The sequence below is a fragment of the Roseateles sp. So40a genome, assembly GCF_048081605.1.
Lineage (GTDB): Bacteria > Pseudomonadota > Gammaproteobacteria > Burkholderiales > Burkholderiaceae_C > Roseateles.
In genome coordinates, this window is record NZ_CP182288.1 from 2,424,476 (window position 1) to 2,482,146 (window position 57,671).

The following is a 57,671-nucleotide window of genomic DNA, read 5'->3' on the forward strand; positions in this document are numbered from 1 at the left end:
GACGCGGGGATGTTGTTCAGCAAGGATCCGACACCGATCAGCGTGACCACGAACGCCGCCATCGACACCGACGCGCCCAGCTCGCGCGCCATCAGCGGCACGATCGGCAGGATCGCCCCCTCCCCCAGCCCGAACAGCAGCGAGGGCCCGAAGGCCGGCAGCGCGATGCGCCGGAAGGAGAAGGTCGTGGCTGAGGACGGCGTCGACATGGGCTCGACGATAAGCCCGCTTCGCGGCCCCTCGCGCCGCTGCTCGCCCGGTCGATCCGCTTTCAAGCTGTTGCAACCCCAATGCCCCTTTCGCGTGAAAGCGCTTTCATAAACGTCGGTTTTTCACTAGCATCGGCGCCGCCGGAGAGAAGTCACGGGTCCGAGGCGAGCGCCAAAGAGCGCTTCCCGTCCCGTGTCGATCGGTGCCTCCTGCTCACGGTCGACAACACGATTCGGAGACGACATGACACGCCTTCTCTCCTGGCTGGGCCATTGCCTGGCCGGCTTGGCCCTGGCCTGCGTGGCCGCGGGGTCCAGCGCCCCCGCCCTCGCCCAGTCCAACGCGAGCTTCAGCCACGGTGTGGCCTTCAACGGCAGCCAGGCCACGCTGTGGTTCAAGTCCAATGTCGCGACGACCTGGGTCGACGCGCATTACCAGCTCAACGGCGGCGCGCAGCAGAACCTGCGCATGCCCTACAACAGCGCCACCGCGCGCTACGAGCAGCCGCTCGCCGGCGCGGTCAACGGCACGCGCGTGGACTACTGGTTCACCTACAACAACGGCAACCCTGCCTACGACAGCGCCCGTTTCAGCGCGACGGTCAGCACCGGCGGCGGCACCGATCCGGGCACGCCGCAGAACCCCGGCACGCCGGGCAATGGCGCGGACTGGAACGCACGCACCACCTTCAAGGTAGAGAACGCGACCAACGGCCGCTGGAGCGACGCCCAGGTCTACTGGGCCGTCATCGGCAAGAGCTGGCAGACCGGTGAGTTCGTGCATGTCGACGCCGCCGGCAACGTCGTGCCGATGCGCCTGTCCGACAACACCGTGCCCAAGAACGGCCGCCTGTACGCCAACTACTTCTTCCCGCTCTCGCAGACGCGCCAGATCACGATCCCGCCGATCAACTCGGCGCGCGTGCTGATGTCCGTGGGCAGCCCGATGTACATCGAGGTCAACACCGACGGCGCGGGCCGCGTCGCCTACGCCGGTGCCAACATCGAGAACGCCACCGATCCCAACCTCGACGTCGTCTTCGACTTCGGCGAATTCGCGCTCATCCCCAAGGGTCAGCCGGACCAGGGCATCTTCATCAACACCACGCGCGTGGACCACTTCGGGTTCCCGCTCAAGCTGCGCCTGCAAGGCCTGGGCGGCTACGACAAGACCGTCGGCGAGCCGCTGACCGAATCGCGCGACACGCTGTTCACCCGATTCCAGCAGGAGGTGCCGGTCGAGTTCCGCAGCCTGGCCGAGCCCAACTTCCCCGCCGTGCCGCCGCGCACGCGCATCCTGGCGCCGGCGCATTTCACCTTCCGCCCGGGCGACGTCAACGGCGCCTACCTGGACGGCTACATCGGCGAGATGTGGAACCGCTTCAAGTCGCAGGACCTCGTCTTCACGCTCGAGAACCTCGGCACCTTCCGCGGCCGCGTGGATGCCAGCACCAACCGCTTCGTCTTCACCGGCGGGCGCTTCAACGGCACGTACTACATCAACGGCCAGCCCAACACGGCCGAGGTGTTCCTCGGCGCGGGCAAGCTCGACGATCCGCGCAAGCCCGACGGCAGCTTCCAGGTCGATGTGCCCAACGGCGATCCGGCCAAGTCCATCCAGCTGCAGATCCAGGCGCAGGTGTGCGCGGCGCTCAACCGCCACGTGCTGGCCAATCCGGCCGACTGGTACCGCCCGGCGGCCTTCTACCCCGCAGGCACGCGCGCCAACTGGTTCGCCAAGTTCTGGCACGACCACGCCATCAAGGGCACCGAGGGCAACGCCAATGGCGTGGGCCTGGCCTACGGCTTCGCGTACGACGACGTCGGCGGCTTCAGCCCCTCGCTGCACACCAACGCGCCGACCACGGTCACCTACACGATCGGCTGGTAAGCCGCGTCGCCACCGCGCTCTCGCTTCCCATCTTTCACGCCCCCTCCCCATCAACTCGCTTCACTGCGAAGAAGGACAGACATGCGTTCTCTGAAAACCGCGACGCTGGGACTGCTGGTCCTGGGCGCCGCGCAAGCCCACGCCAGCGTCACCAACCCGACCATCGGCCGCTTGCTGTGGTCCGAGGAATTCAACGCCGCCGCGCTCAACACCTCGATCTGGACGACCTACAACGGCAACGGCTGCCAGATCAACCTCTGCGGCTACGGCAATGCGGAGCTCGAGTCCTACAGCCCCAACAACCTGTCCATCGCCGACGTGCCCTTCGAGCCCGGCACGCGGGCGCTCGCGATCCGCGCGCTGCGTCAGACCGTGGGCAGCAACGAGTTCACCTCCGGGAAGATCGACTCCTTCGGCAAGGTGCAGGTCAAGTACGGAATGATCGAGATCCGCATGGCCACGCCGCCGCTGGCCACGGGCCTGTGGCCCGCCGCATGGCTGCTGGGCACCAGCCCGCAGGCGTGGCCGCGCAAGGGCGAGATCGACATCGCCGAGCTCGGCCACAAGGCCTCCGCCTGGTCTGCCGCGGGTGCGCCCTCGCCCGACTACTTCGTCGGCGCCAACGTGATCACGTGGTCACAGGCCGCCTGCGTGCCGGGCAACGAATCGTGCGCGGCGTCCACGGCCTGGCAGACGAAGAACTGGTACCGCCCGCAGGCGTCCTTCGCCAACCGCTTCGTGAAGTACCGCTTCTACTGGACCGAGAGCCAGATGCGCTTCACCGTCGTGGACAACGACGGCGAGCACGACATGTACGACGCCCCGCTGCCCGTGAGCTCCACGGCGCTGCAGGCGCCCTTCTACTTCCTGCTGAACCTGGCCGTCGGCGGCAACTTCACCGATGCGGCCACGCCGGCGCAAGTGACCGCGCCGCTGCCCGGCACGATGTACGTGGACTACGTGCGCGTGTATGAGCTCGACGGCAAGGGCGAGGTCAAGCTGGGCAACCAGACCGTGCCCGAGGCGTCCGGCAAGTTCGGCGTGTTCACCGACAACGCCGCGGTGAGCAACAAGCTCGATGCGGGCAGCACGTCCGACATCTTCCTGTGGAACGGCGCGTCGACCGGCGCGGGCAACATCCAGCCCTATGAGGGCACCAACGTGATCGCGTGGAGCTACAACACGCCGGGCCAGTGGTTCGGCGGCGGCATCCAGGCGCGCCAGACCCGCGACCTGACCAACTACCGCAACGGCAACCTGAAGTTCCGGATCAAGATCCCGGCCAACGTGTCCTTCAACATCGGCATCGGCGACACGTACACCAACCAGAACTGGGTGAACTTCCCGGCCAACACGACGGCCTTCGGCCTGGTGCGCAACGGGGAGTGGGCGACGGCGACGGTGCCGGTGTCGACGCTGATCGGCCCGAAGGTGGCGCTGCAGTCGATCGCCGACATCTTCATGCTGTCGAGCGACGCCAACCGGCTGCCGGCGCAGGCCTTCCAGTTCGCGATCGATGACGTGGTGTGGGAATCGGGCACGACGACGCCGACGGATCCGCCGCCGGCCACGCCCGACGGCATCAGCCAGCCGACCGCGAGCACGGTGAAGTTCACGCAGGCCACGGGCACCTGGGCCGATGTGCATTACACGGTCAACGGCGGCGGCCAGATGAATGTGCGCATGCTCAAGGAAGGCAGCGGCAATGCCTACACCGTGCCCGGCCTGAAGGCCGGCGACGTGGTGCGCTACAGCTTCACCTACTGGGACCCGGCGCGCAACGGCGCGTATGACACGGCCTGGCTGAGCTACACGCTGAAGTAAGCGACGGAAGCGCCGCCGGGTTCATTGCCCGGCGGCCGGCGCGCCCTCGCCCAGATGGCGCGCCAGGAAGCGCTCCATGCGGCCGTAGAAGTCGAGCTCGGTGGAGAGCTTGCGCCAGCCGTGGCCTTCATCCTGGTAGGTCACATACTCGACCTGCCGATGCCCGGCCTTGTCCAGCGCCCGACGGAAATCGGTCGCGTGGTCGATGGGCACGCGCTGGTCCTCCATGCCGTGGCCGATCAGCACCGGCACCTTCACGTCGGCGGCGCGGCGCAGCGGCGAGGTCCGCCGCAGCTGCTCCGCATCCTTCTCGCGGTCGCCGATCATCGCGGTCATGCCGTAGCGCTTCCACACGTCGCTCATGTCGCTCCAGTCGAGGCTGAAGAGATAGTCGATGTCGGTCACGCCGGCCCAGCTCACGCCGCAGCGGTATTGCGCCGGATCCTTGATGACGCCCATCATCGCGGCGTAGCCGCCGTAGCTCGCGCCGGCGATGCACACGCGCTTCGGATCGACCCAACCCTGCTTCACGCCCCAGGCGAGCGCGTCGCTGACGTCGTCCTGCATCGCCAGGCCCCACTGGTGCCAGCCCGCCTTGAAGAGCCGATCGCCATAACCGGTACTGCCGCGGAATTCCGGCTCGAGGACCACGTACCCGCGCGAGGCCAGGAACTGCGCCAGTGGTTCCCAGGTCCAGCGCGTGCCGCGCACGTACGGACCGCCATGCACCAGCATCACCGCCGCGCGCGGACCGGCCGGGCGGCCGCGCGGCATCGTCACCATCACGGGGAACTCCAGGCCGTCGCGGGCGCGGATGCGGACCAGTTCCCGCTGCGCCATCTCCTCCGCGCGGATCCACGGCCGCGTCCCACCCAGCGCGCGCAGGCGCCTCTCGGCGACCTCGTACAGGAAGAACTCCGCGGGCTGCGTGTCCGACATCGACGTGACCAGCACACGCCCCGTCTTCAGGCAGCGGCGGCACTCCAGCTCGTTCACGCGACCGGGCAGTGCGCGGTCGATGTCAGCCTGCACGGCCTTGAGCGTCGCGTCGAACCAGTGCGTCGCCGGCGCGTCGCCCTGGAAGTGCAGGCCCAGCAACCGGCGGCTGTCGGCGTCGAAGACCGCGTTGCCGTCGAAGTCGAAGCCCGCGATCGACACGAGCGGCTCGCGCTCGGGCTGCAGCGTCGCCGGATCCACGCGGTAAAGCGCCTGCGTGCCCGCGCCGGATTTCGCCACGACCAGCCGCAATCCGCGGCCGTCCGAGGCCAGCGGCGACGGCGGCGGCGCCTTCACGTAGGTCCCCTCCTGCGCCAGCACCCAAGCGCCGGTGGCGTTCTTGTAATGGAGCGCGAGCCGGTTGCCGTCCAGCGTCCCCAGCGCCCAGGGCTCGCCCACCGGATCGAGGGCCCAGCCGATCACGTTCTGCGGCGACTTCGCCTCGAGGATGCGGCGCTGCTGGGTCTCGATGTTCAGCCGCGCGAGCTGCACCGACTGGAGCTGCCAGTTCGCGTCATAACGGCCATAACCGACGACGACCTCGCCGGTTTCGTCGTCCGGCACGTCTTGCAGGAACCATTGAAAGGGCAGCGCGCGCGTGGCGATGCGCGAATCGACGCGGCTGTCCTGGCCGTAACGCGTGAGGATAAGTTGGCGGCGCTCGCTGCCGTCGCGCTTGACGGCCCACAGGCCCGCGAAGTTCTCGCGCCGCCAGTTGCCGGACTGATCCGGACCGGCGGTGTAGACCAGCCGCTCGCTGCCGACCCAGTCGAACTGCGCGATGTCGGCATCGGTGAAGCTCGCCACCACCTGGATCTTGTTGCCCTGCTCCAGCTCCATCACGGCCAGCGCGCTGCGCTCGTTCTGCGGGCTGGTGACGACCAGCGCGATCGCGCGGCCATCGGGCGAGATCCTGGGCCGGCGCAGCTGCGGGTCGCGGAAGAAATCGGCGATCGGCGGCGGGGTACCGGCGGGCCTCGCCGTCGCAGCTGACGGCCCGGTGCCCGCAGCCTGCGCGCGCACCGCGGTCACGGTGATCAGCAGACAGACCGCGGCCAGCGCGACGAGCGCGAGGCGCACGCCCAGACGAAACAAGGCGGCCCGCTGGCCGCCTGCAGATCGATGCATGAAGTCGCTCCCTGTGTCCACGAGGTCCTCGAATGAGGCCCGTGTGTCGGGGGCGATTCTTCGTCGGTTCGAGGCCGCGGCGCATAGGGACGATCCAGGAGGACTTGTCGAAAGCTTCACCTGGGCATTTCTCGTCATCGACATTCATCGCTGGCCACGCGTGCACGTTTCGCGGACAACGCGGATACTGCGCCGCGATCCGCCTCGACATCCATTTCCAACATCGGCGGGTCCAGGGAGTTCCTCGATGCAAGTTCAAGCTTCCCGCGTGGCGCTGGCCGCGCTGCTGGCCGTCTGCGCGCTCGCCACCGGCTGCGCGACCCACAACAACGAGCGGGCCGACAACGATCAGCGCGCGTCCGTCGACCTGCAACGCGCCGGCGCCCGCGAGGCCAGCAGCGCCGCGCAGGACCGCGCCGACTCGCGCCGCGCGAGCTCGCGCTGCGGCGGTTTCCTCGAATGCGTGATCACCGGCCTGCTGACCGGTGAGGTCTCGCCGTCCAAGCGCTGATCCCGTTGAACGCCTGGATCAGGCGCCGCGTCGGCGGCGGACTGGTGGTGTTCGCCATGAGCGCCATGGTTGCGCTCCAGGCCCACGCCGCCGAGCCCGACGCCAGCCTCGTGACCCCACCCGCGCTGCGCGAGCCGCGCGTGGCGGAGGACGCGAAGCCCGTGGCCATGCGCGCGCTGGCCGAGCAGTTGCTGGGCTCCTGGCGCGACGACGATCCGCAGCGCGATCTCGACACGCGATTCCGGCTGCAGCTCGTGGCCGGCCAACCGGCCGCGGCGCTCGATAGCCTGCTGGCCTTGCGACGTCTGCGCAGCCCGGGCGACATCGACCCCGCCGCGCCGCCGCTCTTCCTCCAATACGAGATCCACGCCCGCGCGCTGCTGAAGGCGCAAGCGACTGGCCGCCCTTATGCGGACGCGTGGCGCGAGGTCTTCGCCGAGCGTTTCGGCGCGCTGGATCCGCGCGCCGCGTGGCGCAGCGAGCCCACGTTCAGCGGCCAGTTGCCGCGCATGGAGGGGGCGGTCGACGAGGCGCTCGCGCCCGCCGTGGGCCAGCCGCGCCTGGCGCCGCCGCAAGCCGTGCGGCTGGTGCGCGCGTGGCAGGTGGTCTCGGCCTATCGCGCGTTCCAGGCGCTGGCCGCGCCAGCCATCCAGGCCGACGACGCGCGGCGCTATGTCATCGAGCGCCCCCTGTCACGCGGCACGCCGGTGCGTGCGAGCGACGGCACCGCGCTCGACACGCTGATCGTCCGGCCGATCGACGGGCCACCGCGGCCCGCGCTCATGACCTTCACCATTTACGCCAACGACGACTGGGCCTGGACCGACGCCAAACGCGTCGCCGCTCACGGGTATGCGGGCGTGGTGGCCTACACGCGCGGCAAGGGCCTGGGCACCGGCCCCATCGTTCCGTTCCAGCACGACGGTGAGGACGCCGCGGCAGTCATCGACTGGATCGCGCGCCAGCCCTGGAGCGACGGCCGCGTGGGCCTGTACGGCGGCAGCTACAGCGGATTCACGCAGTGGGCCGCGCTCAAGCACCGCCCGGCGGCGCTGATGGCGATCGCGACCTCCGCGACCACGGCTCCGGGCATCGACGTGCCGATGGAGGGCGGCGTCTTCCTGAACTTCATGTTGCCGTGGCCGCTCTACGTCACCGGCAAGCGCGCGCTGGACGACGCGACCTATGGCGATCAGGCGCGCTGGGCGCGGCTCGATCAGCGCTGGTACGCGAGCGGCCGCGCCTACCGCGAGCTCCCCGCGATCGACGGCACCGCCAACCCGTTGTTCTCCGAATGGCTGCGCCATCCCACCTACGACGACTACTGGCAGCGGCTGATCCCGCAGGGCCGTGACTTCGCAGACGTGGACTTGCCGGTGCTGGCGACGACCGGCTACTTCGACGGCGCGCAGATCGGTGCCCTGCACTACTGGCGCGCCCATGTGCGCCAGCGGCCGAATGCCGATCACACGCTGCTCATCGGGCCCTTCGAGCATTTCTCGATGCAGACCGGCGTGCCGCCCCTCGTGCAGGGCTACACGACCGATCCGTCCGCGCGCATCGACCTGCAGGGCCTGCGCCTGGCGTGGTTCGACCACGTGCTCAAGGGCGCGCCCAAGCCGGCGCTGCTCGCGGACCGCGTCAACTGGCAGGTGATGGGCGCGGACACCTGGCGCCATGCGCCGACGCTCGACGCGATGGCGACGCGCACGCAGCGCCTGTGCCTCACGCCGGCCGCGTCGCGCGCGCCCGATGCCGGTGGCGTGCCGGGTGACCCGTCGCTGGCCAACGTGCTGTCCCCGACGCCGCGACCGCGGGCCGAGACCCGTCAGCGCGTGGACTTCCGCGACCGCACCGACGCGGCCCGGCCGTCGCCCAGCGACGCGGTCCACACGCGACTGGACCCGCGCGCCGGGCTCGTCTTCGTGACGGACGCGCTCTCGCAGCCGATGGAGCTGGCCGGCGGCTTCGATGGCTTGCTGGACTTCGTCGTGAACAAGCGCGACGTGGATGTCGTGCTGGGCGTGTACGCGCTGGGTCCTCGCGGCGGTTATCTCGATCTCGCCTGGTGGCTGCAGCGCGCCAGCCTCAACGCCGATCCGCGTCAGCGCCGCCTGCTGCGCCCCGGCGTTCCGCAACGCCTGGTCGTGAAAGACACGCGCGTCATCGGCCACCGGCTGGAGGTTGGCAGCCGGCTCGTGGTCACGCTGGGCGTGGTCAAGCAGCCCGACCGGCAGCTCAACCTGGGCAGCGGCAAGGATCCGTCCACCGAGACCCTCGCCGACGCCGGCGCGCCGCTGGAGATCCGCTGGCGCGGCAGCAGCTGCCTGAACTTCGGCATCAGAGACTGAACGTCCTCACTGCGTCCAGCGCCCGCCCAGCGCGCGCAGCAGCGCCACGCGATTGACCTGCTCGGTCTGTCGCAGCGTGACCAGCACGCGCTTGGCCGTCGTCAGCTGTCGCTGCGCGTCGAGCAGCTCCAGCTGGCTGCTGCCGCCCAGCCGGTAGCTGCGCTCGGCCAGGCGCAGCGACTGCTCGGCCGCCTCGACCTGCGCCTGCTGCGCGTCCAGCCGCTCCGCCAGTTGATCGCGCACCGCCAGCGCGTCGGCCACCTCGCGGAAGGCCGATTGCAGCGAGGACTCGTAGTTCGCGAGCGCCTCGCGCCGGCTCGCCTCGCTGACCTCGACCTGCGCGCGCCGCGCGCCGCCGTCAAAGATCGGCAGGTCGATCTGGGGCATCACGCTGAACACGCCCGACCCGCTCTTGAACAGGCCGTCGAGTTCCGCGCTGCGCGTGCCGGCGCTCGCCGTCAGCGTCAGCCGGGGGAATCGCGCCGCACGCGCCGCGCCCACATCGAACGCCGCCGCGCGCAAGCGTTGCTCGGCGGCGCGCAGGTCCGGGCGCTGCAGCAACACCTCGGCGGGCAGACCGCCGGGCAAGGCCGGCAAGGCCATCGCCCCGCTAGTGTCCTGCACCGCGGGCAACAGCCGATCCGGCAGCGGCTGGCCGGCGAGCAACTCCAGCTGCAGCCGCGCCTGCGTGACCGCGCCGACGCTCTCGGCCGCGTCGCCGCGCGCGGACTCGAAGGCCGTGCGCGCCCGCGCACGATCTAGCCCCGACGCCGCGCCCAGCGCGTACTGGCGTTCGGCCAGATCCAGCGAACGCTGCTGGCTGTCGCGCAGCTCCTGGTTGAGCGCGAGGCGCTGCTGCGCCGCGGCCAGCGCGAGCCAGGCCGTGGTGACCTCCGCCGCCAGGCTCAGCCGCGCGCTGCGCTGCGTTTCCTGCTCGGCGAGGAATCGCGACAGCGCCGCCCCTTCCAGGCTGCCCAACCGGTTGAACAGATCGATCTCGTAGCTCGCCAGACCGAGGTTGACGCTGTAGCTCGTCGTCGGATCCGCGCCGCCGCTCGTGCGCTGACGCGTCGCGGACGCCCCCGCGCTGATCTCGGGCCAGCGGTCCGCCGCGGTCACGCGGTATTGCGCCCGCACCCGTTCCACCGCGGCCGCGCTCGCGCGCAGGCTGCGGTTCTGGTCCAGTGCGATGGCGACGACCTCGTCCAACCGCGCATCGGCGAAGAAACCGCGCCATTCGTGCGAGGCAGCGGTCGGCGCTGACGAGGCGCTCGCGGAGGCCGCCGACGCGGCGGCTGCGATCGCACCAGGACGGAAGTCCTCGCGCAGTGGCGGCGTCGGCGCGTCGGTCGACGGCACCAGGCTGCCGCAGGCTCCCAGGCCCAGCAGCAGCGGCATCAGCAGGATCGCCTTCATGCCTGCACCTCCGGCTTGTGGGCGGCGTCGGCATCGGGGCCGCCATGGCCGCCATGACCGTCCTGGCCCTGCGCCTTCTCCTTGCCCACGGGGCTGAAGCGCTGCTTCACCCAGAGATAGAACAGCGGCACGAAGAAGATGCCCAGCAGCGTCGCGCTGCCCATGCCGCCGAGCACGCCCACGCCGATCGCGCGCTGCGAGCCCGAGCCCGCGCCGCTCGCGAAGGCCAGCGGCAGCACGCCCATCATGAATGCCAGCGAGGTCATCAGGATGGGCCGCAGCCGTTGGCGGCAGGCCTTGAGCGTGGCATCGACGAGGCTCATGCCCTGCCCTCGCAAGGTCTCGGCGAACTCCACGATCAGGATCGCGTTCTTCGCTGACAAGCCCACCGTGGTCAGCAGGCCGACCTGGAAGAACACGTCGTTCATCTGTCCGCCCAGATGGCTGGCGATCAGCGCGCCGATGATGCCCAGCGGCACCACCAGCATCACGCTGAAAGGCACGGACCAGCTCTCGTACAGCGCCGCCAGGCACAGGAAGATGAACAGCACCGAGACCGCGTACAGCATCGGTGCCTGCGAGCCCGACAGGCGCTCCTGGTAGCTGCGGCCCGACCATTCGAAACCGACGCCGGGCGGCATCTCGCGCAGGATCTCCTCCATCGCGCGCATCGCCGCGCCCGAGCTCACACCGGGCGCCACGTCGGCCTGCACCTCGTAGGCGGCGCTGCCGTTGTAGCGCACCAGCTGACGCGGGCCGTTCTGCCAGGTGGCGGTCGCGAAGGCCTTGAACGACACCATCTGTCCCGCCGTGTTGCGCACGTACCAGTAGCGCAGCGCCTCGGGGTCGGCGCGGTAGGCGCCGTCGCCCTGCACCAGCACCCGCTTGACGCGGCCGCGGTCGATGAAGTCGTTGACGTAGGCGCTGCCCAGCGCGATGGACAGCGTGTCGTTGATCGTCGACGTGGCCACGCCCAGCGCGCCGGCCTTGTGGTCATCGATGTTGATCTGCAGCTGCGGCGTGTCGGCCAGGCTGTTGATGCGCGCGCGGCTCAGCTCGGGATGGCGGTTGGCCTCGTCGATGAGCTTGTCGCGCGCGGCCTGCAGCGTGTCGCTGCCCACGCCGCCCAGGTCCTGCAGGAAGAGCTGGATGCCCGAGCTGCCGCCCAGGCCGCGCACCGTGGGCGGCTGCACGATGAAGACGTTGGCGTCGCGCACCCGCTTGCCCAGCTCGCGGCTGAAGCGCTCGGCGAGCGCGCCCGCGCCCTGGCCCTTGTCCGTGCGCTCGCTCCAGTCCGTCAAGCGGATGAAGCCCTGGCCCGAGCCCTGGTCGCCGTTGGCGCCGCGCACCAGGTTGTAGAACTGCACTTCCTTCTGGTCGGCGAGGTAGGCCTCGATGCTTTGCGCCACCGCCTCCATGCGCTCGGCGGTCGCGCCCGGCGCCATGCGGACCTGGATCTGCAGGCTGCCCTGGTCCTCGTCGGGCAGGAAGGACGTGGGCAGCGTGCGGTACAGCGCCGCCAGCCCCGCGATCAGCAGCAGGTAGACGATGAAGCTGCGCACGCCGCGCGCCGTCAGCCAGCGCACGCGGCCGACGTAGCGCTCGGTGAACTTGTCGAACTGGCGGTTGAAGCCGCCGAAGAACCAGTCCAGCTGCTTGCCGAAGGGGCCGCCGTGCGCCGCGTGCTCACCCTTGTGCACGGGCTTGAGCAGCGTCGCGCAGAGCGCGGGGGACAGGCTCATCGCCACCAGCACCGACAGGATCATCGCGCTGACCACGGTGATCGAGAACTGGCGATAGATGATGCCGGTCGAGCCGCCGAAGAAGGCCATCGGGATGAAGACCGCCGACAGCACGACCGCGATGCCCACGAGTGCGCCACTGATCTCCTTCATGCTCTCGCGCGTGGCGTCGCGCGGGCTCATGCCCTCCTCGCGCATCAGGCGCTCGACGTTCTCGACCACGACGATCGCGTCGTCCACCAGCAGGCCGATGGCCAGCACGAGACCGAACATCGTCAGCGAGTTGATCGAGTAGCCCGCCACCGCCAGCACGCCGAAGGTGCCCAGCAGCACGACCGGCACGGCGATCGCCGGCACCAGCGTCGCGCGCAGGTTCTGCATGAACAGGTACATGATCGCCACGACCAGCACCATCGCCTCGATCAGCGTGTGCACCACGCCCTCGATGGACACGCTGATGAACGGCGTCGTGTCATAGGTGATCGTGCTCTTCATGCCCAGCGGGAAGAAAGGTTCGAGCTCGGCGAGCTTGGCCTTGACCGCCTCGGCGGTCTTGAGCGCGTTGGCGCCGCTGGCCGGCAGGATGGCCATGCCCGCGGCGGTCTGGCCGGTGCTGCGCACGTTGGTCGTGTAGCTGTCGCGGCCGAGCTCGACCTTGGCCACGTCGCCCAGCTTGAGCGCCGAGCCGTCAGGCTGCACGCGCAGCACGATGTTGCGGAACTGCTCCGCGGTCTGCAGCTTGGCGCGCGCGGTGATGATGGCCGTCAGGCGCTGGCCCTCGGGCGCGGGCTGCGCGCCGAGCTGGCCCGCCGAGACCTCGGTGTTCTGCGCCTGCAGCGCGCTGCGGATGTCCCCGGGCACCAACGCGTAGCGCTGCAGCTGCGACGGATCCAGCCAGATGCGCATCGCGTAGCCGGAGCCGAAGACGTTGACGTCGCCCACGCCCTCGATGCGGCTGATGATGTCCACCAGCGTGCTCGACAGGTAGTCGCCCAGGTCGGCCGACGTCACCGTCGGGTTGTCGCTGGTCAGCATGATGACCATCAGGTTCTCGGTGCCTGCCTTGGTCACGCGCACGCCCTGCGACTGGACCGCCTGCGGCAGCCGCGAGAGCGACTGCGAGACCTTGTTCTGCACCTGCATCTGCGCCAGGTCGGGATCGGTGCCCGCGACGAAGCTCAGCACCGTGCTGGCGCTGCCCGAGGCATTGCTGCTCGATTCGATCGAGAACAGGCCGTCGATGCCCTTGAGGTTCTGCTCGATGATCTGCGTCACCGAGTCCTCGATGGCCTTGGCCGAGGCGCCCGGATACGAAGTGTTGATCGAGATGCGCGTCGGGGCGATGTCGGGATAACGCTCCAGCGGCAGCGTGAACACCGCGGCCCCGCCGGCCAGCATGATCACGATGGCGATGACCCACGCGAAGATGGGCCGGTCGATGAAGAACGACGCCATGGTGTCAGCGTCCCTGCGCCGAGGACGCGCCGGAGGCCGCGGAGGCCGAAGTGGAGGCCGCGGAAGAAGCCGCGGAAGCAGCGCCGCCCGTGCCCTTGCGGCTGCCCGCCGCGACCGGCGTGACGGTCTGGCCGGCGCGCACGCGCTGCAGGCCCTCGACGGCGAGTTTCTCGCCGACCTTCAGCCCGCTGGTGACGAGCCACTGGTTGCCCACGGCGCGCTTGAGCACCAGCACGCGGTTCTGCAGCTTGTTGTCGGGGCCGACGACCAGCGCCGTGGCCTCGCCGGTGGGCGAGCGCGACACGCCCTGCTGCGGCACGAGGATCGCGTCGCGATCGATGCCGGCCAGCAGCTTGGCGCGCACCACCATGCCGGGCATGAGCATGTTGTCGGGATTGGGCACGACGGCGCGGATCGTCACCGCGCCGGTGCCGCGATCCACGGTCACGCCGCTGAACTGCAGGGTGGCGGGCCGGGCGTAGGCGCTGCCGTCCTCCAGCACGAGCTTGACCTGGCGGCTGCCGGTGCCGCCGTCCAGCGAGCGGCGCAGCTGCAGGATCTCGGCGCTGCTCTGCACGATGTCCACGTGCATCGGGTCGAGCTGCTGCACCGTGGTCAGCGCCGTGGTCTGCGCGGCGGTGACCAGCGCGCCGGCGGTCACCGTGGAGACCTCGATGCGGCCGGTGATCGGCGCGGTGATGCGGGTGCGCTCCAGCTGCACGCGGGCGGCGTCCAGCGCGGCGCGGGCCACGGCGACATCGGCCTGCGCCTGGCGCAGCGCGCTGGCGCTGTCGTCGGCGCTCTGGCGGCTCAGCGCGTCGGCCTTGAGCAGCTCGGCGTCGCGCTCGGCGCGCGTGCGGGCGACGGCCACTTGCGCCTCGGCCTTCTGCAGCGCGGCGGCGGTGCGGGCGCGTTCGGCCTCATAGGTCGCGGGATCGAGCTGATACAGCGGCTGACCGGCGCGCACCACGGTGCCTTCCTCGAAGAGCCGCTTCTGCACGATCCCACCCACCTGCGGGCGGATCTCGGCGATCTGGCTGGCCACCAGGCGCCCGGGCAGCTCTAGCGCCATCGGCGCGTCCTGCGTGGACACGATCACGACGCCGACCTCGGGCGGCGCGCCCTTGCCGGCGTCCTTCTTCTTCTCGCCGCAGCCGGTGAGCACCAGCACGGCGACGGCGGCCAGCGCGGCGGCGATCGTCGAGGGGCTCATCGCGCTCAAGGGGCGGAATGCGGCGCGGCGGTCGGGTCCGGACCAGGGGGGCGTCATCTTCTTCGGCATGGCGGCAGATGCTGACGCGCGAATGTGGAGAGACCTTGAAGATCGCGTGCGCCGCGCGGGATCCGCCCAGTCGACTTGCTCCTCGCGCGCCGGCTTTGGGATGATGCGCCCCGTGACGCTGCCCTTCAACCTCACCGCCCGGCTGTTCTTCGCCGTCTTCAGCACCGCCATGGCCGTGGCGCTGGCGATGGGCGTGTTCTCGCACATCAACCTGAACCGCGACTTCATCGGGTATCTGAACGAGCAGGCGGTCAACCGGCTGGAACTGGCGCGCACCAGCGTCACCGCCGGCTACCGGGAGAACGGCCGCAGCTGGGACTTCCTGCGCCAGAAGCCCGAGCTCTGGGGCCGGCTGCTGCGCCCGCTGGTGCCCGAGGCCGACATGCCCGCGGTCAAGCACGGGCCGGCCGACCTGACCGGCGCGACGCGCCGCTTCACGCTGTTCGACGAGAACCGCGAGCGCGTGGCCGGCTACGCCGGGCCGGTGGAGCCGACGGTGGAACGCCCCATCATCGTGGACGGCCTGACGGTGGGCTGGTTGACGCTGACGCCGATCGAGTCGGTCAGCCCGGGTGCGGAGAAGCATTTCTATGACGCGCAGCTGCGCTCGGCCTGGGTGGTGGGCGGCGCCGCGGTGCTGCTGGCGGGCGGCGTGGCGTTCTGGATGTCGCGCCGGCTGCTGCGCCCGGTTCGCCGCGTGGCGCATGCGACGCACCGGCTGGCGGCGGGCGATTTCGAGGTGCGCGTGCCCGAGACCCGCGGCAACGACGACATCGCCGGGTTGGGGCGCGACTTCAACCAGCTCGCGCTGACCCTGCAGCGCAACGAGGCCATGCGGCGCGAGTTCCTGGCTGATGTCTCGCATGAGCTGCGCACGCCGCTGGGCGTGCTGCACGGGGAGCTCGAGGCGCTGGAGGACGGCGTGCGCAAGCTCGACGCTCAGGCGCTGCGCTCGCTGCAGGGCGAGGTCGGCATCCTGCACAAGCTGGTCGACGACCTGCACGAGCTGTCGCTCGCGGACGTGGGCGCGCTGGCGTACCGGAAGTCGGAGGTCGACTTGCGCGAGCTGATCGGCGTCACCGCCGGGGCCTTCGGCGAGCGGCTGCATGGCAGCGGGCTGGAACTGCGGCTGGACCTGCCCGATCAGCCGCTGCGCGTCTTCGGCGACGAGCGACGGCTGCGTCAGCTGCTGGGCAATCTCTTCGAGAACACCTGCCGCTACACCGACGCGGGCGGAACGCTGAGCGTGAGCGCGCGGCGCAGCGGCTCGCAGGCGGTCATCGACGTGCAGGACACCTCGCCGGGCGTCGGCCCGGAGCACCTGCCGCGGCTGTTCGAGCGCTTCTTCCGCGTGGACGCGTCACGCAGCCGTCGTGGGGGTGGATCGGGCCTGGGTCTGTCGATCTGCCAGCGCATCGCCGAGGCGCACGAGGGCCGCATCGAGGCGCACCCCTCGCCGCTGGGCGGCCTGTGGATGCGCGTGGAGCTGCCGGTTCATGGCTGACGACTCTCATCCGCCGGCCCCGGCGCCAATGGGCATGTCCACGCCTGCGATGCCGATGCCGATGGAGCCGGGCCGTGCGCGCGTGCTGGTGGTGGAGGACGAACCCAAGCTGGCGGCGCTGCTGTCGGACTATCTGCGCGCGGCGGGCCACGAGCCCGAATGGGTGGCGGATGGCCGCGAGGTGATCCCGGCGTGGACGGCGCGGCGCCACGACCTGATCCTGCTGGACCTGATGCTGCCGGGCGTGGACGGGCTGACGCTGTGCCGTGAACTGCGCGCGATGAGCAGCGTGCCGATCCTGATGCTGACGGCGCGGGCGGAGGAGTCGGACCGGCTGCTGGGACTCGAGACGGGCGCGGACGACTACATCGCGAAGAACCCGTTCAGTCCGCGCGAGGTGATGGCGCGGGTGAAGGCGGCGCTGCGGCGTGGTCGGGCCCATGAAGCGGCGACGGCCGCGGCGAGCGCGGCGGCGGTCGCGGCGTTTGCCGCGGGCAGCGAGGCCCTGGCGATGGACGAGTCGGGCTGGGCGGCGAGTTGGCAAGGCCAGCCGCTGGACCTGACGCCGATCGAGTTCCGATTGCTTCACATCCTCTGGGCGCACCCGGGGCGGGTGTATGCGCGCACGCAGTTGCTGGACCTGCTGCACGTGGACGGCCGTGAGGTCACCGAGCGCGCGGTCGACAGCCACATCAAGAACCTGCGCCGCAAGCTCGAGCGCGCCGGCGCGGGGACAGAACGGATCCGGTCGATCTATGGGGTGGGGTATCGGTTCGAGCGGTGACGAGCGATAGCGTGATCGCGTCGAACTTCAATAGCTTCAGTTGAGGTCAGCCGCGGCCTGTGGCGGGTGTTCCACAGGCTCGCCGGAGGCGTCCGGGAGTGTGCCCAGAATCATCGGCATGCCGTACTCCCCCTCTCTCGTCGCGAACGCGTTCATCCATCGCGGGCAACAGTCCAAGCGGAAGTTCGATCATCAGCAGCTTCAGAAGCTCGTGTTCTTCGTACACGCGTGGAGCCTGACGATCGACGGCGAATCGGTGGTGACCGAGAGACCTGAAGCGTGGCCGCATGGCCCGATATTCGGCTCCCTCTATTACCGGTTGAATCCGTTCGGTCGAAAGTCCATTGCAATGCTCACCGAGATTCATTTGGAGACCGGCAAGTTCGTCCCGCTGATTCCCCACCTGTCGGACAAGCGTGTCTGGTTCTTCGTTGATCAGGTGTTCGGCCGATACGCGGAACTCACCGGCCCACAACTTTCAGCCCAGGCGCGCGACGACGACGGCCCGTGGACCGAAGCACGTCGAGCCAAGGCCATTCACATGCAGGACAGGTCAATCCGTGAATACTTCGAACGACAGCTACCCGCCGAGCCAGAACAGCGGCAGCGATTCATTGATGCTGCCCGGGCCCGCTTCACTTAAAGCGACGTCCTCCCGCGACCGTGTGGAATCCGAAACCATCACCCGGCTGGCGGCCCTGGACCTCAGCCTTCGAGCCTGGGCCGCCCGAGGAGGTCTGGCCGCTGCGGCAGTCCTCTACACAGCCGGACTCTTTGCCCTGGGCGTCTTCGTCGGCCTCTTCGACCACTGGCCCGCGGCCCAGCCGGATCAATGGCACATCGTCGTGACGGCCGTCATCGCGCTCTTCTCGGTGCCGACCTTGATCCTGCTGACCGTGATCCGAAGTTCCGCTCAGGCCAAGCAGACCAGCGATCCGTCCACCGCCAACCTCCACACCCTGGTCGGCGAGAAGGTGCTCAACCTGCTCGAGAAACTCGCCGACAAGGCGATCGCCCGGGGCTGAGGCGGTGAGCGCCGCCCCTCCCCTTCACCGTCAACCGCGACGTGCCGCCTCGATCTTCGCGATGTCAATCTTGCCCATCTCCATCATCGCGGCGAAAGCACGCTTGGAGGCCGCGCGATCCGGGTCATGCAACGCGTCGGTCAGCGCGCGCGGCGTGATCTGCCAGTTCACGCCCCACTTGTCCTTGCACCAGCCGCAAGCGCTCTCCGCGCCGCCGTTGCCGACGATCGCGTTCCACAGACGGTCGGTCTCCGCCTGATCGTCCGTCGCGATCTGGAACGAGAAGGCCTCGCTCTGCTTGAACTGCGGCCCGCCGTTCAGCCCCATGCAGGCCACGCCGCACACGGTGAACTCCACCACCAGCACCGCCCCCTCCTGCCCCGCGGGGTAATCCCCCGGCGCCCGCGCGATGCGACCCACCTTGCTGTCAGGGAAGGTCTTCTCGTAGAAGCGCGCCGCGTCTTCCGCGTCCTTGTCGTACCAGATGCAGATCGTGTTCTTCGCGAGCATGGAAGTCTCCTGGTTGGGAATGAATGGGGTCCATGTTCCTACGACGTGCGACCCCGTGCCTTTTCGACAACAGTTCCGGCGACCCGGCGTCCCCGAGACACGCTCGGAAACGCCTCCCGCACGACACAAATGAGAATGTTCTCAAATAGGAATTAGTATCAACAACTTCCCATCCACTTGAAGTCGACCGGCCAACCGCAGCCGGTGGGCCCGCCTTTGCCATGAGCATCCGTCCCCTCCCGCATGCCGGGCTCGCCGTCGCCGCCACGCTGATCGCCTCCGCCGTCGCGGCCCAGACCGCGCCCGCGTCCGGTGCTGCCTCGGGCACGGCCGCGACCGCCGCGACCGCAGACTCCGCCGCGCCTGCCGCAGCCGCCGCAAGCCCTGCAGAGGCCACCGACAAGCCGGTCACCATCGCCCCCGTGACCGTCAGCGGCCAGCGCGGCGAGGGCTACACCGCCTCCAAGACCGCCTCGGCGACCAAGCTCACGCTCTCGCCGCGCGACACGCCGCAGTCGATGACGATCCTCACCCGGCAGCGGCTGGACGATCAGAACCTCACCTCGCTGCGCCAGGTGCTGGACATCACGCCCGGCGTCTACTCCAACCAGTACGACACCGAACGCGTGCTCTTCTACGCGCGCGGTTTCCTGGTCGACACGCTGATGTATGACGGCGTGCCGGCGCAGACCAACTTCAGCACCGGCTCGATCGACGAGACGCTGGACACCGCGCTGTACGAGCGCATCGAGATCGTGCGCGGCGCCACCGGCCTGACCACCGGCGCGGGCAATCCCGCCGCCTCGATCAACCTCGTGCGCAAGCACGCCGACAGCCGCGTGCCGACCGCGTCGCTGGACCTGTCCGTCGGCTCGTGGAGCAACCGCCGCGTGGAGCTCGACGCCAGCGCGCCGCTCAGCGCCGATGGCCGCATCCGGGCGCGCGGCGTCGCCGTGGTCGAGGACACCGACTCGTACCAGTCGATCTATCACAAGCGCCGCAACATCCTGTACGGCATCGTGGACGCGGACCTGACGCCCGCCACGCGCCTGTCCATCGGCTTCGACCATCAGGAAAACAACCCGCGCGGCAACACCTGGGGCTCGTTCCCGATCTTCCTGGCCGACGGCACGCCGGCGAACTGGTCGACCTCGGTCACCACCGCGCCCGACTGGTCCTATTGGGACAAGCAGACGCAAACCGTCTTCGGCGAGCTGCGCCACAACTTCGACAACGGCTGGACGCTGCGCTCCTCGCTGAGCCGCCGTGTCTACAAGGAAGACGTCAAGCTCTTCTATGTCTCGGGCTGGCCCGACCCGGTCACCGGCGAGGGCCTCGATCCCTGGGCCTATCGCAGCAAGGGCAAGATCATCGAGACCGCGCTCGACCTGTATGCCTCGGGGCCCTTTGAGCTGCTGGGCCGCAAGCATGAACTGGTGCTGGGCTACACCGGCTCGCGCGCGAAGAACGTCGGCACCGAGCAGGCCACCGTCGGCGACCTCGCCCCGGTGAGCAACTTCTTCCAATGGGATGGCAGCTACCCGGAACCCGCCTGGGCCGACGCGACGCCGCTCAACCGCATCAGGACCGACCAGGACGCGGTCTACGCCGCGGCGCGCCTGTCCTTGACCGACACGCTGAAATTCATCGGCGGCTCGCGCTACGGCCGCTGGAAGGTGAACTCGTTCTATGTCTACGACACGCCCAACGACGCGAAGTACGACTACGCCAAGGTCATTCCCTACGCGGGCCTGGTCTGGGACGTGGCGCCGGAGTTCTCGGTCTTCAGCAGCTACACCGGCATCTTCAAGCCGCAGAACAGCCGCGACATCAACGGCCGCTACCTCGATCCGATCGAGGGCTCCAGCCTCGAGCTCGGCATCAAGGGCGAGCACTTCAACAAGCGCCTGACGACCGCGCTGACCGTCTTCCAGACAAAGCAGGACAACGTCGCCGCGCCGGTGCTGGATCCCGTCACCGGTGAGCCCGTGAAGCTGCCCGACGGCATCACCTCGGTGTCGCAGGGCGTCGACGGCACGCGCACGCGCGGCTTCGAGTTCGAGCTCGCCGGCCGCGTCGCCGAGGGCGTGTCCGCCTCGCTGGGCTGGACGCGCTACCTGACCAAGGACGGCAACGATCAGACGATCCGCACCTTCATCCCCAACACGATGGTGCGTCTGTTCGGGACCTGGGACCTGGTTCGCTGGGTGCCGGGCCTGACCGTGGGCGGCGGCGTGAACTGGCAGTCCGCCAGCTCAACCGCGGTGGGCTCGCCCGGTGGTGGCACCACGCTGCGCCAGGGCAGCGTGACCAACCTGTCGCTGATGGCCCGTTATCAGGTCAACCGCCATGTCTCGGTGCAGTTCAACGGCAGCAACCTGCTCGACCGCAAGTACTTCGTGCTGGACCAGTTCGACAACACCTACTACGGCGCGCCGGCCAACTACTCGGTCTCGTTGCGGCTGACGTATTGAGCGTCACGCCGGCTCGCGACATGTCCGAAAGGAAAAACGCCTGGCAGCGCCAGGCGTTCGGGAGGTCTTGCGCGGTCTCAGGCCGATCGTCCGGCCCGGACCGTTGGCACGATCAGACCGCGTCTCAGCGCGACTGCTGACGGCGGCGGACCAGGCCGGCGCCGAGCAGCGCCAGCGACGCCAGGGCCAGCGAGGCCGGTTCCGGCACGTCGCTCGCGGCGGCGGCGACGTTCAGCACCAGGCGCGTGTCGCTGGTGAAGCCCAGGCCTTGCCAGTTCACCGTGATCACGTCGTCGGTGAAGCTCAGGCGCGACAGATCGAAGCCGGCCATGTTGCTCGAGGCATCGATGGAGACGCTGAACGCGTCGATCGTGCCCAGGATGTCGGTCAGGGTCCAGCCGTTGAAGGCCGCGCCGTTGAAGCCGTTCTGGCCATTGAAGGTGACGATGATCTGGTTGGCCGTGATGTCCATCGAGCCGACGCTGTCCACGATGTTGCCCACCTCGACACCCGCACCCACGACGTAATCGCCGTTGGCCGCGCCGCCATACGGCGTGGACGAATCGGGGTAGTAGTACTGGTAACGCACCGTGCTGCCGAGCAGCGGCGCCGCGGAGGCGGCAACGGCGGACAGGGCGAGTGCCGCGACGGCAGCGAGCTTGATCAGGCGCATGGTGGAACCCTCAAAAGGTGGTGGGAGGAGTAGCTTGCAGGAGCTGACGCCAACGTGAGCAACAACCGGGCCAGATTCGCAAGTCATTGATTTCAAAGGAAATGCGATGACGGGAGCGCTAGTTGCTGTAAAGCGCGCCGACAGTGGGAGGTCGAGACGACGCCTGACCCCGACCGGTTAAAGTGCCACCTTTTCAAGGAGTGTCAGTGTCGAGTGTCGAACGTGCTCAGCCGACCTTTCCGACGCTGCAATCCTGCGCGGATGAGCCCATCCACATCCCCGGATCCATCCAGCCGCACGGGCTCATGATCGCCGTGCGTGAGGGCCGCGTCGCCGCCTGGAGCGAGAACGTCCCCGCGCTGCTCGGCCTGACCCCGGCGCTGGGCCAGCCCTGGTCCGAGCTTCCGCTCCCCGGCGCGTTGCATGGAGAGATCGACCGCCTGATGGACGAGGCCGCGCTCACGCCCGGCATGCCGACGTTCTGCGAGACCGACCTTGGCGGGCGTCCGCACGACGCCGTCGTCCACGTCCACGACCACCACACGCTGATCGAGATCGAGCCGCGGACGCAGCCGCTGTCGCCGCAGAGCTCGCAGGCCCGCGTCTATGAACGCATCCGCCGCGCCGTGTCGATGGAGGCGGTGCTGCAGGTCGCCGTTGACGCCATCCGCGCCTGGACCGGCTTCGACCGCGTGATGGCCTATCGCTTCCGTCATGACGAGAGCGGCGAGGTCGAGGCCGAAGCCAAGGCCGACACGCTGAGCTCCTACCTCGGTCTGCGCTACCCGGCCAGCGACATCCCCGCGCAGGCGCGCCGGCTGTACCTGCTCAACACGCTGCGCCTGATCCCGCATGTCAGCTACCGCGCGGTCGCGCTGGTCGGACATCCCGAGGCGCCGCCGCTGGACCTGACGCACTCGGTGCTGCGCAGCGTCTCGCCCATCCACGTCGAGTACCTGCACAACATGGGCGTGGGCGCGTCGATGAGCGTGTCCATCGTCGTCAACGACAAGCTCTGGGGCCTGATCGCCTGCCACCACATGAGCTCGCTGCACGTGCCCTACCCGGTGCGCTCGGATTGCGACGTGCTGGCCCACCTGCTGTCCTCGGCGATCGCGACCATCGAGGCCCGGGAATTCGCGCGCCGTCAGGGCGACACTGCCTCGCTGATCGCCGAGCTCGCCGCGGACCTCGCCATCGCCGACGACGCCGTCACCGCGATGCTGGCCCGGTCCGCGCGGCTGCGCGACGTGCTGCGGGCCGATGCGCTGGTGCTGGCGCAGCAGAGCAAGGTGGTGTCCGACGGCACGCTGCCGCAGGACCTGGCCGTGGCCATCGCCACGGCACCGTGGACCGGCGAGATGCCCGCGCTGCGCGCCTGCCTGGGCGATTGGCCCGACTCGATGCAGGACGCGCTCGGTCAATGGGTGGGCGCGATGTGTCTGCCCTTCGACGCGAGCAACGGCGGCCGCCTGATCGCGCTGCGCAAGGAGCAGCGCGAGACCGTGCGCTGGGCCGGCCAGCCCGACAAGGTCGTCGCCCGCGGTCCCAACGGCCCGCGGCTCACGCCGCGCGGCTCGTTCTCGGAGTGGCGCGAGCAGGTCAAGGACTGCGCCGAGCCCTGGACCGACACCGACGTGCGCTTCGGCAAGCAGCTGATGCTGGAGCTGCAACGCACGGCCGCGGCGCGCCATGCCGAAGTGGAGGCCGCGCGCCGCAACCTGCTCGCGATGCTGGGCCACGACCTGCGCGATCCGCTGCAGGCGATCCAGATGGTGGCCGGCGTGCTCAAGCGCGAGCCCGATCCTGCTCAGACCGGCCGCCTCGGGGCGCGCCTGGACGCCTCCAGCGGCCGCATGCATCGCCTGATCACGCAGGTGCTGGACTTCAGCCGCGCCGAGGTCGGCATGCCGCTTCGCGCCGATCAGCGTTCGGTGGACCTGGAGGCGCTGATGCAGGACCTGGTCGAGGAGGTCCGCACCGGCCATCCCGGCTTCGAGGTCGTGGCGCGCAGCGCCGGACCCGCGGCTGTGGATGGCGACGTGGTGCGGCTCGCGCAGGCGATGTCCAACCTGATCGCCAACGCGCGCAACTACGGCGCGCCGGGCCGGCCGGTGACGATCTCCCTGGCACCGGCACCGGGTGGCGGCCACCGCTTCAGCGTGGCCAACGAGGCCGAGGAGATCCCGGCGGCGATCGCCACCGAGCTCTTCGAGCCCTTCAAGCGCGGCCAGGAGCGCGGCGCCCACAACCGCAACGGCCTCGGACTCGGCCTGTACATCACGCGGCGCATCGTCGAGGAGCACGGCGGCACGCTGAGCTACCGCTTCGATCGGCCGCAGGTGATCTTCGAGTTCACCGTGGCCGCATCGGGCGCATCGAGTGCATCGAGCGCGCCAGGCGGGTCAGGCGCGGCGATCGGCGACTCCGCCGCCTGACTCAGCGCTCCTTGTCCAGCACGGCCCGGACGCTGGCGCCGAGTTCCTCCAGCGTGAAGGGTTTGCCCAGCAGGTCGACGCCCGCGTCCAGCACACCGTTGTGCACGACGGCGTTGCGCGTGTACCCGGTGGTGAACAGCACCTTCAGATCGGGCCGGCGGCGGCGGGCCTCGTCGGCGAGCTTGCGGCCGTTCATGCCCGGCATGACGACGTCCGCGAACATCAGCGCGATCTCCGGATGCGCATCCAGCAGGCGAAGCGCGGCCTCGGCACCGTCGGCCTCGAGCACGCGATAACCCAGCTCGCTCAGCGCGTCGACGGACATCGCGCGCACGGCGGCCTCGTCCTCGACGACCAGCACCGTCTCGCGGCCATCGGCGTGCGCGGTCAGCGGCGCCGGGCTGGTCTGCGCGTCCTCGTCCTGCGCGTGCAGCAGGCGCGGCAGGTAGATCTTCACCGTGGTGCCCTGCCCCGGTTCCGAATAGATCTTCACGTGGCCGCCGGACTGCTTCACGAAGCCATAGACCTGGCTCAGGCCCAGGCCGGTGCCGCGGCCGACCTCCTTGGTCGTGAAGAACGGATCGAAGGCGCGCGAGATGACCTCGGGCGTCATGCCGTTGCCGGTGTCGGTCACCGCGACCATCACGTACTGGCCGGGCAGCAGCCCGACCTGCTCGGCGGCGTAGCGGTCGTCGAGGAAGGCGTTGCCGGTCTCGATGGTCAGCCGTCCGCCATCGGGCATCGCGTCGCGGGCGTTGACCGCGAGGTTGAGGATCGCGTTCTCAAGCTGGTTCGGGTCGGCGTGGGTGCGCCACAGCCCGCCGGCCTGCACCGCCTCGAGCTGGATCGAGGCGCCCAGCGCGTGGCGCAGCAGGTCTGACATGCCCGACACGAGCCGATTGGCGTTGAGCGCCTCGGGCCGCAGCGGCTGTTGGCGCGAGAACGCGAGCAGCCGGTGCGTCAGTTGCGCGGCGCGCTTGGTGCCGTTGCGCGCGGCGTCCACGTAGCGCATCGCCAGCGGATCGTCCTGCAGGTACTTGCGCGCCAGCAGGTCCAGCGCGCTGACGACCACCGCCAGCATGTTGTTGAAGTCATGCGCGATGCCACCGGTCAACTGGCCCACGGCCTCCATCTTCTGCGACTGGCGCAGCGCCTCCTCGGTGCGCAGGCGATGGGCGAGCTCCTGCTCGACGCGGCGTTCCAGCGTGTCGTTGAGCTCTCGCAGCGCGCGGTCCGAGCGGTGGCGGCGCGTGACGTCCTGGAACAGCACGGCGACCTGCCGGCGCTCGGGCGGGTCGATGCGGAAGGCGGCGAGCTCCAGGTAGCGGCCCGTGCGCTCGAGCTCGCGCTCGAAACGCACCGGCACGCCGCTGGTGAGGACGTTGCGGTAGATCTCGACCCAGCCGTCGGCCTCGGCGGGCACCATCTCGCGCACCTTCTGGCCGACGACGTCGGGAATCCCCGCGTTGGCCGCGTAGGCCGGATTGGCCAGCACGTGGATGTAGTCGCTGAGCGGGCCATGCGGCCCGTCGAGGAACTCGATGACGCAGAAGCCCTCGTCCATGCGCTCGAACAGCGTGTGGAACTGCCGTTCGCTCTCGTCCAGGCGCTGCAGCTGGCGGACCTTCTCGGTGGTCTCCCACACATTGCAGATCAGACCTTGCACCGTCCCGGCGCTGTCGCGCAGCGGGGTGTAGGCGAAGGTGAACCAGGCGGGCTCCTCGAAGCCGTTGCGGCGCACGCGCAGCGGCAGGTCCTCGCGGTACAGCGCGCGCCCGGCCAGCGCGGTGTCGATCAGCGTGGACACGTCGGCCCAGACCTCGCCCCACACCTGCTGCAGCGGAGCGCCCATCGCGGCGGGATGCTTGCCGCCGAGCATCTCGGCGTAGGACGCGTTGTAGACCATCGCGAGCTCCGGGCCCCAGCCCAGCCACATCGGCATCAGCGAGTCCTGCATCAGCGAGACCGCGTTGCGCAGCGCCTCGGGCCAGGTCTCGGGCGAGCCGAGCGGCGATCTGGTCCAGTCGGTGGCGGCCAGCAGCTCGATCGAGCGCTCGCGGTGGTCGTCAATCATGAGGGGGCTCGGACATCGCCCTCCAACTGGGCGATCAGCCGCGGAGTATCGCAGCCTCAGTCGTAGTGTTCCGCGTCCGCGGGCGGCACGACCCAGGCGTGCTTGCGGCTCTCGTAGACGGACACGTTGGGCGTGGGGAACGTGGGATCCGCGAAGGCGCCGACGGGGATCGCGATGAACTCGGGAAAGGCTTCCATCTCGTAGAACACGGTGGTGCCGCAGGTCGCGCAGAAGTGGAAGTGGGCGCGCGTGCCCTCGTCGCCGGTGCGGGTGTAGACGGTGGAGCGCCCCGAGGTGACGACACCGCTGCGCGGGTATCGCGCCTGCTCGGCGAAGACGCTGCCCGAGCGCCGCTGGCAGGCCAGGCAATGGCAGATGGACACGCGGACCGGATCGCCGGTCACCTGCGCTGTCAATTGGCCGCAACTGCAGGCCGCGAGTCGTTGGGTCATGGGCGGGTCTCCGTGGACATCGTTGCGGGCTCAGGCCGCGGCATGGCAGACGAGCTCGATGTTGTGCCCGTCGGGATCGATCACGAACGCGGCGTAGTAGTTGGCGTGGTACTTCGGACGCAGCCCCGGCGGGCCGTTGTCCTTCGCGCCCGCGGCAAGCGCCGCGCGATGGAAGGCGTCGACCTGCGCGCGGGTCTGGGCGCGGAAGGCGATGTGCAGGTGGGCGGGTTGCTCGCGGGTCTCGAAGAGCACCAGCGACACGTCGCCGCTGTCGCAGATCTCCACACCGTAGCTGGGTTCGTCCTCGCCGACGACGACGGCGCCGATGGGCGCGAGCGCCTGCAGGTAGAAGGCCTTGCTGGCGGCGAAGTCGCGGACACCGAACTTGACGTGGTCGAACATGCAGTCTCCCCAATGCGGATGGGTCGACTCTAGGCCCATTCGGGCGCGGTCCTCAAAGTCACGCGAGCACCCCGTGGGCGGTGGGGGATTGACCGCTGCCGCTGAACAGCGCGTGCGGATCGTTGGACTCGGAGGTCGACGTCATGGGGACGCAGAATACAGCGGCGTTTTCCACCGCGACAGGACCATCGCATGACCGCTTCCGCACCGGCTGAGAGCACCTTCCTGACCCTGATCACCGGCGCGGGCCGTGGCATCGGCGCGGCGACCGCGCGGCTGCTCGCGCGCCAAGGGCATGACCTGGCCCTCAACTACCGCAGCGACCGCGCCTCGGCCGAGGCGCTGGCTGAGGAGCTCCGGGCGCTGGGCCGCCGCGTCGAGATCATCCAGGCCGATGTCGGCGATCCCGCGCAGGTCGCGGCGCTGTTCGACGCCGTCGATCGCCGGCTGGGCCGGCTGACCGGGCTGGTGAACAACGCGGGCATCGTGGCGCCCTCGGCCTCGCTGGACGGCCTGACGCCTGAGCGGCTGCGGCGCATGTTCGAGGTCAACGTCTTCAGCGTCATCCACTGCACGCAGCAAGCGCAGGCGCGCATGAGCACCCGCCACGGGGGTGCGGGCGGCGCGATCGTCAACGTGTCCTCGCGCGCGGCGCAGCGCGGCTCGGCCAATCTGTACAGCGACTACGCGGCGAGCAAGGCCGCCGTGGATGCGCTGACCTTGAGCCTGGGCCATGAACTGATCGCGCACGGCATCCGCATGAACGGCGTCCGGCCGGGCGTCATTGACACCGACATCCACGCCGACAGCCGGCCCGCCGAGGAACTCCCCGCGCTGCTGGCGGCGACAGCCCAGGGCATCCCGATCGGGCGGCTCGGCCAGGCGTCCGAGATCGCCGAGGCGATCGCGTGGCTGCTCTCGCCGGCGGCGAGCTACACGGTGGGCGCGATGCTGGACGTGGCCGGCGGGCGGTGAGCATGGCCACGCTGGCCGGCCCCTTCGGATTCACACCGGCGCGGACGTCCCCACTGCCTTCAATGCCGCGATCGCGGCCGTGTGGGCGTGCACCAGCGCCGGCGAGGCATCGAAGCGCTCGGCGTAGCGGCGCTTGAACGCATCGTCGCTGTCGCGATCCAGGCCGAGCAGGTCGCGGGCGCGCTGCGCGACCGCGAGCGGCGTGGCGTCGACCTCGGCGGCGCTGGCCGCGCCGTCGATGGCCTCGTCCAGCATCGTGATCAGGCGGCTCAGCGGCTCCAGCCAGCGCATCTCCTCGCCGAAGGCCATCACCTGGAGGAACTCGCCCGCGCTCTGCGGTCCGTGGCGCTGCTGGTAATCGCCCCGTTCGAGCTCAACAAGGGCGCGGTGCAGGTCCAGCAGGCTGCGGCGGAGGTGTTGGCAGGTCTCGGTGGTCATGGCGAAGGCGTGGCGCCGGCAAGGCGCGTTTGGGAGGCGGAAGCCTCAGCCTACCGCCAACGTCACAAACGCGCCTGCCCCGTTTGGGAGTGACCCCTCGAGGATTGCAAGCCCCTCGCCCGCGAAGCGGGAGAGGGGTTGGGGTGAGGGCTCGCGTGAGGGCACGGTGCCTTCGACGAGCCCTCACCCCCCGCCCTCTCCCGCTCCGCGGGCGAGGGAGCCTCATGCAGCCCGATTGAAACGGAAGCGCTCCGGCGACCGGGAGAAGGAATCAAGCCCCAAGATCTGGCGGCGTCATCAGCATGTCGGCCAACGGGCGCGCGTGGCGCCAGCCGGTTTCCTCCAGCATCGGCTGGTCGTAGAAGTCCGGCACCGGACCCAGGCACAGCAGGCCCAGGGGCGCTGAGCCCTCGGGCAGCGCCAGCGCTTGTGACAGCTCGTCCGGGTCGAACATCGACACCCAGCCCATGCCGAGATGCTCGGCGCGCGCGGCCAGCCACAGGTTCTGCACCGCGCAGGCGGCGGAGCTCCAGGCCATCTCGCGCGGCAGCGTGCGACGGCCGAAGACCGTGCCGTCGTCGGGCGCGAGCACGATCGCCAGCAGCTCCGCGCTGTCGCGCAGGCCCTCGACCTTGAGCCGCAGGAACTCCGCCGAGCGCTCGCCCAACGCGTCGGCCGTCCGTTGGCGTTCCGCCTCGACGATCGGCATCAGGCGCGCGCGCCAGGCGGGCGTGCTCAGCCGCATGAAGCGCCAGGGCTGCATCAGACCGACCGAAGGCGCCGCATGCGCGGCGCGCAGCAGCCGCTCAAGTTGCTCATCGGGCAAGGGGGCGGACGGCGTGAAATGGCGCATGTCGCGGCGCAACGCGATCGCGCGATAGACGGCCTCGCGCTCGGCGGCGTCGAAGCGGTGTTGGGAGTCGGTCATCGCCGCGGATTGTCGCCGCGGCGGCGATTCCAAGCGTCCCAGATCGCCCCGGCCCTACTCGGGAATCCGATTCACCAACGGTTCTCCGCGCTCGAAGGCGCTGAGGCTGGCGATCGTGGTCGCCATGATCTGGCCGATGGCCTCGACGGTGAAGAAGGCCTGATGCCCCGTGACGATCACGTTGGGGAAGGACACCAGCCGCTGGATCACGTCGTCGGTGATCACCGTCGACGACAGGTCCTGGAAGAACAGGCTCGCCTCCTGCTCGTAGACATCGATCGCCAGCCCGCCCAGTTGCCCGGTCTTGAGCGCCTCGGTCGCGGCCTCGGTGTCGATCAGCCCGCCGCGGCTTGTGTTCACGAGGATCGCCCCGCGCTTGAGCTGTGCCAGCGACGCCGCGTCCACGATGTGCGCGGTCTCCGGCGTCAGCGGGCAATGCAGCGACACCACGTCGGAGCGCGCCATCAGCGTCGGCAGGTCCACGTAACGACCGCCGAGCTGCTCGAACTCCGGCTTCTCGAACGCGTCGTGGCCCAGCACCGTGCAGCCGAAGCCCGCCATGATCCGCGCGAAGATCGTCCCGATCTTGCCGGTGCCGATCACGCCCACCGTCTTGCCGTGCAGGTCGAAGCCCATCAGGCCGTCGAGCTCGAAGTTGCCGTCACGCGTGCGGATGCTGGCGCGCACGATCTTGCGGTTGACCGCCAGCAACAGGCCCACCGCGAACTCCGCCACCGAGTGCGGCGAATAGTCGGTCACCCGCACGACCGCGATGCCCAGGGACTTCGCGGCCGCCGCGTCGATGTGGTTGAACCCGGTGGAGCGCGTCGCCACGATCCGCGTGCCCTGCGCCGCCAGGCGCTCCAGCACGGCGGCGTCCACCGCGTCGTTGACGAACACGCACACCGCCGCGCAGCCGCCGGCCAGCGATGCCGTCTCCACCGTCAACCGGTCCTGCACGAAGACCAGCTCATGGCCCGCGTCGCAGTTGGCCTGCTGGAGCAGCGTCTGGTCATACCGCCGCGTGCTGAAGACTGCCGTTTTCATGACTGCCCTTTCGCCCAAATCAGATCCGCTCGGTCACCACAGGCCCAGCACCCGCCACCACGCGATGCCGACGACCGCGAAGACCAGCAGCTCGAAGACGCACATCACCGCGCCCACGCGCCACCACTGGCCCATCGTCACGTAGCCGCTGCCGAAGATGATCGGCGAGGTGCCGGTCGCGTAATGCGTCAGCGTCATCATGATCGCGGAGCCCGCCGTCATCATCAGCAGGAAGGGCACGAGGAACTCGTGCGGAATCAACTGCGCGCCCACCGTCAGGAAGGCCAGCATCATCGCGCTGATGTGGGCGGTGGTGCTCGCGAAGAGGTAGTGCGAGAAGACGAAGACCGCGACCAGCACCGCCGCCACCGCCGCCCAGCCCAGGCCGCTCGCGACGATCGCGTCACGCATGCCCGTCGAGAACCACCCGATCACGCCCAGCTTGTTGAGCTGCTCGGCCAGCATCACCAGCGCGCCGAACCAGATCAGCGTGTCCCAGGCGCTCTTCTCGGACAGCACGTCGTCCCAGTCGATCGTGCCGGTGATGATCAGCGCGAACAGGCCGAGGAAGGCGACCACCGTCGGATCGAGCGTCCAGGCTGGCCCGCCGATCATCGCGGGCACGTTCGCCCACAGCAGCAGCATGCCGCCGAACACGCCCAGCATGACGCGCTCCTTGCCGCTGAGCGGGCCCATCCGTTCGAGCTCGCCCCGCGCGAAACGCACCGCGTCGGGCGTGGCCTTCAGCTCGGGCGGCGCCATCAGGAACACCACCAGCGGCATCGCCAGCAGCGCCACCAGCCCCGGCAGCAGCATGCACAGCGCCCAGGTCGTCCAGCTCAGGTGCAGCTGCTGGCCCGAGGCCTTGGCCACGTAGTCCACCACCAGCGGATTCGGCGCGGTGGCGGTCAGGAACATCGCTGACGTGATCGGGTTGGCGTGGTAGTTCACCAGCGCCAGGTAGGTGCCGACCTTGCCCTGCGTGCCCTTCTCCGGATCGGAGTCGAACGCTGCGGCGATCGACTTCATGATCGGATGCACGATGCCGCCGCCGCGCGCGGTGTTGCTCGGCGTGAACGGCGCGAGCACCAGCTCGCAGATCGCCAACCCGTAGCCGATGCCCACGGTGCGCTTGCCCATCAGCGCGATGAACATCAGCCCGATGCGGTTGCCCAGTCCGGTCTTCTTCAGCCCGCGCGAGATCAGCACCGCCACGACGATCAGCCAGATCAGCGGATTGGAGAAGCTGCTCAGCGCATCGGTGATCGCGCCCTTGGAGGTCGGCGACGTCACCTGTGACAGCGACAGGATGACGATGGCCATCATCGCCATCACGCCGATGGGCATCACCTTCAGGATGATGGCCACGATGGTGGTCAGGAAGATCGCCACCAGGCGCCAGGCCTGCGGCGTCAGCCCCTCGGGCACCGGCACCGCCAGCAGGCCCAGCAGCACCAGCGTGGTGATGAAGGCCGGCATCAGCCGGAACGGCACCGCCTGGGCGAAGTAGCGGACCATCGCGGTCACGCGGGACATCCATCGTGCTGTCATGCGCAGCGTCCTCCCTGGGATCGATGGGCGATTCAACCACGACGGCGTCCGACGAATCCAATCAACAGGCCGATCAACAGGGCGATCTCGTCAAGCTTGGCTTGCGCGGCAACGCCTGACCCCCTACCCTCGACGCCTTCGGATCCTCGGAAGCCCGCGCGATGGACGTGCTCGAACCTGTCGGTCGATTCCTGGCCTCGCAGCCGCTGCTGGCGCTGTTCCTGACGATCGCGGCCGGCTACTGGCTCGGTGCACGCAGCATCCGGGGCTTCGCGCTCGGATCGGGCGCGGTGCTGTTCGTGGGACTCGCCGTCGGCGCGGCGGCGCCGACGCTGCAGATCCCCGCGTTGATCGGCAACCTCGGCCTGATGCTGTTCCTCTACGGCGTGGGCATCGCCTACGGCGCGCAGTTCCTGCGCGGACTGACCAGCGCGCGCGGCGCCAAGGCCAATGCCGCGGCGCTCGCGGGCGTGCTCGCGGCGCTGGGCGTGATGCTCGCCGCCGTGCACTTCTGGCCCGGTGTCACGCTCGCCAAGGCGCTGGGCGCCTACGCCGGCGCGGGCACCAGCACCGCCGCGCTGCAGGCCGCGCTGGCCGTCTTCGGACCGACGCCGGCCACCGGCTACTCGGTCGCCTATCCGGTCGGCGTCGCCATCCCGATCATGCTGCTGGGGCTCTACAACGCCTGGCGCAAGCCGCGGCTGGTGCAGCCCGACAAGCCCTCGCTGCATGTCGAGGAGGTCGATGTCGAGGACGTCGCCGTGCTGGGCCGCACCGTCGGCGCCGTGGCGCAGACGCTGCCCGCGGGCGTGACGGTGTCGGCGGTGCGCCGCGATCATCACAACATCGGCGCCACCGACGCGCTGGAGCTGCGCCGCGGCGATGTGCTGCTGCTCACCGGCACCGATCCCGACGCGCTGCGCCGCGCGGCGATGCGCTTCGGGCACACGCAGCCGGGCCGCATGCTGCGCGATCGCGGCGACCTGGACTATGAGCGCTTCTTCGTCTCCAACCCGCAGGTCGCGGGACGGCGGCTGGGCGATCTCGCGCTGCCGGCCGAGGCCGACGCACGGGTGCTGCACCTGCGCCGCAGCGACGTGGACCTCGCCCCGCATGCGGACCGCGTGCTGGAGTTCGGCGACCGCGTCGGCCTGATGGCGCCGCGCGCGAGCTTCCCGGCGCTGGGCCGCTTCTTCGGCGACTCGGTCAAGGGCACCGGCGAGATCGGCTACATCGGCCTGGGCGTGGGCGTCACGCTGGGCCTGGCGCTGGGCGCGATCGTCTGGACGATCCCGGGGCTGGGCCGCTTCTCGCTGGGCTTCGCGGGCCTGCTGCTCGTCGCGCTGCTGCTGGGCTGGCGCCGCCGCACCGGGTCGCTGCAGTGGGCGATGCCGATCTCGGCCAACCTCGTGCTGCGCAACTTCGGGCTGACCGTGTTCCTCGCGGTGGTGGGCCTTTCCTCGGGCGCGACCTTCGCCGCCACCATCGCGCAAAGCGGCTGGACCTACCTGCTGCTGGGCAGCGCGATCGTCGCGGTGCTCACGGCGGTCACGCTGGGGCTGGCGCTGTGGGTCTTCCGGCTGCCGTTCGACGCGGCCGCCGGCATCGTCGCCGGTGCCACCGGCAACCCCGCGATCCTGGCCTTCGGCAACCGGATCGCGCCCACCGACCAACCCGACATCGGCTACGCGATGATCTTTCCGTCGATGACCCTCGTGAAGATCCTGCTGGTGCAGATCGTCGCGGTGATGGCGGCCTGATGCGGTGCCCGCGACCCTCGCCTGGACCGGCGGATGCCCGCCGACTTGACTCGAATCATTCCTGGAAGTTATGATTAGCGCTTAAATGTCGGTCAAATTGATATGTTGACCGCCCTCGCACTACTCGCGGAGCGCTGACTCCCGTCGCGGTGCAGGTTCGCCGCCGGGCCATGCCCCGGCATCTCCGGCCGGACTTTCCGGCCCCACTGCCACGCCAGACTCCCCGGACGTCGCCCCTCGACCAGGCCCGACGACCGCGATCCGAGTCCTCCAGCGGGCACTGGCCCCTTGCCTTCGCTTTCCGCCGTGCCCGTCTGGCAGCCCTTCGAGGCCCGCCGGGGCCGCCGCGCGCGCTCGTTCCGGCTCCTCGTCCCCCAGGCTGATGGCGTGACCGCGGCGTGCCGCCGCGAGAAAGGAGTCATCGCTCATGGCCAAGGGCATCCACATCGACCACGTCTTCAAGGTCTTCGGCGAACGTCCCGCCCAAGCGCTCGCGCTGGTGAAGGACGGTCTGGACAAGCAGGAGATCCTCGCCCGCACCGGGCAGTCGATCGGCGTCTTCGACGCGAGCTTCGAGATCCACGCCGGCGAGATCTTCGTCGTCATGGGCCTGTCGGGCTCGGGCAAGTCCACGCTGGTGCGGCTGCTCAACCGGCTGATCGAACCCACCGCCGGGCGCATCGTGATCGACGGCGAGGACATCAACGCCTATTCCGACGCCCAGCTGCGCGCGCTGCGCCGCAAGGACTTCGGCATGGTGTTCCAGTCCTTCGCGCTGATGCCGCACATGACCGTGCGCGACAACACCGCCTTCGGGCTGGAGCTCGCCGGCGTGGGCCGCCGTGAGCGGCTGGCTCAGGCCGACGAGGCGCTGGCGCTGGTGGGCCTGGCGGGCTGGGGCGAGAAGTACCCCGACGAGCTCTCCGGCGGCATGCAGCAGCGCGTCGGCTTGGCGCGCGCGCTGGCGGCCGATCCCGCCATCCTGCTGATGGACGAGGCCTTCTCGGCGCTCGATCCGATCATCCGCGCCGAGATGCAGTCCGAGCTGCTGCGGCTGCAGCAGGTGCGGCGACGCACGATCGTGTTCATCTCGCATGACCTCGACGAGGCGATGCGCATCGGCGACCGCATCGCCATCATGAAGGACGGTCACGTGGTGCAGGTCGGCACGCCCGCGGAGATCCAGCGCGATCCCGCCGACGATTTCGTGCGCAGCTTCCTGAACGCCGGCCGGCGCGTCGCGGAGGTCGCATGAACGAGGACCTTCACACGCCGACCCTCGCCGCTCAGCCCACCGCCCCGATCGATCCCTGGCAGGCGATGAGCGCCGCGCCCGAACCGTCCACGGCCAACGCCTGGCTGGACGCGCCCGCTCAAGCGGCCCATGGCGCGGCCGCTCACGCCGCCGCTCATTCCGCCGCTCATGCCGACGCTGCCGGCTTCCACCTGCAGCAACTCTGGGACGGCTCGCTGCCGATCGCGTCCTGGATCAATCACGGGCTGGGTTGGGCCGTGGAGCAGGCGCGCCCGTTCTTCCAGACCGCGCGCGTGCCCATCGACGCGACGCTCGGCGGCATGCAGTCGATGCTGACCGGCCTGCCCGCGCTGCCGACGATCGGCGTGCTGGGCCTGCTGGCCTGGCAGTTCGCCGGCGCGCGCGTGGCGATCTGCACCGCGCTGTCGATGCTGGTCATCGCGATGCTGGGCATCTGGCCTGAGGCGATGGTGACCTTGTCGCTGGTGCTGACCTCGCTCGTGTTCTGCGTGCTGATCGGCCTGCCACTGGGCGTGCTGCTGGCCGGCAGCAATCGCGCGCAGCGCTGGATGCGGCCCTGGCTGGACGCGATGCAGACCACGCCCGCCTTCGTCTACCTGGTGCCGGTGGTGATGCTGTTCGGCATCGGCGACGTGCCCGGCGTGATCGTCACCATCGTCTTCGCGATCGCGCCGCTGGCCCGGCTCACCAGCCTGGGCCTGCGCCAGGTGCCCGAGGACCTCGTGGAGGCCGCGCGCTCCTTCGGCGCGTCGCCCTGGCAGATGCTCGTGAAGGTGCGCCTGCCGCTGGCGATGCCGTCCATCCTCGCGGGCGTGAACCAGGCGCTGATGCTGTCGCTGTCGATGGTCGTCATCGCGTCGATGATCGCCGTGGGCGGTCTGGGCCAGATGGTGCTGCGCGGCATCGGCCGCCTGGACATGGGCCTGGCGACGATCGGCGGCGTGGGCATCGTGCTGCTGGCCATCACGCTGGACCGGCTCACGCAGGCGGTGGCGCGACCGCGCCGCGGCCATGCGCGCTGGTGGCGCACGGGGCCGGTCGGCTTCATCGGCCGCGCGCTGCGGCCGGTCTCGGCCACCGCGTTGCGCGCCGCGACGGCGCTGCTCGTCGCGCTGGGCGCCACTTCCCAGGCCCGAGCCGAGGAACTCACCCCGCCGCCGCTGCCTGCGACGCCGCACGTGGCCCCCGCCACCCTGCCCGGTCAGGGCGTGACGGTGCAGCCGCTCAAGAGCTCGCTGGCGGAAGAGGCCTTCCAGACGCTGCTCGTGTCGCGCGCGCTGGAGCGGCTGGGCTACACGGTCCAGCCGATGAAGGACCTCGAACCCGCCACCGAGCATCTGGCCATTGCCAACGGCGACGCCACCTTCATGGCCAACCATTGGCGCCAGCTGCACGCGGACTTCTACCGCAACAGCGGCGGCGACGCGCGGCTCGTGCGCGGCGGCAGCTACGCCGAAGGCGCCGTGCAGGGCTACCTGATCGACCGCAAGACCGCCGAGCAATACGGCATCACGCGCATCGACCAGCTGAAGGATCCGGCGATCGCCAAGCTCTTCGACGCCGATGGCGACGGCAAGGCCGACCTCACCGGCTGCAATCCCGGCTGGGGCTGCGAGCTCGCCATCGAGCGCCATCTGCAGGCCTATGGATTGCGCGGCAGCGTCACGCATCGGCAGGGCAGCTATGCCGCGCTGATGGCCGACACCATCGCGCGCTTCAAGGAGGGCAAGCCCGTCCTGTACTACACCTGGACGCCGTACTGGGTCAGCGCGGTGCTGCGCCCCGGGCGCGACGTCGTGTGGCTGCAGGTGCCGTTCTCGGCCTCGGTCGACGGTGCCGACACGCGGCTGTCCAACGGCCGCAACTACGGCTTCCAGGCGGACGAGGAGCAGATCGTCGCCAACCGCGCCTTCGTCGAGCAGAACCCGGCGGCGGGCCGGCTCTTCGCGGCGATGCGCCTGCCCATCGGCGACATCAATGCGCAGAACCTGCGCATGAGCGAGGGCGCCGATTCGGCCGCCGACATCGAACGCCATGTCGACGGCTGGATCCGCGCGCACCAGGCGGTCTTCGACGGATGGATCGCGAGCGCGCGGGGCGACACCGGCAGCGCTGGCAGTGCGGGCAGCACGGGCGACGCAGGCGTCGCGGGCGAACAGCAACTCAAAACCTCCGAATGAGGCGCCCTGCAGCGCGCTGATCGCACATCAGATCAGCGTTAACCCTGCGGTAGCGATACCGGTACCGCTACCATCGCGGGCTTGACGCGGGTTCCCGATCCAGGGAATCCGAAAAGCCGAAGCCTGAAGCCCGCCCTGAAGCCCGCCCTGAAGCCCGCCATGTCCAAGCCCTTCATCCCGTCCCGCCGGACGCTCCTGGTCGCGTCCGCGGCCGCGGTCCCCCTGGTCGCCCTGCCCTTGCACGCCGTGCGCGACCGGGGCCTCGAGGGCGTCGAGCTCTCCCGCTACCAGCCCGTCTTCTTCACCGCCGCCGAGTGGGCCTTCGTGCTCGCCGCCTGCGACCGCCTGATCCCCGCCGAGGGCAAGGGCCCAGGCGCGCTCGAGACCAACGTGCCGGTCTTCCTCGACCATCAACTGCACGCCGGCCTGGGCGATGACATCTACCTGGCCGCGCCGCATCAGCTGGACGCGCCGGCCACGCTGGGTTTCCAGATGAGCCATGGCCCGCAGGCGGTCTACCGGCTGGGCATCGCGCTGGCGCAGAAGGCCGCGCAGGCGCGTCACCAGCGCCCCTTCGAGCAGCTCACGCACGCCGAGCAGGACGCGCTGCTGACCGCGCTGCAGAAGAACGACGTCCACTTCGACGAGCTCGGCGAGCCGACGCTCAAGGCCTCGCAGTTCTTCGGCCAGCTGCTCGGCGACACGAAGAACGGCTACCTCGCCGACCCCAAGTACGGCGGCAACAAGGACATGAAGGCCTGGGTCGCGATCGGCTTCCCCGGCGCGCGTGGCGCCTACACCGAGTGGGTCGACCAGCACGACCGCCCCTACCCGCTCGGCCCCGTCAGCCTGAGCGGCCAGCGCGCCTGATCCCGAAAGACTTCCCATGGCACATCTCACCAACGACGACGTCGACGTCGTCATCGTCGGGCTCGGCTGGGCCGGCTCGATCATGGCCATCGAGCTGGCGCGCGCCGGGCTGAAGGTCCGCGCGCTGGAGCGCGGTCCGGACCGTCCGCCCGAGGACTTCGCTTATCCGAAGCCCGCCGACCAGTACGCCTACGCGATCCGCAACAAGGTCTTCGCCACGCCGCGCGAGGCCGCGCTGACCGTGCGCTACGACACCGCGCAGAACGCGCTGCCCACGCGCAAGTGGGGTGCCTTCGCGCCGGGCACCGGCGTGGGCGGCTCGGGCCTGCACTGGACCGGCGTGCTGATCCGGCCCACGCCCACCGACATCAAGCTCAAGACCTACGCCGATCAGGCCTACGGCAAGGGCAAGCTCGATCCGGAGATGCGGATCAAGGACTTCCCGTTCACCTGGGAGGAGATCGAGCCGCACTTCGATTTCTTCGACAAGGTCTGCGGCCTGTCGGGCACGACGGGCAACCTGAAGGGTCAGGTGCAGCCCGGCGGCGATCCCTTCGAAGGCCCGCGCTCCAGCCCCTATCCACTGCCCGCGCTGCAGGACACGCTGAACTGCTCGCTGTTCGCCGACGTCGCGCGCAAGCAGGGCTATCACCCCTTCCCCAACCCGTCGGCCAACGTGTCGCAGGCGTGGACCAACCCGTACGGCGCGCAGCTCGCGCCGTGCAACTACTGCGGCTACTGCAGCAAGTACCCCTGCCTGAACTACTCCAAGGCCTCGCCGCAGACGGCGATCCTGGACGTGGTCAAGCGGATGTCCAACTTCGACTACAAGGTCAACGCCAACGTGCTGCGCGTGGACCTGCATGACGACAGGAAGACCGCCAAGGGCGTGACCTACGCCGATGAGCACGGCAACACCGTGTTCCAGCCGGCAAGGATCGTCATCCTGTCGAGCTTCCAGTTCGCCAACGTGCGGCTGATGCTGCTGTCGGGCATCGGCAAGCCGTATGACCCGGTCACCGAGACCGGCACCATCGGCCGCAACTACGCCTTCCTGAGCAACGGCGGCGCGACGCTGTTCTTCAAGGACAGGCACTTCAACCCGTTCGCCACGGCCGGCGCGACCGGCGAGATGTTCAACGACATCTCTCCGGGCAACTTCGACGACGGCATCAAGCTCGGCTTCATCGGCGGCGCCAAGATCCACAGCTCGCAGGCCACCGGCGCGCCGATCGGCGCGGCGCTGCCCAAGGGCACGCCGCAGTGGGGCAAGGGCTGGAAGGAAGGCATGGTCGACTGGTACGGGCGCTCGATGGGCATCAGCATCACGACGACCTGCATGTCCTACCGCGGCCACTTCCTGGACCTCGATCCGACCTACAAGGACCCGTGGGGCCAGCCGCTGCTGCGCATGACCTTCAACTGGCGCCAGAACGAGCTCAAGCTCCAGCGCTACCTGCGCGACATCGTGCTCAAGCTCGCCAAGGATCTCGGCCCCGACGCGATCAACGAGAACTTCCTCGCGCTGGACTCGCAGTGGGACATCACCAAGTACGTCTCCACGCACAACGTGGGCGGCGCGATCATGGGCACGTCGCCGCGCGATTCGGCGCTCAACAAGTACCTGCAGTCCTGGGACGTGCACAACGTCTTCGTGCCCGGCGGCAATGCGTTCCCGCAGAACTTCCAGGCCAACCCGACCGCCACCATCGGCGCCATCACGCTGATGGCCGCCGAGGCGATCAAGACCCAGTACCTGAAGAACCCCGGACCGCTGGTCCAGGCCTGAGCGCGCGCGCATGAAGACGATGTCCTTCCCCCAATCCCTCCAGATCGCGCTGGCCGCCGCGGCGCTGATCGCCACCGGCTACGCGTTGCGGCATCTGCCGATGGCTGAAGCCGCTGAATCTGCCGCTGAATCTGCCGCTGAATCCGCCGCTGGATACGCCGCTGCCGCGGGCGCGGACGCGGGCGCTTCGGCCCCGGTGGACCCCGCGCTGATCGCGCGCGGCGAGTACCTGGCCCGCGCCGGCGACTGCATCGCCTGCCACAGCGCGCCCGGCAAGCCCGCCTTCGCCGGCGGACTGGCCATCGACAGCGGCCACGGGCTGATCTACTCGACCAACATCACGCCCGACAAGCAGCACGGCATCGGCGGCTACACCGAGCAGCAGTTCGCCGACGCGGTGCGCCGGGGCGTGCGCGCCGACGGCCAGCACCTGTATCCGGCGATGCCCTACCCGAGCTACGCCAAGGTCAGCGATGCCGACATCCATGCGCTGTACGCCTTCTTCCTGCACGGGGTGAAGGCCGACGCGTCGGTGCCGCCGGCCACGGCGATGAGCTTCCCCTTCAACCAGCGCTGGGGCATGGGCTTGTGGAACTGGTTCTTCGGATCGGACCAGCCCTTCCGCCCGCCGGTGGGCGCGGACGCCACGGTGGCGCGCGGCGCGTATCTGGTGGAAGGCCTGGGGCATTGCGGCAGCTGCCACACGCCGCGCGGCTTCGCGATGAACGAGAAGGCCTATGACAGCGCGCAGGAGAAGTTCCTCGCCGGTGGGGATCTCGGCGGCTGGGACGTCCCGTCCATTCGCGGCCTGGGGCACTGGAGCGAGCAGGACGTCGTCGACTACCTGCAGACCGGGCGCAACCGCAGCGCGGCGGTGGCCGGCGAGATGACGCAGGTCGTCGAGCACAGCACCTCGCACCTGGCCGATGCGGACCTGCATGCGATCGCGGCTTTCCTGCGCTCGTTGCCGCCGAGCGGCTCGCCAAGCGCATCGGTGAAGCCGCAGGGGCGCGCGGAGACGCGGGCGAAGCTGACCGCCGCGGTGAACCTCACGCTGGGCGAGCGGCTCTACATCGACAACTGCGCGGCCTGCCACTTCGTGACGGGCAAGGGCGCGCCGCGCGTGTTCCCGCAGCTGGACGGCGCGAGCGTGGTCAACGCCGACAGCCCGAGCGCGCTGATCCACGTGATCCTCAAGGGCGCGCGCACGCCGTCAACCGAGAAGGCGCCGTCGGTGCTGGTGATGCCGGGCTTCGCGCATCGGCTCAGCGATGAGGAAGTCGCCGAGCTCGCGACCTTCCTGCGCCAGGGTTGGAGCAATCAGGCGGGAGCCGTCTCGGTCAAGCAGGTCGCCAGGACCCGCGAGGCGATCGAGCGGAAGTAGTCATGCCCCCTCGCCCGCGGAGCGGGAGAGGGAGGGGTGAGGGCTCTGTGCAAGACTCGCTGTTGCTGACGAGCCCTCACCCCCACCCCTCTCCCGCTCCGCGGGCGAGGGGAGTCAAAGGGCTCTGAAGCGCAGAAGCTCAAGCGAGCTTGAACGTCGCGATCGCTGCCGCGAGCCGCTGGGCCTGGCTTTCCAGGCTGTTGGCGGCCGCGGCGCTTTCCTCGACCAGCGCGGCGTTCTGCTGCGTGACCTGATCCATCTGCGTGACCGCCTGGTTGATCTGCTGCAGCCCCTGGCTCTGCTCGGTGGCGGCGCTGGCGATCTCCGTCACCAGCACGCTCACCTGCCGGATCTGCTCGACGATCTCGCGCATCGTCTCGCCCGCCGCCGCGACCTCCCGCCCGCCCGACGCCACCGACACGCCCGATCGCCCGATCAGCGTCTTGATCTCGCGCGCCGCGCTCGCGCTGCGCTGCGCCAGCGCGCGGACCTCACCGGCCACCACCGCGAACCCGCGACCGTGATCGCCCGCGCGCGCCGCCTCCACCGCCGCGTTCAACGCGAGGATGTTGGTCTGGAACGCGATGCCGTCGATGACACCGATGATGTCCTCGATGCGGCGGCTGCTGTCGGTGATGGCCTCCATCGTCTGCACGACCCGCCCGATCACCTCCCCGCCGCGACGCGCCGTGTCCGACGCCGCCGAGGCGAGCGTCGTCGCCTCCCGCGCGCTGTCCGCGGCCTGATGCACGGTGCCGGTGATCTGCTCCATCGAACTGGCCGTCTGCTGCAGGCTGCTCGCCTGTTCCTCGGTGCGGCTGGACAGATCGAGGTTGCCCGCGGCGATCTGCGTCGACGCCGTCGTCACCGAGTCCACGCCGCTGCGCACATCACGCACCAGCGTGCGCAGCCCGTCGACCATGCGCAGCAGGCTCTGCTGCAGCTCGCCGAGCTCATCCCGCCGCGTGACGCGCACGTCCGCCGCGAGGTCACCGCCGGCCACCGTCTCCATCGACCGGCGGACCTCCGCCAGCGGCCGCGTCACCGACCGCGTCGCGGTCACCCCGAAGGCCAGCCCCGCCACGATGCCCACCGCCACCGCGACCCACAGGATCGTGACGGTCTCGCGCACGGCCTCGGTGGCCAGCGCGCCGGACTCGGCCATCAGCTGCTCCTGGCGTTCGACGAGCCGGTTCAGCGCCTCGACGTAGCTCAGCTGCACCGGCCGCAGGCGCTGCAGCAGCGTGGCCTTGGCGGCATCCAGGTCCTCGCCCTGTGCCTGGCCGAGGAAGCCCTCCATCGCCTCGCCATAGTTCGCGCGCACCGCCAGCGCCTGCGTCAGCAGCGCCTTGGCCTGGCTGTCATGAATGGTGGGGACCAGCTCGTCGAAGAGCTTCCCCGCGCGCTGGCGCGAGGCGCGGATGGCGTCGATCTCCGTGACGCGCTCCGCCGCCGTGTCCAGCAACAGGACGTTGCGCGCGTTGCGCGACTGCTGGTTGAGCTCGTCAAAGATGCGATTGAGCGTGCGCACCTTGAAGTAGCGATCGCCGATCACCTGATGCACCCGGCTGTCGACCGCGGTCAGCCCGCCATGCGAGGCCCCGGCCATCAGCACCATCAGCAGCACCATGAGACCGAACGCGAGCCCCAGACGCGCGCCGATCCGGAGATTCAAACCCTTGGACATCCCGACTCCCTTCCTGTTGGAATTTGTATCTGGAGGGGATCGGCATTCGCACGGAAAGCCTGAGGGCGAATGCGCACGTCCGGGCGTTGTGCGCCCGATGTCAGAACGGACACGCACGCGCGGGACGGTCTTCAGTCGCTTTCCCGCGCGATGACCTCGCAGGCGAGCGCGGTCAGGCGCTTGGGCTGCTGTCCGCCGACAAGGGTCAGGACATGCGCGGCGGCGATCTCGCCGATCTCGCGCGCCGGCGGACGGATGGTGCTCAGGCTGGGGAGCAGCTTGTCGGCGAAGGCGTAGTCGCCGAAGCCGAACACCGCCACGTCGCCCGGCACCGACCAGCCCTCGCGCTGCGCCGCGAGCAAGGCGCCGCAGGCCAGGTTGTCGTTGGCGAAGAACACCGCGTCCGGCCGTTGCCGCTTGCGCGCCAGCAGCGCCCGCAGCGCTTCGGCGCCCGCCTCCATCGGCGGGGCGGCGCGCGGCCGCACCGCCACCGGCGCGCCTCGATGACCGAGCTCGCGCAGCGCCTCGGCGAAGCCGTCGTGGCGCTCCTGCGCGCTGAGGTCCCCGGCGGCGCTGTTGTGCACGAACGCCAGTTGGCGGTAGCCGCGCCCCCACAGGTGCGCCGCCGCGTCACGCCCCACCTGCCGGTGCGAGAACCCGATCTGCAGCGTCGGCCGCCGCGGCGTCAGCTCCCAGGTCTCGATGACGGGCACCTGCGTCGCCTCGATCAGGCGCTCGGTCGCCGCGCTGTGATGGCGGCTGGTCAGCACCAGCGCCGCCGGCCGCCAGCCCAGGAAGGCGCGCACGGCGCGTTCCTCGTTGTCCTGGGAGAAGTAGCTCGACGCGAGCAGCAGCTGATACCCCGCCGCGGCCAGCCCGTCGGACAGCGCCTCCAGCGTGTGCGCGAAGATCGGTCCGGAGATGTTGGGCACCACCATCGCGACCACGCGGCTCTGGGCCGACGCCAGTCCGCCCGCGGCGAGGTTGGGCACGTAGTCCAGCGCCTCGACGGCGGCCTTCACCCGGGCCGCGGCCTCCGCACCCACGCGATGCGGCTCGTTGAAGAAACGCGAGACCGTGATCGCCGACACCCCGGCCCGCGCGGCCACGTCCATCAGCGTCGTGCGCTGCGAGGTGCGCCGAGTCGTGCGCTGCTTTCGAGCGCCCGGCTCAGTCATCGCGCCCTCCCGCGATCGCACACGGCGCGTCGATGCGCCCAGTGCGGAAACCGTGTAAGGAAATCATCTTTTGGTCTTTGACGCTCCCTGGCGCCGATTCCGATGATGCGATCCATGTTAGCGCTAACAGCTCGTTGGTTCGATCAATCGCTTCTGAGGAAAACGGAGAACGCCATGCGCCGCCCGACCATCGCCCCGACCACCCGTCATCGACCGCGCCCGCCTCGCGGCCGATCGATCGCCGCGGCCTGCTCCCTGCTCACCGCGATGAGCGCGTCCTCCGCATGGGCCGAGGACACCGCGAAGGACACCGCGAAGGAAGACGCGACCGCCCTGCCCGCCGTCACCGTGACCGCGGCCAAGCGCAGCGAGTCGCTGCAGCGCGTGCCGGTGGCCGTGTCGGTGCTGGACGGGGAGTCGCTGGAGAACGCCAACCGCAACACGCTGGGCAGCCTGACGTCCCTGGTGCCCAGCCTCAACTTCCGCACTGGCGCGTCCAACAAGGACACCTCGCTCTTCGTGCGCGGCGTGGGCACGATCTCGACCTCGCCCGGCGTCGAGCCCACCGTCTCCACCGTCATCGACGGCGTGCCGCTCGCGCGCCCGGGCCAGAGCACGCTGGACCTGCTGGACGTGCAGCGCGTGGAGGTGCTGCGCGGGCCGCAGGGCACGCTCTTCGGCAAGAACGCCTCGGCCGGCGTGGTCAACATCGTCAGCCGCGAGCCTGCCTCGCAGCTCGAGCGCTTCATCGACTTCAGCCATTTCGGCGGCGGCAACGAGACCCGGCTGCGCGGCGGCATCTCCGGCCCCATCGCCGCCGGGCTGCGCGCGTCGCTGACGGTGCTCGCGGGCGGCTACGACGGCAACGTCACCAATGTCCACGACGACAGCCGCGTCAACGGCTACGACAAGCGCGGCGTGCGCGCCCGCGTGGACTGGGACCTCGACGCGGCCAGCCGGCTCGCGCTCGCCGCCGACTTCCTGAAGTCCAAGGACGACATCCCCACCGGCGTGGTCACGCGCACGCGGCTGATCGCCTATCCGTCGGGCACGGTGAGCGACTTCCCCGCGTTCGCGGCCGCCTTGGGGCCAGTCGTGGCCAGCGACGACAACCGGCGCGTGAACGCCAACCTGGCGACCACCGTCGACGACCGCAATCGCGGCGTGTCGCTGACCTACGAGCGCCAGCTTCCCGCCGGACACCGGCTGACCGCGATCACCGGCTGGCGCGGCTGGAACAACACGCAGCGCCAGGATGGGGACCGACTGCCGGCCGCCTCGCTCGGGCTGCCGCAGTCGCACGACTTGGGCACGGTGGACTTCACGCAGCTGTCGCAGGAGATCCGCGTCGCGTCGCCGCTGGGATCGACCTTCGGCCTGCCCATCGACTACGTGGCCGGCTTCTTCACGCTGCACACGCGCGACAAGGAAACCTACCGCCGCGACGTCGTGCGCATGACCAGCAGCGGCACTGGCACCGGCAGCACAGGCACGAGCTTCGCGGACTGGGGCGAGGCGCGCTACGGCACGAACAGCCACGGCTCGGCGCTCTTCGGCGAGGGCCGCTGGCACCTGGCCTCCGACTGGACCGTGCTGGCCGGCGCGCGCTGGACGCAGGACCGCCTGGACTTCGAGCACGCGCGCACGCGCAGCACGCCCGACGCGCAGTTCGCCGGGGCGATCCCGGGCGTGAACGCGGCGGTCTCGCTGGCCGGCAACACCAGTGCCATCGGGCGCTCGGGGCGCATCGGCCTGCAGCATGCCGTGAACGACGACCTCAGCACGTACCTGACCTGGTCGCGCGGCTACAAGGGGCCGGCGTTCAACGTGTTCTTCAACATGCTGGCCCGAGATGCGCTCGCGCTCAAGCCGGAGACCTCGAACAGCGTGGAGGCCGGGCTGAAGTCGGAATGGCTGGACCGCCGGCTGCGCCTGAATCTGGCGGTGTTCTCGACCGATTACCGCAACTACCAGGCCAATTTCTTCGACACCGTCGACGGCACCGTGATCACGCGCCTGATCAACGCGGGCGACGTCTCCAGCCGCGGCGCGGAGCTCGACCTGGACGCCCGCGTGACCCGCGACTTCACGCTGTCCGCCGCGCTGGCCTACGTGCATGCGCGCATCGACCGCTTCAACTGCCCCGCCGGCGCGGCCGCCAGCTGCGACGTCAACGGCAAGCCGCTGCCGTTCTCGCCGGACTGGAAGGGCTCGGTGCGCGCCAGCTACCGCTTCGCGCTGGCGGGCGGGCGACAGCTCGAACTCGGCGGGGACTACGCGTGGCAGAGCCGCGTGCAATACGACATCGGCCAGTACGCCGACACCGTCCAGGGCGCCTACGGTATCTGGAACGCGAGCGTCGCGCTGCAGCAGCCCTCGCAGGGATGGCGCGTGGCGATGGTCGTGAAGAACGTGCTCGACAAGTCGTATGCCTCCTTCCTCGGTCGCGGCTCGGCCTTCGTCAACCGATGGGTGCCGCGCGACGATCAACGCTACTTCGGCGTGCAGGCGCGGTATGACTTCTGAAGCCGCGAGCCACCTGCCGCGCCACGGCCGGCGCCAGATGCACCTGGGCGCCTTCCTGCTGGAATCCGGCCATCACGTCGCCGCTTGGCGGCATCCCGACGTCCCGCCGCGCGCCGGCCTGGACCTGGCGCTCTACCAGCGCCTGGCCCGCGAGGCGGAGGCGGCCTGCCTCGATGCGATCTTCCTCGCCGACTCGGTGGCCACCGAGTCGGGTCCGGGCGCCGAGCGGCTGTCGAGGTCCACGCGCTTCGAGCCGCTGACGCTGTTGTCCGCGCTGGCCGCGGGCACCTCGCGCATCGGACTCGTGAGCACCGTCACCACCAGCTACAACGAGCCTTACACGGTGGCGCGTCAGCTGCTCTCGCTGGATCACCTGAGCGCCGGCCGCGTGGGCTGGAACCTCGTGACCTCGGACAACGCCAACGAGGCCGGCAACTTCGGCCGCGACGCGCATCTCGCGCATGGCGACCGGTACGCGCGGGCGCGGGAGTTCCTCGAGGTCGTGCAAGGGCTGTGGGACAGCTGGGATGACGACGCGCTGCTGGACGACCGCGCGGCGGGTCTGTATTACAGCCCCGACCAGCGACACACGCTGGATCACGCTGGCGCCCAGTTCCGCGTGCGCGGTCCGCTGAACGTGCCGCGCTCACCGCAAGGGCAGCCGGTCATCGCGCAAGCGGGCGCCTCCGAGCCCGGCTTGCAGCTGGCCGCCGCGAGCGCTGAGCTGGTCTTCACCGCGCAGCCCACGCGCGAGCGCGCCCAGGCCTTCTACGCCGACCTGAAGTCCCGTGCGCAAGCGCAGGGCCGATCGCGGGACGCATTGAAGATCCTGCCCGGCGCGTACGTCGTCGTGGCTCCCACGCGCGCCGAGGCCGAGGACCGCCAGGCCCAGCTGCAATCGCTGGTCCACCGCGACACGGCGCTGGGCCTGCTGTCGCGCATGATCGGCAACATCGACCTGCGCGGCCTGGACTGGGACGCACCGCTGCCCGAGCTGCCGCTGACCGACTCCGGCCAGCGCAGCCGCCAGCAGCTGCTCACGCGGCTCGGGCAGGAGGACGGGCTCACGCTCGGCCAGCTCGCGATGAAGATCGCGGGCGGACGCGGCCATCTGTCGGTGATCGGCAGCGTGAGCGAGGTCGCCGATGTCCTGCAGGACTGGTTCGAGCACGGCGCCGCCGACGGCTTCAACCTGATGCCGCCACTGCTGCCCACCGGATTCGAGGCCATCACCCGGCTGCTCGTGCCCGAACTCCAGCGGCGAGGCCTGTTCCGCACCCGCTACGAGGGCTCAACGCTGCGCGAGCACCTCGGCTTGGCGCGTCCGGCCTCCCGATATCCCACCGCCACGCTCGCCAAGGAGTCCGCATGAAGCGCCGCACCCTGATGTCCGCCCTGCCTTTGCTCGCTGCCCCGATGGCGTTTGGCGCCGCGACCAAGGGTGAGATCCGCGTGGGCTTCCAGAAGGGCGGACTGCTGCCGCTGGTGAAGGTCCGTGGGTTGCTGGAGCAACGCCTTGCCCCGCTGGGCTGGTCGGTGGTGTGGCGCGAGTTCCCCGCCGGGCCGCAGCTGCTGGAAGCCTTCAACGTCGATGCGATCGATGTCGGCGTGACGGGATCGCCGCCGCCGATCTTCGCGCAGGCGGCGCGGGCGGACTTCGTCTACATCGCCGCCGAGCCGGGTCAGCCGCACAGCGAGGCCGTGCTGGTCAAGCCCGACAGTCCGCTGCGCGCCATCGCCGACCTGAAGGGACGGCGCATCGGGCTGCAGAAGGGATCGAGCTCGCATTACCTGCTGCTGGCCTCGCTGGCCAAGGCCGGGCTGACGCTGCGCGATGTGCAGCCGGTGTACCTGTCGCCAGCCGACGCGCGCGCCGCGTTCGAGCGCGGCGCGATCGACGCGTGGGTCGTGTGGGATCCCTACCTGACCTTCGCGCAGGCGGCGACGAAGGCACGCGTGCTGGCCGACTTCAGCGTGCTCGCGCCCGAGTCCCCGCCCTGGAGCTTCTATGAGGCGCGACGCGGTTTCGCCGCCGCCCACGGCGCGCTGCTGCGCGAGCACGTGATCCCGGTGCTGGCCGAGGCCGGCCGCTGGGCCAACGAGCATCGCGAGGAAAGCGCTCGCCTGGTCGCCCCCCGCTTCGGCGTCCCGGAGGCGCTGCTGCTGCAACTCGGGCAACGCGTGCGTTACGGCGCTGTTCCGCTGACGTCCGCGATCGCGGCCGACCAGCAGCGCATCGCCGACGCCTTCCACGCGCAAGGCCTGATCCCGGCGCGGATCCCGGTCAAGGACGCGTTCTGGGGCGGCTGACACGCCTCGCTTCGCCGTCGCCTTCACTCGCCGCTTTCACCGCCACGTTCACGCCGTCACGACGGCGTCATCGGGAAACTCCTGACTTCCGCACCCGGATAATCAACGACACTCACGGCCAAGGTTAAGCGATTAACCTAACTGAACAAGCAGCTCGCAAGATAGCGGGCATCGACAACAAGGCCGAGGCGCTTCCGAGCGCCGCGGTGAGTGAGACAGCCGTGATTCCTCCCCGTCCGCAACCGCGCGTCGACGTAACTCGACGAAACCTGGTGCTCTCCGGCGCCGCGCTGTGCGTGGCTGGAAGCGTCGCCTCAGCGCCCGCACCGGCCCCCGCAGCCCCCTCCTCGCCCGCCGCCCGCTGCGACGCCAGCCCGGTGCGGACCACCCACCGCGACGACTTCATCCTCGGCGCCGACATCTCCACGCTGGAGACCGTCGAGCGCGGCGGCGGCAAGTTCTTCACCGCCGACGGACGTTCGGGCTCCGCGCTGCAGATCCTGCGCGCGGCCGGCATGAACTGGGGCCGTCTGCGCCTGTGGCACACCCCCGTCAACGCCCACGACGTCATCGAGGGCGAGCGCATCGTCTCGCGCCACGGCGAGCCCGTGGGCGGCGGCGACAACGGACTGGACGTCACGCTGCGCCTGGCGAAGCGCCTGAAGGCGCAGGGCATGAAATGGCTGCTCGACATCCATTACAGCGACCACTGGACCGACCCCGGTAAACAGGTGAAACCGGCCGCCTGGGCGCGCCTGCACGGCGAGGCGCTGGAAAAAGAGGTTGAACGTTATACCTCCGAGGTGCTGAAGGCCCTCCACGCGCAGGGCACGGACCCGGACATGATCCAGGTGGGCAACGAGGTCAACGGCGGCATGCTGTGGCCCGACGGCAAGACCTGGCGCGAGACCCCCGACGAGAAGATCGGCGGCGACGCGGCCTTCGCCGCGCTGCTGCGCGCGGGCATCCGCGGCGTGCGCGCGACCGACGCGCTGCGCGGCCGCCGCCTGCCGGTGATGCTCCATCTGGCCCATCAGGGCGACGGCAAGAGCACCGAGACCTTCCGCCGCGTCTACGACGGCTTCGAGGCCGAGAAGCTCGACTACGACGTCATCGGCCTGAGCTGGTACCCGTATCACCACGACGCCTACGACGCATTGCGCGACAACCTGCGCATGCTCTCCGACCGCTACCGCAAACCGCTGGTGGTGGTCGAAACCGCATACGGCCATCAGCTGGACAACCCCGGCGGCGGCGGCGCGGTCTTCAACGAGGAAGGCGCACGCCGCTCCGGTTATCCCGCCACGCCCGAGGGCCAGGCGCGGATGCTGCGCGACGTCGTCCGGGCCGTGGCCGGCGTGCCGCACGGCCTGGGCGTCTTCTACTGGGAACCCGCGTGGCTCGCGGTGCCCGGCGCGGGCTGGCGCACCGGCGACGGCAACGGCTGGGCCAACCAGACGCTGTTCGACGACCAGGGCCGCGCCCTCCCCTCGATCACCGCCATGCGCGACGCCGCCCCCTGCCCCGACAACACAACACGTCCAAAGACGGAGACACCATGACCTCCTCCACCCGCACCCCGTCCGAGGCGCGCGCTCGCGCCTCCCGTCCGTCCGCCGTCTTCCTGATGGCGCCGGTGGCGCTGGCCTGCGCCACGCTGGCGCCCGCCATCGCCCACGCACAGGCCGCGGCGCCTGCCCCGGCAGCCTCGGCCTCCTCCGCTGCGGGCAACGCGCTGGACACCGTCGTGGTCCAGGGCCAGCGCTCCAGCCTGATCAAGGCGCAGGACATCAAGCGCAACGCCGATCAGGTCGTCGATTCCATCGTCGCCGACGACATCGGCAAGCTGCCCGACGCCAACGTCGCCGAGGCGCTGCAGCGCATCACCGGCGTGCAGATCTCGCGCAACCGCGGCGAAGGCGACCGCGTGCAGGTCCGCGGCCTGCAGCAGACGCAGACGCTGCTCAACGGCCGCGTGATCTTCAGCGCGAGCAAGGAGCGCGGCCTGGCCTTCCAGGACGTCCCCGCCGAGCTGCTCGCCGGCGCGGATGTCTACAAGACCCCGACCGCCAGCCTGATCGAAGGCGGCATCGGCGGTGTCATCGACCTGCGCACCCGCCGCCCCTTCGACTTCGCCGGCTTCAAGCTCGCGGGCTCGCTCAAGGCCACGCGCGCCGAGCTCGCCGACAAGAACAACGCCGAGGGCTCGCTGCTCGTGTCCAACCGCTGGCGCACCGATGCCGGCGAGTTCGGCGCGCTGCTCAGCGTCTCGGCGCAGAAGCGAGACTACCGCTCCGACACGCAGGAACTGGACAACCCGGCCAAGCTCGCCGACGGCTCCAACACCGTGGCGCCGCTGGGCCAGTGGCTGGCCTACGAGTTCGGCGAACGCGACCGCAAGGCCGCGAGCGCCTCGCTGCAATGGCGCCCTGACGCGCGCAGCGAATACACGCTGGACTTCAACCACACGCAGCTCAAGAGCCGCACCGACGTCTTCGGCCATTACGCCTCGCCGTTCTGGGCAAACTTCAGCGCCACCGCCAACCAGGGCCAGCTCTGGCCCAACGGCGCGGTCCAGACCGATGCCAACGGCAAGTTCGTCTCGGGCAGCTTCTGGGGCGCGAGCATGAGCACCTCGGGCTCGGTGGCCGACGAGAACACCAAGATCGACCAGCTCGCGCTGGCCGGCAAGTGGAAGGTCGGCGACGCCACGCTTCGCAGCGACCTGAGCCACACACGCAGCACCTTCGACCGCTTCTACCAGGAGGTGCGTCTGGGCACCTTCAGCAACGACCCGGTCAGCTACAGCTTCGACCTGAGCACCAAGCTGCCCTCGGCCTTCTCGCCCACCGCGCAGCTCGACAACCCGGCCAACTACTGGGCCGACAAGGCGCTGTACTTCCGCACGCACAACACCGGCAAGGAAACCGCGTGGCGCCTGGACGGCGACAAGCCGGTGGACCTCGGCGTGATCACGACGCTGCACGCCGGCGTGCGGCTCAACGATCGCCGCGCGCAGAGCGCCGAGATCAACACCATCGACGACATCTGGATGTTCAGCCTGTCGCAGATCCCGGCGGTGGGCCTGCTGCCCCACAACGACCTGCTGAAGGACGCGGGCGGCGGCAACATCCCGCGCCAGTGGCTGACGGTCACCGACACCAACTGGCTGCGCGACGCGCAGGCCGTGCGCTCCACCTTCAACCTGTCGGTGCCCGAGCTCGACCCGGCGCAGAGCTTCCAGTTCCGCGAGCGCGCCGCGGCGGTCTACGTCGCCGGCGATCTCGACACGACGCTGGCAGGTCTGCCGCTGACCGGCAACGTCGGCGTGCGCGCGGTCACGACGCGCACGCAGCGCGCCTACACCGCCACGAGCGGCGGACGGGTGGACCTGTCCAAGACCGACACCGACTTCCTGCCCTCGCTCAACCTGAAGCTCGAGCTCACGCCCGACCTGCTGACGCGCCTGTCGCTGTCGCGCGTGGTGACGCGGCCCAACTTCGACCAGCTCACGCCCAGCCTGAGCCTGAACGTCAACGACAAGACCGGCTACCAGGGCAATCCGGAGCTCGACAAGCTGCGCGCCAGCCAGCTCGACGCGACGCTGGAGTACTACCTGTCCAAGAGCGATTCGGTCTACGGCGCGGCCTTCTACAAGGACGTGTCGGGTTTCATCCAGACGACCAGCACGCAGACCACGATCAACGGCACCAGCTACACGCTGACCACGCCGAGCAACGGCCGCGACGGCCGCATCCGCGGGCTGGAGTTCGGCTACACCGGCTTCTTCAACAAGCTGCCGGGCGCGCTGCGCGGTCTGGGACTGCAAGCCAACTTCACGCTGGTGGACAGCGCCGCGCCCAGCCCCATCGACGGCCGCAGCGCGCCGCTGGAAGGCCTGTCCAAGCGCAGCGCCAACCTGATCGCGATGTACGACCTGGGCGACTTCTCCGCGCGCCTGGCCTACAACTGGCGCAGCGACTACACGGTCGGCTCGCGCCTGAGCTTCCCCAGCAACGACGGCGTGACCGCGCTGACGCCGGTGTCGATGAAGGGTTACGGCATGGTCGACGCCTACCTGAGCTACGCGATCACGCCCAAGCTGCGCATCGCGATCGAGGGCAACAACCTGACGCGCACCGTGCGCCGCAGCGTGTTCAGCGATTACGGCCTGCCGCGCGGCACCTACACCGACGATCGGCGTTTCGCGATCAGCCTGCGCGCCGAGCTGTAAACCCCACCAACCCGGCCTCGCGCCGGGTTTTTTCATGGCGCGCGCCGGCCCCGCGTCCGGCGGAGCGCTGTCCCGATTTCCCTCACCACAACCACGCAAGGAGACAAGGGAATGACGAAGCGATTCACACGCCGCGAGGCGATCGGCACGGGCCTGGGCCTGGCCGCCGGGCTCACCGCGCTGCCCGCCGCCGCGGCCACGCTGGTCAAGGGCGCTGACGTGAGCTGGGTCAGCCAGGAGGAATCCGCGGGCTACAGCTTCTACAACGCCTCGGGCGCCAGGACCGATCCGTTCAAGCTGCTCAAGGACCTGGGCATCAACACGATCCGGTTGCGGGTCTGGGTCAATCCGAGCGGCGGCTGGTGCGACGGCGCCGACACGCTTTACAAGGCCAAACGGGCGATCGCGCAGGGCCAGAAGGTCATGCTGACCTTCCACTACAGCGATTCCTGGGCCGATCCCGGCCAGCAGACCAAACCCGCGGGCTGGGCCGGCCACAGCTTCACGCAGCTGATGAGCGATGTCTACGCGCACACGCAGGGCATCCTCAGCTATCTGAAGAGCAACGGCGTGACGGTCGACTACGTGCAGGTCGGCAACGAGATCAACAGCGGCATGCTCTGGCCCGATGGGCAGGCCTCGGGCTCGAGCTTCGCCAACCTGGTCAAGCTGATCAACAACGGCAACGACGCGGTGAAGTCGGTGTTCCCCAGCGCCAAGGTCATCCTGCACCTGGCCAACGGCCACGACAACGCGGTGTTCCGCTGGTTCTTCGACGGCATGAAGGCCAATGGCGCGCGCTACGACGTCATCGGCCTCTCGCACTACCCGACCTCAAGCAACTGGACGAGCCGCAACGCGGCGCTGTCGACCAACATGGCCGACATGGTGTCGCGCTACGGCAAACCGGTGATCGTGGCCGAGACCGGCATGGACTGGCAGCAGGCGGCCGCGTCCAAGGCCATGATCGCGGACCTGCTCACGCGCGTGTCGGCGCTGGGCGCCAACGGGCTCGGCGTTCTGTATTGGGAGCCGCAGGCCTACCCCGGCTGGCAGGGCTACACCTGGGGCGCGCTGGACGGATCCGGGCGCTTCACCAGCGCGATGGATCCGTTCTGAGGATGAGCCACGCTGGGTCCAGCGTGGCTCGGCGCGTTTCCTCAGCGGGTCTTCTCGGGCATCGCCGACGAGTGGTGGTGCGCGATCAGCCACTGGCCATCGCGGTGCTCGTACACGTAGGTGTAGCGCGCCTTGACGGTGGAGCCGTCGCCGAAGCGGAAGGTGTAGGTCCCGACGTCCTGCGCGACGTTGCAGCCGATCTTGATGATCCGCTTGTCGATGGTGCCCTGGGGCTTGTTCTTGAGGAACTTGACGAAGTAATCGCGGATGTCCGCTGGCGTGCTGCGCGGTTCATTGGTCACGGTGGGCAGCAGCACGGCGTCGGGCGCGTAGTTCGCGGCGACGCGCGCCGGATCGCCGGTGGCCAGCGAGGCATTCCAGCGATCGAACAGCGCGGCGATGCGGTCCGGGTCGGTGCTGGCGCAGACCGCGGTCGCGGCGGTCGAGCTCGCGGGGGGCATGGCACTGGCCGTCGCGGCGCGGTCCTGCGCGGATGCCGCGCCCGCGGCGCCGAGCATCAGCGCCGCGAGGGTCAGCGCCCACCGGGGTTGAACGCCGCGAACGGCAGGTCGAATGGCGGGATGACGGACGAGAACGGTCATGAGGACAGACTCCAGATCGAGGATTGAGGGACGGCGACCCAAAGGTCGCCGCGCCACGGAGTCCTCCGCGGCGCCTGATCGATTCTGGAAACCGTCAATGAACACGAACGTCGCGGCCGATGAACCGGCCATGACGCGCGGATGAACCGGAGATGAACGCGGCTCAGCCGGCGTCCGGCAGGTCGTCCATCCGATAACCGAGCCCGCGCACCGTCTTGAGCAGCGGCAGCGCGTGCCCCTCGTCGATCTTGGCGCGCAGGCGGCGCACGTAGACGTCGACGACGTTGGTGAGCGGGTCCACGTGCACGCCCCACACGTTGGCCAGGATGCGCTCGCGGCTGAAGACCCGGCCCGCGGCGCTCATCAGCAGCTCCAGGAACGCGAGTTCCTTGGCGGTCAGCGTGATCAGGCGGCCGTCGCGTCGCACCAGCATGCGTTCGCGGTCGAACTCCAGGTCGGCCACGCGCAGCAGCGACGCCTCCGGACGCTGCTCGCGTCCGCGCCGCTGCAGGGCCACGAGCCGCGCCAGCAGCTCCTCGAAATCGAAGGGCTTGACCATGTAGTCGTCCGCGCCCAGCCGAAGTCCGCGCACCTTGTCGGCGGTGCTGTCCATCGCCGTCAGCATCAGGATGCCGGCCGGATGGCCCTCCGCGCGCAGTGTCTGGCACAGGTCCAGCCCGCCCAGGCCGGGCAGCATCAGGTCCAGGATGATCAGCGCGGCCCCGCCGGCGCGGGCCCGCGCCAGCCCGTCGGTTCCGGTGCGCGCCACCTCCACCACGTACCCCTCGGCACCGAGTCCCCGGCTCAGGAAATCGGCGATCCGGGGATCGTCCTCGATGATCAGCAGTTGTCGGCTCATGGGGTCGTCGTGTCCGGAATGATCAGTCGCACCGTGGTGCCTCGCCCCACCTCGCTGTCGATCTCGAGATGGCCGCCATGGGCCGCGAGGATCGATCGCGCGATGGACAGGCCGATGCCCGTGCCGTCGGCGCGATGCTCACGCGCGAGGCGGCCACGCATGAATCGCTCGAAGACCAGCGGCAGTTCCTCCGCGGGAATGCCGATGCCGTCGTCGCTCACGTGGATGGCGACACGCGCCGGGCACTCGCCCTGCGCCTCATCGCGCAGGGGCTCGTCCACCGCCCAGGCGACCCGCACCGCACCGCCGGGGCGCGAGTAGCGGATCGCGTTGTCGAGCACGATCACCAGCGCCTGACGCAGGCGGATCGGATCCGCGGACACGGTCCGCTCATCCGGCACCGGCTCGACGATCAGGCGCTGACCATGCGCCGCGGCCAGCGCCTGCGCCTGATCGACCGCGCCGTCCAGCAGCGTGCCCAGCGGCAGGGGTTGGCGCGCGATGTCAAGTTCATTGGCCTCGGCGCGCGCGATCAGCAGCAGGTCGTCCACGACGCCCGTCATCTGCTTGACCGCTGCGACGATGCGCGCCAGCGTCGACCGGTACTCCTGCGTTGGCAGCTCGCCGGCGCGCAACGCCACGTCGGCCTCGCCGCGGATCACGGTCGCGGGCGTGCGCAGCTCATGGCCGAGGTCGGCGAACAGCTGACGGCGCCGATGGTCGAGCTGCTGGAGCGCCAGATGCGCCCGCTCCAGCTCACCGGTGCGGGCGCGGACCTCGTCCTCCAGGCCGCGACGCACGGCCTCGGCGGCCTCGCGATGCTGCTGGAGTTCCCAGGCCATCGTGTTGAAGCGCAGCGCGACCTGATCGAACTCGTCCCCGTGGCCCACGGGGATGCGATGTCCGAGCCGCCCCGCCTGCACCGCCTGCGCGCCCTCGAGCAGCGCGTCGAGCGGCCGGCGCAGCCGACGCCGCAGGTGCAGGCTGAGCGCCACGGCGCAGGCGAAGGTCAGCGCGACCATGACCACGCTCTGCAGGCGCAGCCGCGCGATGCCGCGCTCGGTGGCCGCGCGGGCGATCGGCACCGCCTTGCGCTGGCCCTCGATCGCGCCGTTGAGCAGGTCGCGCAGGTCGCGGCCATGCGTCTTGTCGAAGACCTGATTGAGCTGGCGCCAGACGCTCTCGAACCCTTCGCGCTCGCCATGCGGCTCGAGCGCGCGCAGCTGACGCCGCAGCTCGACCAGGTTGTCCGAGAGCAGCGCGCTGATGTCCACCAGCTGCGTGACCTCGGGCGGCACGGCCACGTCGTCGCGCTGCGCGATCGCCTCCCACGAGGCCAGATGGCGCCGCGACAGGTCGTCCAGGCGCCGCGCGCCGGCGTCCATCGCATCGAGCAGCCGCTCGCGCGAGGCCTCGGTCGCGCCCGCGCCCATCACCTGCTGCGCGGCCCAGTTGCGCAGCCGCTGCTTGTTGGCGGAGAGATCCAGCAGCTCGGACAACAAGTCGCTGGTGAGGCGGCTGTGGTGCGCGTAGCCGTCCACGCGCACCGTGCCCCAATACACGAAGGCGGCCTGCAGGCAGACCAGGGCCAGCATGAGCGACAGGGCCAGCGTCAGTCGGAGTCGGTACATGGCGCGGGATTCTGCGGCATCGCCGATCGCCCATCGCCACGGTGAAGCGAGCGACGACGCGCCGCTTTGGCGAAGCGGTTCAGGTCCTGAAGCGGTAACGCAGCCGATGGCGCCAGGTCTGCCCCGGCGCCAGCCAGCAATCGGGCTGCGCCCATTCGGGGTGATGCGGGCTGTCGGGCAGGAACT

The 57,671-nt window shown here is 69.9% G+C and carries 41 protein-coding genes and 2 pseudogenes (2 of these 43 running past the window's edge); 23 read left to right on the forward strand and 20 right to left on the reverse strand.

What is annotated here, in order from left to right; all coding sequences use genetic code 11:
• Positions 1-209, reverse strand: partial view of an MFS transporter gene (locus tag ACNI65_RS11100; RefSeq protein ID WP_416763046.1) — the 5' end (the start) only. The gene continues 997 nt to the left of window position 1, outside the view; the window shows 209 of its 1,206 coding nt (coding positions 1-209); it begins with the start codon at positions 207-209; its stop codon lies off the left edge, out of view.
• Between the two features lie 244 nt (positions 210-453).
• Between ACNI65_RS11100 and ACNI65_RS11105 the strand changes: the two genes are divergently transcribed.
• Together ACNI65_RS11105 and ACNI65_RS11110 are read left to right on the forward strand one after the other, a co-directional pair.
• Complete coding sequence (locus tag ACNI65_RS11105; protein WP_416763048.1) at positions 454-2,100, forward strand: glycoside hydrolase family 64 protein; 1,647 nt, start codon at positions 454-456, stop codon at positions 2,098-2,100.
• 81 nt (positions 2,101-2,181) lie between these two features.
• On the forward strand, positions 2,182-3,924 hold the full coding sequence (locus ACNI65_RS11110; RefSeq protein WP_416763050.1) for a family 16 glycosylhydrolase: 1,743 nt from the start codon (positions 2,182-2,184) through the stop codon (positions 3,922-3,924).
• A gap of 21 nt (positions 3,925-3,945) precedes the next feature.
• Here ACNI65_RS11110 and ACNI65_RS11115 read toward each other — a convergent pair whose 3' ends face one another.
• Positions 3,946-6,048, reverse strand: a complete 2,103-nt coding sequence (locus tag ACNI65_RS11115) for a prolyl oligopeptidase family serine peptidase (protein WP_416763051.1) — start codon at positions 6,046-6,048, stop codon at positions 3,946-3,948.
• Positions 6,049-6,295: 247 nt separating this feature from the next.
• On the opposite strand from ACNI65_RS11115, the gene ACNI65_RS11120 reads away from it, so the two are divergent.
• Both ACNI65_RS11120 and ACNI65_RS11125 read left to right on the forward strand, forming a co-directional pair.
• A complete protein-coding gene (locus ACNI65_RS11120; protein ID WP_416763053.1) occupies positions 6,296-6,559 on the forward strand; it encodes a hypothetical protein in 264 nt (87 codons plus the stop codon).
• Positions 6,560-6,615: 56 nt separating this feature from the next.
• The gene (locus tag ACNI65_RS11125; protein WP_416763054.1) at positions 6,616-8,910 is read left to right on the forward strand and encodes a CocE/NonD family hydrolase; all 2,295 of its coding nucleotides are present in this window, start codon (positions 6,616-6,618) and stop codon (positions 8,908-8,910) included.
• 6 nt (positions 8,911-8,916) lie between these two features.
• Here the strand turns inward: ACNI65_RS11125 and ACNI65_RS11130 are convergent, their stop codons facing one another.
• The 3 genes from ACNI65_RS11130 to ACNI65_RS11140 are packed head-to-tail and all read right to left on the reverse strand — an operon-like array spanning position 8,917 to position 14,805.
• Complete coding sequence (locus tag ACNI65_RS11130; RefSeq protein ID WP_416763055.1) at positions 8,917-10,326, reverse strand: efflux transporter outer membrane subunit; 1,410 nt, start codon at positions 10,324-10,326, stop codon at positions 8,917-8,919.
• Complete coding sequence (locus ACNI65_RS11135) at positions 10,323-13,523, reverse strand: efflux RND transporter permease subunit (protein ID WP_416763057.1); 3,201 nt, start codon at positions 13,521-13,523, stop codon at positions 10,323-10,325. Before ACNI65_RS11135 ends, ACNI65_RS11130 begins: the two co-directional genes overlap by 4 nt.
• A 4-nt stretch (positions 13,524-13,527) precedes the next feature.
• A complete protein-coding gene (locus ACNI65_RS11140; protein ID WP_416763058.1) occupies positions 13,528-14,805 on the reverse strand; it encodes an efflux RND transporter periplasmic adaptor subunit in 1,278 nt (425 codons plus the stop codon).
• A 112-nt stretch (positions 14,806-14,917) separates the two neighbouring features.
• Here ACNI65_RS11140 and ACNI65_RS11145 point away from each other — a divergent pair, with 112 nt between their 5' ends.
• From ACNI65_RS11145 to ACNI65_RS11160, 4 genes are all read left to right on the forward strand, one after another.
• Positions 14,918-16,309 carry an ATP-binding protein gene (locus ACNI65_RS11145; protein ID WP_416763059.1) on the forward strand — a complete coding sequence of 464 codons (1,392 nt, stop codon included), beginning with the start codon at positions 14,918-14,920 and terminating at the stop codon, positions 16,307-16,309.
• A gap of 61 nt (positions 16,310-16,370) precedes the next feature.
• Positions 16,371-17,093 carry a response regulator gene (locus ACNI65_RS11150; RefSeq protein ID WP_416763606.1) on the forward strand — a complete coding sequence of 241 codons (723 nt, stop codon included), beginning with the start codon at positions 16,371-16,373 and terminating at the stop codon, positions 17,091-17,093.
• Between the two features lie 118 nt (positions 17,094-17,211).
• The gene (locus ACNI65_RS11155) at positions 17,212-17,736 is read left to right on the forward strand and encodes a Panacea domain-containing protein (protein ID WP_416763061.1); all 525 of its coding nucleotides are present in this window, start codon (positions 17,212-17,214) and stop codon (positions 17,734-17,736) included.
• Positions 17,711-18,118 (forward strand): hypothetical protein, encoded by a 408-nt coding sequence (locus ACNI65_RS11160; protein WP_416763062.1) that lies wholly within the window; start codon positions 17,711-17,713, stop codon positions 18,116-18,118. The genes ACNI65_RS11155 and ACNI65_RS11160 overlap by 26 nt, the downstream gene beginning before the upstream one ends.
• Before the next feature lie 30 nt (positions 18,119-18,148).
• Here ACNI65_RS11160 and ACNI65_RS11165 read toward each other — a convergent pair whose 3' ends face one another.
• Positions 18,149-18,628, reverse strand: a complete 480-nt coding sequence (locus ACNI65_RS11165) for a VOC family protein (protein WP_416763063.1) — start codon at positions 18,626-18,628, stop codon at positions 18,149-18,151.
• Between the two features lie 221 nt (positions 18,629-18,849).
• Between ACNI65_RS11165 and ACNI65_RS11170 the strand changes: the two genes are divergently transcribed.
• The gene (locus ACNI65_RS11170) at positions 18,850-21,102 is read left to right on the forward strand and encodes a TonB-dependent siderophore receptor (RefSeq protein WP_416763064.1); all 2,253 of its coding nucleotides are present in this window, start codon (positions 18,850-18,852) and stop codon (positions 21,100-21,102) included.
• A gap of 124 nt (positions 21,103-21,226) precedes the next feature.
• Here ACNI65_RS11170 and ACNI65_RS11175 read toward each other — a convergent pair whose 3' ends face one another.
• Entirely contained in the window at positions 21,227-21,775 is a 549-nt protein-coding gene (locus ACNI65_RS11175) for a PEP-CTERM sorting domain-containing protein (RefSeq protein ID WP_416763065.1), read from the reverse strand.
• Positions 21,776-21,981: 206 nt separating this feature from the next.
• Between ACNI65_RS11175 and ACNI65_RS11180 the strand changes: the two genes are divergently transcribed.
• Positions 21,982-24,213: an ATP-binding protein gene (locus tag ACNI65_RS11180; RefSeq protein WP_416763066.1), complete on the forward strand. Its 2,232-nt coding sequence runs from the start codon at positions 21,982-21,984 to the stop codon at positions 24,211-24,213.
• Position 24,214: 1 nt separating this feature from the next.
• Here the strand turns inward: ACNI65_RS11180 and ACNI65_RS11185 are convergent, their stop codons facing one another.
• From ACNI65_RS11185 to ACNI65_RS11195, 3 genes are read right to left on the reverse strand one after another with little or no spacing between them, the layout of a single operon-like run.
• Positions 24,215-26,287, reverse strand: a complete 2,073-nt coding sequence (locus tag ACNI65_RS11185; RefSeq protein ID WP_416763067.1) for an ATP-binding protein — start codon at positions 26,285-26,287, stop codon at positions 24,215-24,217.
• Positions 26,288-26,343: 56 nt separating this feature from the next.
• Positions 26,344-26,739: a GFA family protein gene (locus ACNI65_RS11190; RefSeq protein ID WP_416763069.1), complete on the reverse strand. Its 396-nt coding sequence runs from the start codon at positions 26,737-26,739 to the stop codon at positions 26,344-26,346.
• A 30-nt stretch (positions 26,740-26,769) separates the two neighbouring features.
• A complete protein-coding gene (locus ACNI65_RS11195; protein WP_416763070.1) occupies positions 26,770-27,141 on the reverse strand; it encodes a VOC family protein in 372 nt (123 codons plus the stop codon).
• 192 nt (positions 27,142-27,333) lie between these two features.
• On the opposite strand from ACNI65_RS11195, the gene ACNI65_RS11200 reads away from it, so the two are divergent.
• On the forward strand, positions 27,334-28,116 hold the full coding sequence (locus tag ACNI65_RS11200) for an SDR family oxidoreductase (RefSeq protein WP_416763072.1): 783 nt from the start codon (positions 27,334-27,336) through the stop codon (positions 28,114-28,116).
• 30 nt (positions 28,117-28,146) lie between these two features.
• Here ACNI65_RS11200 and ACNI65_RS11205 read toward each other — a convergent pair whose 3' ends face one another.
• The 4 genes from ACNI65_RS11205 to ACNI65_RS11220 all read right to left on the reverse strand — a co-directional run bounded on the left by ACNI65_RS11205 (position 28,147) and on the right by ACNI65_RS11220 (position 32,065).
• On the reverse strand, positions 28,147-28,554 hold the full coding sequence (locus ACNI65_RS11205) for a hypothetical protein (RefSeq protein ID WP_416763073.1): 408 nt from the start codon (positions 28,552-28,554) through the stop codon (positions 28,147-28,149).
• 271 nt (positions 28,555-28,825) lie between these two features.
• Positions 28,826-29,482 carry a 5,6-dimethylbenzimidazole synthase gene (gene bluB / locus ACNI65_RS11210; protein WP_416763075.1) on the reverse strand — a complete coding sequence of 219 codons (657 nt, stop codon included), beginning with the start codon at positions 29,480-29,482 and terminating at the stop codon, positions 28,826-28,828.
• Positions 29,483-29,536: 54 nt separating this feature from the next.
• Positions 29,537-30,529 carry a 2-hydroxyacid dehydrogenase gene (locus ACNI65_RS11215; protein ID WP_416763076.1) on the reverse strand — a complete coding sequence of 331 codons (993 nt, stop codon included), beginning with the start codon at positions 30,527-30,529 and terminating at the stop codon, positions 29,537-29,539.
• A 33-nt stretch (positions 30,530-30,562) separates the two neighbouring features.
• Positions 30,563-32,065 carry a DASS family sodium-coupled anion symporter gene (locus ACNI65_RS11220; protein ID WP_416763607.1) on the reverse strand — a complete coding sequence of 501 codons (1,503 nt, stop codon included), beginning with the start codon at positions 32,063-32,065 and terminating at the stop codon, positions 30,563-30,565.
• Positions 32,066-32,241: 176 nt separating this feature from the next.
• Between ACNI65_RS11220 and ACNI65_RS11225 the strand changes: the two genes are divergently transcribed.
• The 6 genes and pseudogenes from ACNI65_RS11225 (at position 32,242) to ACNI65_RS11250 (ending at position 41,339) form a co-directional block, all read left to right on the forward strand.
• A complete protein-coding gene (locus ACNI65_RS11225) occupies positions 32,242-33,840 on the forward strand; it encodes an aspartate:alanine exchanger family transporter (RefSeq protein WP_416763077.1) in 1,599 nt (532 codons plus the stop codon).
• A 427-nt stretch (positions 33,841-34,267) separates the two neighbouring features.
• Positions 34,268-35,062 (forward strand): annotated as a pseudogene (locus ACNI65_RS11230) (quaternary amine ABC transporter ATP-binding protein); the annotation flags it as partial.
• 29 nt (positions 35,063-35,091) lie between these two features.
• Positions 35,092-37,209: pseudogene (gene proX / locus ACNI65_RS11235) on the forward strand (glycine betaine/L-proline ABC transporter substrate-binding protein ProX); the annotation flags it as partial.
• Positions 37,210-37,455: 246 nt separating this feature from the next.
• Positions 37,456-38,166 carry a gluconate 2-dehydrogenase subunit 3 family protein gene (locus ACNI65_RS11240; RefSeq protein ID WP_416763078.1) on the forward strand — a complete coding sequence of 237 codons (711 nt, stop codon included), beginning with the start codon at positions 37,456-37,458 and terminating at the stop codon, positions 38,164-38,166.
• 16 nt (positions 38,167-38,182) lie between these two features.
• Positions 38,183-39,955: a GMC family oxidoreductase gene (locus ACNI65_RS11245; RefSeq protein WP_416763079.1), complete on the forward strand. Its 1,773-nt coding sequence runs from the start codon at positions 38,183-38,185 to the stop codon at positions 39,953-39,955.
• Between the two features lie 10 nt (positions 39,956-39,965).
• Entirely contained in the window at positions 39,966-41,339 is a 1,374-nt protein-coding gene (locus ACNI65_RS11250) for a c-type cytochrome (protein WP_416763080.1), read from the forward strand.
• A 139-nt stretch (positions 41,340-41,478) separates the two neighbouring features.
• Here the strand turns inward: ACNI65_RS11250 and ACNI65_RS11255 are convergent, their stop codons facing one another.
• Both ACNI65_RS11255 and ACNI65_RS11260 read right to left on the reverse strand, forming a co-directional pair.
• Positions 41,479-43,026 carry a methyl-accepting chemotaxis protein gene (locus ACNI65_RS11255; RefSeq protein ID WP_416763081.1) on the reverse strand — a complete coding sequence of 516 codons (1,548 nt, stop codon included), beginning with the start codon at positions 43,024-43,026 and terminating at the stop codon, positions 41,479-41,481.
• A 131-nt stretch (positions 43,027-43,157) separates the two neighbouring features.
• Positions 43,158-44,204 (reverse strand): LacI family DNA-binding transcriptional regulator, encoded by a 1,047-nt coding sequence (locus ACNI65_RS11260; protein ID WP_416763083.1) that lies wholly within the window; start codon positions 44,202-44,204, stop codon positions 43,158-43,160.
• A 174-nt stretch (positions 44,205-44,378) separates the two neighbouring features.
• Between ACNI65_RS11260 and ACNI65_RS11265 the strand changes: the two genes are divergently transcribed.
• The 6 genes from ACNI65_RS11265 to ACNI65_RS11290 all read left to right on the forward strand — a co-directional run bounded on the left by ACNI65_RS11265 (position 44,379) and on the right by ACNI65_RS11290 (position 54,393).
• Positions 44,379-46,730 carry a TonB-dependent receptor gene (locus ACNI65_RS11265; protein WP_416763084.1) on the forward strand — a complete coding sequence of 784 codons (2,352 nt, stop codon included), beginning with the start codon at positions 44,379-44,381 and terminating at the stop codon, positions 46,728-46,730.
• A complete protein-coding gene (locus ACNI65_RS11270; protein WP_416763085.1) occupies positions 46,720-48,102 on the forward strand; it encodes an LLM class flavin-dependent oxidoreductase in 1,383 nt (460 codons plus the stop codon). The genes ACNI65_RS11265 and ACNI65_RS11270 overlap by 11 nt, the downstream gene beginning before the upstream one ends.
• Positions 48,099-49,040: an aliphatic sulfonate ABC transporter substrate-binding protein gene (locus tag ACNI65_RS11275; protein WP_416763086.1), complete on the forward strand. Its 942-nt coding sequence runs from the start codon at positions 48,099-48,101 to the stop codon at positions 49,038-49,040. Before ACNI65_RS11270 ends, ACNI65_RS11275 begins: the two co-directional genes overlap by 4 nt.
• Before the next feature lie 377 nt (positions 49,041-49,417).
• Positions 49,418-50,602 carry a glycoside hydrolase family 53 protein gene (locus ACNI65_RS11280; protein ID WP_416763087.1) on the forward strand — a complete coding sequence of 395 codons (1,185 nt, stop codon included), beginning with the start codon at positions 49,418-49,420 and terminating at the stop codon, positions 50,600-50,602.
• Positions 50,599-53,274 carry a TonB-dependent receptor gene (locus tag ACNI65_RS11285; protein ID WP_416763088.1) on the forward strand — a complete coding sequence of 892 codons (2,676 nt, stop codon included), beginning with the start codon at positions 50,599-50,601 and terminating at the stop codon, positions 53,272-53,274. Before ACNI65_RS11280 ends, ACNI65_RS11285 begins: the two co-directional genes overlap by 4 nt.
• Positions 53,275-53,385: 111 nt before the next feature.
• Positions 53,386-54,393: a glycoside hydrolase family 53 protein gene (locus ACNI65_RS11290; RefSeq protein ID WP_416763090.1), complete on the forward strand. Its 1,008-nt coding sequence runs from the start codon at positions 53,386-53,388 to the stop codon at positions 54,391-54,393.
• 41 nt (positions 54,394-54,434) lie between these two features.
• On the opposite strand, the gene ACNI65_RS11295 is transcribed toward ACNI65_RS11290, so the two are convergent.
• From ACNI65_RS11295 to ACNI65_RS11310, 4 genes are all read right to left on the reverse strand, one after another.
• Positions 54,435-54,911, reverse strand: coding sequence for an SgcJ/EcaC family oxidoreductase (locus ACNI65_RS11295; RefSeq protein WP_416763608.1), 477 nt, complete (start codon positions 54,909-54,911; stop codon positions 54,435-54,437).
• A 247-nt stretch (positions 54,912-55,158) separates the two neighbouring features.
• Positions 55,159-55,854 carry a response regulator gene (locus ACNI65_RS11300; RefSeq protein WP_416763091.1) on the reverse strand — a complete coding sequence of 232 codons (696 nt, stop codon included), beginning with the start codon at positions 55,852-55,854 and terminating at the stop codon, positions 55,159-55,161.
• On the reverse strand, positions 55,851-57,485 hold the full coding sequence (locus ACNI65_RS11305) for a sensor histidine kinase (RefSeq protein ID WP_416763092.1): 1,635 nt from the start codon (positions 57,483-57,485) through the stop codon (positions 55,851-55,853). The genes ACNI65_RS11300 and ACNI65_RS11305 overlap by 4 nt, the downstream gene beginning before the upstream one ends.
• 79 nt (positions 57,486-57,564) lie before the next feature.
• Positions 57,565-57,671, reverse strand: partial view of a galactose-1-epimerase gene (locus tag ACNI65_RS11310; protein WP_416763093.1) — the final stretch only. 880 nt of this gene lie beyond the right edge of the window; only the last 107 of its 987 coding nucleotides appear in the window; its start codon lies off the right edge, out of view; its stop codon occupies positions 57,565-57,567.

Bases quoted from the DNA above. Each gene is read 5' to 3' on its own strand.
- ACNI65_RS11300 (WP_416763091.1), bottom strand. From the start codon at position 55,854: ATGAGCCGACAACTGCTGATCATCGAGGACGATCCCCGGATCGCCGAT.
- ACNI65_RS11260 (WP_416763083.1), bottom strand. From the start codon at position 44,204: ATGACTGAGCCGGGCGCTCGAAAGCAGCGCACGACTCGGCGCACCTCG.
- ACNI65_RS11175 (WP_416763065.1), bottom strand. From the start codon at position 21,775: ATGCGCCTGATCAAGCTCGCTGCCGTCGCGGCACTCGCCCTGTCCGCC.
- ACNI65_RS11245 (WP_416763079.1), top strand. From the start codon at position 38,183: ATGGCACATCTCACCAACGACGACGTCGACGTCGTCATCGTCGGGCTC.
- ACNI65_RS11200 (WP_416763072.1), top strand. From the start codon at position 27,334: ATGACCGCTTCCGCACCGGCTGAGAGCACCTTCCTGACCCTGATCACC.
- ACNI65_RS11105 (WP_416763048.1), top strand. From the start codon at position 454: ATGACACGCCTTCTCTCCTGGCTGGGCCATTGCCTGGCCGGCTTGGCC.
- ACNI65_RS11130 (WP_416763055.1), bottom strand. From the start codon at position 10,326: ATGAAGGCGATCCTGCTGATGCCGCTGCTGCTGGGCCTGGGAGCCTGC.
- ACNI65_RS11275 (WP_416763086.1), top strand. From the start codon at position 48,099: ATGAAGCGCCGCACCCTGATGTCCGCCCTGCCTTTGCTCGCTGCCCCG.
- ACNI65_RS11190 (WP_416763069.1), bottom strand. From the start codon at position 26,739: ATGACCCAACGACTCGCGGCCTGCAGTTGCGGCCAATTGACAGCGCAG.
- ACNI65_RS11195 (WP_416763070.1), bottom strand. From the start codon at position 27,141: ATGTTCGACCACGTCAAGTTCGGTGTCCGCGACTTCGCCGCCAGCAAG.
- ACNI65_RS11295 (WP_416763608.1), bottom strand. From the start codon at position 54,911: ATGCTCGGCGCCGCGGGCGCGGCATCCGCGCAGGACCGCGCCGCGACG.
- ACNI65_RS11220 (WP_416763607.1), bottom strand. From the start codon at position 32,065: ATGTCCCGCGTGACCGCGATGGTCCGCTACTTCGCCCAGGCGGTGCCG.
- ACNI65_RS11160 (WP_416763062.1), top strand. From the start codon at position 17,711: ATGCTGCCCGGGCCCGCTTCACTTAAAGCGACGTCCTCCCGCGACCGT.
- ACNI65_RS11265 (WP_416763084.1), top strand. From the start codon at position 44,379: ATGCGCCGCCCGACCATCGCCCCGACCACCCGTCATCGACCGCGCCCG.
- ACNI65_RS11250 (WP_416763080.1), top strand. From the start codon at position 39,966: ATGAAGACGATGTCCTTCCCCCAATCCCTCCAGATCGCGCTGGCCGCC.
- ACNI65_RS11225 (WP_416763077.1), top strand. From the start codon at position 32,242: ATGGACGTGCTCGAACCTGTCGGTCGATTCCTGGCCTCGCAGCCGCTG.
- ACNI65_RS11110 (WP_416763050.1), top strand. From the start codon at position 2,182: ATGCGTTCTCTGAAAACCGCGACGCTGGGACTGCTGGTCCTGGGCGCC.
- ACNI65_RS11255 (WP_416763081.1), bottom strand. From the start codon at position 43,026: ATGTCCAAGGGTTTGAATCTCCGGATCGGCGCGCGTCTGGGGCTCGCG.
- ACNI65_RS11285 (WP_416763088.1), top strand. From the start codon at position 50,599: ATGACCTCCTCCACCCGCACCCCGTCCGAGGCGCGCGCTCGCGCCTCC.
- ACNI65_RS11170 (WP_416763064.1), top strand. From the start codon at position 18,850: ATGAGCATCCGTCCCCTCCCGCATGCCGGGCTCGCCGTCGCCGCCACG.
- ACNI65_RS11185 (WP_416763067.1), bottom strand. From the start codon at position 26,287: ATGATTGACGACCACCGCGAGCGCTCGATCGAGCTGCTGGCCGCCACC.
- ACNI65_RS11215 (WP_416763076.1), bottom strand. From the start codon at position 30,529: ATGAAAACGGCAGTCTTCAGCACGCGGCGGTATGACCAGACGCTGCTC.
- ACNI65_RS11125 (WP_416763054.1), top strand. From the start codon at position 6,616: ATGAGCGCCATGGTTGCGCTCCAGGCCCACGCCGCCGAGCCCGACGCC.
- bluB (WP_416763075.1), bottom strand. From the start codon at position 29,482: ATGACCGACTCCCAACACCGCTTCGACGCCGCCGAGCGCGAGGCCGTC.
- ACNI65_RS11165 (WP_416763063.1), bottom strand. From the start codon at position 18,628: ATGCTCGCGAAGAACACGATCTGCATCTGGTACGACAAGGACGCGGAA.
- ACNI65_RS11305 (WP_416763092.1), bottom strand. From the start codon at position 57,485: ATGTACCGACTCCGACTGACGCTGGCCCTGTCGCTCATGCTGGCCCTG.
- ACNI65_RS11115 (WP_416763051.1), bottom strand. From the start codon at position 6,048: ATGCATCGATCTGCAGGCGGCCAGCGGGCCGCCTTGTTTCGTCTGGGC.
- ACNI65_RS11155 (WP_416763061.1), top strand. From the start codon at position 17,212: ATGCCGTACTCCCCCTCTCTCGTCGCGAACGCGTTCATCCATCGCGGG.
- ACNI65_RS11205 (WP_416763073.1), bottom strand. From the start codon at position 28,554: ATGACCACCGAGACCTGCCAACACCTCCGCCGCAGCCTGCTGGACCTG.
- ACNI65_RS11140 (WP_416763058.1), bottom strand. From the start codon at position 14,805: ATGCCGAAGAAGATGACGCCCCCCTGGTCCGGACCCGACCGCCGCGCC.
- ACNI65_RS11240 (WP_416763078.1), top strand. From the start codon at position 37,456: ATGTCCAAGCCCTTCATCCCGTCCCGCCGGACGCTCCTGGTCGCGTCC.
- ACNI65_RS11290 (WP_416763090.1), top strand. From the start codon at position 53,386: ATGACGAAGCGATTCACACGCCGCGAGGCGATCGGCACGGGCCTGGGC.
- ACNI65_RS11135 (WP_416763057.1), bottom strand. From the start codon at position 13,523: ATGGCGTCGTTCTTCATCGACCGGCCCATCTTCGCGTGGGTCATCGCC.
- ACNI65_RS11150 (WP_416763606.1), top strand. From the start codon at position 16,371: ATGGAGCCGGGCCGTGCGCGCGTGCTGGTGGTGGAGGACGAACCCAAG.
- ACNI65_RS11120 (WP_416763053.1), top strand. From the start codon at position 6,296: ATGCAAGTTCAAGCTTCCCGCGTGGCGCTGGCCGCGCTGCTGGCCGTC.
- ACNI65_RS11270 (WP_416763085.1), top strand. From the start codon at position 46,720: ATGACTTCTGAAGCCGCGAGCCACCTGCCGCGCCACGGCCGGCGCCAG.